We start from the raw sequence: 54,720 nt of genomic DNA on the forward strand, positions 1-54,720 counted from the left end.
CCGGGCGTCACCTCGGCGATCATCGGACCGCGCACCATGGAGCAGTTGGAGGCGTTTCTGCCGGCCGCCGATATCGCGCTGTCAGCCGACGTTCTCGACCGCATCGACCAGATCGTGGCACCCGGCGTCACGGTCAACCCCGCTGACAACAGCTACGGCGACTTCGAACTGCGAGCCGACCAGCGCCGCCGCTGACACTGCCTTTCTCCTCCGGCAACCCCCGTACTGCCGCGGCCGTCAGCGTGGTGTCCGTCGGATCGAGGCGTCCGCCGTGAGGCACAGTTCGTACGCCTTGTCTCGCTGAAGTAGGTGACGCCTTCGCGTTACATCCCCAAGTGGTTCTTGCCAGCAATATCTCAGACAGCCACGACAAGCGTTGTGTACTTGACTCTCGTGGAGCTGCCCCTCTCTGCCAGCCTTTGTTGAGACGCCCCGCGGCGAGGTCCTACCGCGAAGTGCCGGGCCATCTGCGCGACAGCGCGGTCAGCGATCGCCAACCGCGCCGATCCGACCAGTGTCAGCGACAACGACACGGCGAAAGCTGCGAGTTGTATGAGTAAAACACCAACTCACCCAGTTCTCGCCGACTGTGATTTCCCAGCCTCCCGAGACCTGCAAGAACGGCACTCGTGGTCAGCCCTTGCGAGCCTTGGTCTCCTCGGTCAGCTGCGGCAGGACGGCAAACAGGTCACCGACTATGCCGTAGTCGACCAGGTCGAAGATCGGTGCCTCGGGGTCCTTGTTGACCGCCACGATCGTCTTGGAGGTCTGCATACCAGCCCGATGCTGGATCGCCCCGGAGATGCCTGCCGCGAGGTACAGCTGGGGCGAGACCGACTTGCCGGTTTGGCCGACCTGGTGAGAGTGCGGATACCAGCCGGCATCCACCGCCGCCCTGGAAGCACCGACCGCCGCCCCCAACTCATCGGCCAAGGTCTCGACGAGGGCGAAGTTCTCAGCTCCATCCACGCCACGTCCGCCAGAGACCACGATTGCGGCCTCGGTCAGCTCCGGCCGCCCACTTGACTCTCGCGGTGCGCTGGCGATGATCCTGGTGCCCTTCGTCAGCTCGGAGAAGGACACTTCCAACGTCTCGACCGCGCCGGCGGCCGGGGCCGGCCCGACCGGTGCCGAATTGGGCTTGACGGTGATCACCGGGGTGCCCTTGGTGACCCGGGAGCGGGTGGTGAAGGAGGTTGCAAATGCGGACTGCGTGGCGATGGGGCCAGCCTCGCCTGCCTGGAGGTCCACGGCGTCAGTGATGATGCCGGAGCCGAGGCGGAGAGCAAGACGGGCAGCGACCTCCTTGCCCTCCATCGAGGAGGACACCAAAACGGCCACGGGAGAGACAGCGTCGCAGGCGGCCTGCAGGGCATCCACCTTCGGCACCACCAGGTACTCGCCGAACTCGCTGGCATCGGCGACCAGAACCCTGACCGCGCCGTGCTCGGCCAGGGTCGGAGCGACGACCTCCGCACCCGGACCAACGACGACGGCGACCGGCTCGCCGAGTCGGCGGGCCAGGGTCAGCAGTTCAAGGGTCGGCTTGCGGACGGCGCCGCCCACGTGCTCGACGTAGACGATAACTTCAGCCATGGGGATGTATCTCCTGTCAATGCGAGGCCGGGAAGCAGCGGTTGAGGCAGTAAGTCCTCAGATGAACCTGTGGCTTGCAAGGAACGCCGCCAGATGCCGGCCCCCCTCGCCCTCGTCCTTGACGATCGTGCCGGCGGTGCGGGCCGGGCGTTCGGCCACGGATTCCACGGCCGTCCACGCACCTGCCAGGCCGACGTCGGCCGGGTCAAGGCCCAGGTCGGACAGGTCGAGCGAATCCAGCGGCTTCTTCTTGGCCGCCATGATGCCCTTGAACGACGGGTAGCGGGGCTCCCCGGACTGGTCGGTGACCGATACCACTGCAGGCAGGGTCGCCTCCAACTGCTCGGTGGCCACGTCCCCGTCCCTTTGGCCGGTCACCACGCCATCCGCGACGGACACCTCGGACAGCAGGGTGACCTGCGGTACGCGCAACTGCTCGGCCAGGAGCGCCGGAAGGACGCCCATGGTGCCGTCGGTAGACGCCATGCCGCAGACGACCACGTCGTACCCGAGGTGCTCAATCACTTTGGCCAGTACCAGCGAGGTGCCCATCACGTCGGTGCCATGCATTGCGTCGTCCCGGACGTGGACGGCCTTGTCCGCGCCCATGGACAGCGCCTTGCGCAGGGCATCCCCTGCCTCCTCAGGACCGAGGGTCAGCACGGTGACCTCCGCGTCGTCGCCCGCCTCGGCGATGCGGAGAGCTTGCTCGACGGCGTATTCGTCCAGCTCCGAGAGCAGGCTGTCGACACCTTCCCGGTCGACGGTCAGGTCAGCGGCAAAGTGACGGTCGCCAGTGGCGTCAGGCACATACTTCACACAGACAACGATCTTCACCACGAAGGTGCCTCCTGTCTACTACGGCAACCCTCTTTCAGGCCGCCCCGAATCGGTCACGTGTCGTACAAGCGGCTGCAGCAAAGGCCTTCCGCACAGCAGGGACATCGCCGGCCACCGACTGGCCCTCCGGACTCCCGCTAGGGCAGAAAAGTGGAGACACGTCCAACGGTTGAGCCACGTTGATCACGGCGGACTTCGAGCCGCGGACCCGTGATGCGGTGGTGCAGGCATCCACCCCCGTCACCTTCGTTGCCGCAAGGCTGGGGGTCGCCGTGGTGCCGCGGCCGATGTCAGGGCGGGGCAGTCTCCGGTATGCCCTGCCTGCCGAAGGCCGCGCGAGAAGTACGCGTCGTCCCGCTCGCGCCGGTGCGGGGAAGTGAGCCGCGGATGGGCGCCACGCCGACCTCGACTCGTCCTCAGCGCAGACGGCCTATCCTTCCTTGAGATGGGCACCGGGTTCGGCGGCACGATGGTTGGCACGCCGGTCAACGGTGCATAATGCTGACCGCGCGGGTGGCAAGGTAGCACTCCATGGCCTCGGGGCCTCCCTCGGACCCGTAACCCGAGTCTTTGACACCGCCGAAGGGGAGTTCGCCGGACGGCGAGGACGGCATGTTGATCCAGAGCATGCCCACCTCGACCTTCCGGGTCAGCCGGTCTGCGGTAGACAGCGACCGTGTGAAGGCGTATCCCGCAAGTCCATAGGACAGACGGTTCGCTTCGGTGATGGCCTCGTCCAGACACGTGAAACCGCGAATGGCTGCCATGGGGCCAAAGGGCTCCTCATTGAACACCCTGGCGTCAGCGGATACGTCGCCGAGTACGGTGGGGGCCCAGAAGTTGCCCGCCTTGTCCAGGCCTCGGCCGCCTGACAGGACCTCGGCGCCTCGCTGAACCGCGTCTTCCTGCAACGCTTCCATCGCGGTGACCCGCCTCGTGTTTGCGAGCGGTCCCATCTCAGTGTCATGTGCCAGCCCATCGCCGACTTTGAGTCCGTCGGCGAATTCCGCCAGCGCACGCGAGAAGTCGTGCCGCACGCTCTCATGCACGAGGAACCGCGTCGGTGAGATGCAGACCTGGCCTGCGTTGCGGAACTTCGCCGGGCCCATCGTCTTGACGGCCAGTTCGAGATCCGCGTCTTCGCAGACGATGACCGGCGCATGGCCGCCGAGCTCCATCGAGACGCGCTTCATGTGTTTGCCTGCCAGAGCGGCCAACTGCTTCCCGACGTGTGTAGAACCGGTGAACGTGATCTTCCGGATCACCGGGTGCGGGATCAGATAGCTTGAGATCTCGGCAGGATCCCCGTACACGAGAGCCAGCACGCCGGCTGGCAACCCCGCGTCCTGAAACGCGCGCACGAGCGCCGCAGGGCTGGCAGGGGTCTCCTCCGGCGCCTTCACGATCATCGAACAACCCGAGGCCAACCCGGCCGCCACCTTGCGCACGACTTGGTTGATCGGAAAGTTCCACGGCGCGAAGGCCGCCACCGGTCCCACCGGGTCCTTGATGACCATCTGCTTGACAGCAAGGTTGGACCGGTGGGGCACGAGGCGGCCGTAAACGCGGAAACCTTCCTCCGCGAACCAGTCGATGATGTCCGCCGCTGCCAAAGTCTCGCCCCTGGCTTCCGCGAGCGGTTTGCCCTGCTCCAGTGTCAGCAGTCTCGCGATCTCATCGGCTCGAGTTCGGACCAGATCGGCTGCCTTCCGCATGATCTTACTGCGTTCGGCAGGCGTGTGATTCCGCCACACGTCGAAGCCACGTTGCAGCGAGTCGAGTGCGGAGTCGAGATCCTCCCGGGTCGCGTGGGCGACAGTGCCGATCACCTGTCCCGTGGCCGGATTGCGAACGGGGATCGATCGCTCGTCGGCAGCATCGAGCCACTGGTCGTTGACGAAGAGCTGAGTGTCCGGATATGTCATCGGGAAGTCTCACAGTGAATGATGTTGAAGGCGACCAGGAAACGCGAAACCATGTTGTAGGCGGCCACAGTGGCTGCTACTTCGACGGCGCCACGCGCGTCGAAGCGGGTACGCAGAGACTCCATCAGAATGTCCGGAACCTCGATGTCGCGCGTCATACGGTCGGTCACGTCCAGGACCAGACGCTCGTCGTCCGAGAACAGCGCAAGGCTGTCCTGCCAGTTCTCGACAACCCGGATCTTCTCCTCGCTCACGCCGGCTTCGCGGGCGTGCGGCGCGTGGGCCGCGAACTCGAACGAAGCCCGGTTCAGCACGGCGACGCGCAGAATGATCAGCTCACGCAGCTCAGCGGGGATGCCGGTGCGATTGCGGACCGCTGTGAGCATCTGCTCCCAGCCCGAGGCGATCGGAGGGCTGTTGAGCAGGATCTGGTAAAGAACGGCGATCTCGCCTCCCCGCTCGGAGCGGATGGCGGCCTCGAGATCGGCAAGTTCGGGCTTCGTGCCGGGCACAACGGGCGGGATGCGGAAGTCATGGCTCATGAAGGCACCTCAAAGTTCTTCGCGTGAGAGGACCAGGCGCCCGTGGACTTTGCCCGATCGCAGTCGTTCCAGGGCGTCGTTCGCCTCCGCGAACGGGACCTGTTCCACGGGCAGCGGTTGGATGCGGCCGACCTTCGCGAGCTCGATGAGGTCCTTCAACTCGCCCAGGTTCCCCACATAAGATCCGCGCACTGTGATCGAGCGTTGCACGAGGGGCGGCAGGGAGAGCGTGATGTCACCTCCGAAGAGACCGACCACGACGCACGTCCCGCCCTTGCGTAGTGCGGCGATGGCGAACTCGGCGGTGGATCTCGTTCCGACGAAGTCCACTGCGGCCGCAACTCCTCCAGCCTCGGCCAGTCGGGAAGCGGATTCTTTCTCGCTCGGGTCCAGTACAAGGAGACCCTCGTGCTGTAGCGCACGCCGCCGTTTCGTTTCGTCGATATCGGCGACCGCAATGTTCTTGAAGCCCAGGGCCTCAGCGATCTGCAGACCGCTGTAGCCCACGCCGCCCAAGCCCATGATCAGCAGCAGGTCCCTCTCCCGATCGATGTCGACCTTGCGAAGCGCGCTGTAGGCGGTCAGGCCGGAACAGGCATAGGTGGCAGCCAGTGTCGGCTCGATGCCGGTGACGTCGATCAGATACTTCGGGTGGGGAACGAGACATTGTTCGGCGTAGCCGCCGGGACGGAAGACGCCGATCGATGATGGCACAGCGCACAGGTTTTCCTCGCCGCGTTGGCACTCGTCGCATTTTCCGCAGCCTAGCCACGGGTAGACCAGGAATGTCTTGCCCAGTTGGTCGTCAGAGATCGGCGCGTCCGGGCCCTTGTCCAGCAACTGGCCGAGTACCTCGTGCCCCAGGGTGACGGGTGGGGTGATCCCCCGGTCAACCAGGTTCAGACGTTTACCTCCGCCCAGGTCGTAGTAGCCGTCCTGCAGATGCAGATCGGTGTGGCACACCCCGCATCGCGTCACTTCCACGACGATCTCCGTGCCGGTTGGGCGGAGATCAGGGCTGTCGAGTGGTACGAGAGGTTCGGTGAACTCCTGGACGCAGTAGGTACGCATCAGAGTCTGGCCTTTCAGATCACGGCTGCTAGCAGCTGCTGACGAGACGGAATCCATCGGCCCACCGTCGTACTCGGCCAACGCTTGGTGAGGGGAAATGGCCGGTGCAGCACAACGTCTCTGTGTCGCAGTAGCGTTCGAGGAAGTTGCGCCGGGTGGTGGCTGCCAGGTCGGGATCTCTGTCTCGGACGAAGGACTGTTCCGGATATCGCATCTGCAACGGAACGTGCAGAAGATCGCCCGACATGACCACTGCGTCGTGGTCCTTCCCGAAGGAGAACGCCGTGTGGCCCGCGGTGTGCCCGGGGGTGGGGAGCAGACGCGTATGGTCCCCGATGTGGAAGTCATCCCCGACGAGGTCGGCCCTTCCGGCTTCGAAGAGGGGACGAACGCTGTCGAGGTAGGCGGGGAAACCACCGTCTTGGTGGATCGCTTCCGCTGCCGTGACTTCAGCGTTCGAGAAGATGTAACGCGCGTTGGGGAACGTTGGGATCCACCGTCCGTCGACGAGGCGGGTGTTCCATCCGACATGGTCACCATGGAGGTGGGTGCAGAGGACGAAATCGATGTCCTCCACGCCTAGATCGACGTCTGCAAGTCCGCGCAAGAACTGGCCCCCTGAGCGCATATGCCATTCAGGGCGTGGGCGCTCCTTGTCGTTGCCGAGGCCGCTGTCGACCACGATGTTGTGGTGTGGCGTGCGTACAACGTAGGACTGGTAGCTGAGGATGAAAGTGTCGGATTCGTTGATGCTGTGCGGTTCCAGCCATGCGCGATTCTCGTCGAGCAAGGAAGGTGTGAGGGACGGAAGCATCTCTAGCGCCGGGAGGAAGGGGGCGACGAGTTCAACGATGCGGTGAACCGTGAGATCCTCGACCGAGAAGGTGGAGACCATCGCTCTTTACTCCCCTTCCGACAGCGGAACCGTGGTGGTCTCGATGGCGACGGCTCGGGCATGCGTGGCGTTGATGTGCTGGCGCATCCGGCGCTCGGCGAGTTCGCCGTCCTGCGCTTCGATCGCGGCCATGATCTGCGAATGGATGCGGATCACCTGCTGGCGCGTTTCAGGGGTGTTGTACTCCTCGACCGTCGTTGAGACGGAAATTCCGTACGAGATGGCCTCAAGGGCCGCGGTGAGCAGTTCGTTACTGCTGGCCTGCGCGACGGCGTTGTGCCACTTGATATTGGCTCGTGAGAAGCTTGGGAAACTCTCCACGGCCCCCACGAGCTCTTCGTGCCGTCGGTGCATATTCTCCAGGTCTGAATCCGTGCGATGTGCGGCTGCCAGGCGTGCCAGTGCCGGCTCCAGCACGTCACGGGTTTCGTGGAGCGTCCTGAGGGGAAGGCCTTTGCCGCGGACGAACTGGCTGAGGCTGTTCGCGATGTTCTCTTTGCGGGGCAACGTGACGATGTTCCCCCCGAAGCGGCCCGGACGCGTTTGGACCAGCCCCTCTGCGGACAGTAGTTTCAGCGCCTCCCTCACGGAACCTCGTGTCAGTCCCGTCTGTTCGACCAGGTCGCGCTCCGACGGCAACGTGTCGCCCTCGGAGATCTCTCCACCGAGGATGGCCTCGCGGAGCTGGTCTGCCAGCAGACTGTACGGTTTTGGAGCCGACACCCTGTTGACGACAATCGGCTTGCCCTTACGGTTTTGCAATGAAATTCCTCTGCTCCAGGGGATGTATGCCGTCACGTTCGGTCAGCCCGTGGCCGCGTCGGGCACATTAGTGGCCGACCGGTGAGCTCGTCACAGTGCGACGAGCTGCTTGCCGCGGTTCTCTCCACGCATCATGCGCAGGAAGGCGTCAGGAACGTTCTCGATCCCCTTGAGGACATCCTCCCGGAACTGCAGGCGACCCGCTGACCGCCAATTCCTCAGGCGCTGCAGTGCCTCCTCCCGGCGATGCCACCAGTCGTAAACCACGAAGCCCTGGACGACAGCGCGCGTCTGGATGAGCCTCGAGCTGGCACGCAGGCCGATGTCGTCGCCTGGAATGTTGTCGGCCACCGCGACGCGACCAACGATCGCCACGCGGGCGGCCACTGCGAGGTTCTTCATGACGGCGTCATGGATGGCGCCACCGGTTCCGTCGAAGAAGACGTTCACGCCTTCCGGGCACAGGCGTGCGAGGGCCTCGGCCAAGCTCGGAGAGGTCTTGTAGTTGAGCGTCTCGTCGAAGCCGATGCGCCTGCACCACTCAAGTTTCTCGTCCGAACCGGAGATCCCGATGACTCGGGAACCCGCCAGCTTCGCGATCTGACCTGCCAGCTGGCCGACTCCTCCGCCGGCGGCTGATACCACCACGGTGTCGCCGGGCCGCGGGCGGCCCACCTCCAGCATGGCGAAGTATGCGGTCAACCCGGGCATCCCGAGCCAGGAGAGCGCGGCCTGGGGTTCGCCGGCGTCACGGTCGACCTTGTTCACCCTTGACGCTCCCGGGAGGTCCGGCGTGAGGACTGCGTACTCCTGCCAGCCAATGTTGGGACTCTCGGCCAGATCGCCAACCTTCCAGTCGGCATGGTGGGACCCCACCACCTCGCCTAGCCCGCCCCCGTTCATGACGTCTCCCACCGCCAGGCCGGCTCCCTCGTTAAGGCGACCGCGCATGTAGGGATCCACCGAGAGCCACCGGGTCCGTACGAGGATCTGGCCTGCAGCAGGGCGTGGTGCCTTGCTCACGCGCAGCGTCCACTGTTCTGCGGTCACTCCGCCGCATGCATACCTGGCCAAGGTCCACTGCCGGTTTTCCATCTCTGCCCTCCGCCCACCTCGCCTAGTGCAGCGCGTCGACTCTAGGGACGCATCAAGTTAAATGTCAACCGAGGGCGAAGACGGAAGAAACAGCTGATCACAAAGGTGAACCATGGAACGAACGAAGCTTTGGCCTGTATGGTCAACCATTGACATCGCATCGGGGGGCCTACTAGATTCATTCACCGCCGGTGTAGACCACCCGGCGTTGTCACATTCCCGACGGCAGTGACAGGGTGACCATGTTCGATCTCACTTACGATCAGCGCGCGATCGTGGACGGAGTCTCCGCGGCCTGCAGGCGGTTCGACGACACATACTGGGCCAGTTGTGAGGAGGACGTGCGATTCCCCGCAGAGTTCCACAAGGTGATGGCGGATGACGGCTGGCTCGGTGTCACCATGCCTGAGGAGTACGGGGGTGCGGGGCTGGGCATCAAAGAGGCCGCCCTGATCATGCATACAGTTGCCTCGAACGGGGGCGGGATGGCCGCCACGTCCTCCATCCACATGAACATGTTCGGGCCGCACCCGATGGTGGTGCATGGCACCGCTGAACAGAAGGACCGCTGGATTCCGCGCCTGATCTCCGGGGAGGACCAGGTCTGCTTCGGGGTTACCGAACCCGATGCGGGACTCGACACCACCAGCATCAAGACTTTCGCGCGGAAGGTCGACGGTGGCTACCGCGTCACCGGACGCAAAATGTGGATCTCCACCGCTCAGGTGGCGAGCAAGATCCTCCTGCTGGCGCGAACCTCCCCCAAGCCGGAGAAGGGAAGCGGCAAGTCCACGGCCGGCATGTCGCTGTTCTATACCGACCTGGACCGCTCCAAGGTCGAAGTTCGACGGATCCCCAAGCACGGCCGCGCCGCCGTCGACTCCAACGCAGTGTTTATCGATGATCTCTTCGTGCCGGACCAGGATCTGATCGGTGAGGAAGGCCGGGGATTCTATTACCTCCTCGACGGTTTGAACCCCGAGCGCGTACTGATCGCCGTCGAGGCGATTGGGATCGGTCAGGATGCCCTCCGGAGGGCCACAAGCTACGCGAAGGACCGTGTGGTCTTCGGCCGCTCCATCGGGATGAACCAGGGGATACAGCACCCCTTGGCTGAATGCTGGATCAGCCTTGAGGCCGCGCTGCTGATGGCCGAGAAGAGTGCGAGCCTCTATGACGCCGGCCTGCCATGTGCTGCCGAGGCCAACAGTGCGAAGCTTCTGGGTTCACGCGCCGGCTACCAGGCTTGCCAGCAGGCGGTGCTGACGATGGGTGGCATGGGTTACGCCAAGGAGTATCAGGTCGAGCGACTGCTACGCGAGGTCCTCGTCACACGCATCGGACCGATCACCGACCAGATGATCCTCAACTTCATCGGTGAAAAGGTCCTCGCGTTGCCCAAATCCTACTGAACAGGAACGACGTATGCCTGGTTTGTACTACGACGACTTCTTCATCGGGCAGACATTCGATCATGCGGTTCGTCGGACGGTAACGGAGATGGACAATGTGATGTTCTCCGCCATGACGCACAATCCCGCGCCCTTGCACATCGACGAGGAATACTGCCGTCAGCACACCGAGTTCGGTCAACGGATCGTGAACAGTGCGTTCACCTTGGGCCTGATGGTGGGGGTGAGTGTGGACGACACGACCCTGGGGACAACTGTCGGCAATCTCGGCTGGAACGAGGTGCGGTTCCCGCGCCCGGTCTTCCACGGTGACACTCTTCATGTCCGCACGACAGTAGAAGAGTTGCGCGACAGCAAGTCACGCCCCCAAGCCGGGATCACCGTCTTCCGGCACGAGGGGTTCAACCAGGAAGACGAGCTGGTGGCAACGTGCCAGCGGGTCGCCTTGATGATGAAGCGGCCGAAGGGCTGATTGATGCGGCCACTCGAAGGAATCAAGGTCCTCGACTTCTCCAAGGTCTTGGCAGGACCGTTGTGCACGCAGTCAATGGGTGACCTGGGCGCCGATGTCATCAAGGTCGAGCCGCTGCAACTGGGCGACGAGACGCGAGGCTGGCCACCGTTTCGGGCCCAGGGCCTGGGCGCGGTGTTCCTGAGCGTCAACCGGAACAAGCGAAGTGTCGCGCTGGACTTGAAGACCGAAGAGGGACAGGCGGTGGCCCACGAGCTGGCCAGGACCGCGGACGTCGCGGTGACGAGCTTCGGTGCGGGCGTAGCAGAGCGACTCGATATCGACGCGACGACTCTTCAGTCGGTGAATGATCGGCTCATCCACTGCAGTATCTCCGGTTACGGCACCAGCGGGCCGCTGAAGGATCGTCCTGGGTACGACGTGATCCTCCAAGCCTTCAGCGGCATGATGTCCCTGACCGGCGAAGTCGGCGGTGGGCACATACGCAGTCCTATCTCACCCATAGACCAGGTGACGGGCATGCACGCCCTGACTGCGATTCTGGCAGCGCTCCTTGAGCGTGAGCGCACTGGCGTGGGAACCACCGTCAAGGTCAATCTGTTCGAGACCTCCTTGGGCCTGCTGCGCTACAACCTGCAGAGCTTCTGGGAGCGTGGTGTGCAGCCGGAGAGATGCGGTTCGACCCACGAGTCGATGTGCCCCTACCGAGCCTTCGACACGGCTGACGGCCCCTTGCTGCTCGGAGTCGCCAACGACCACTTGTGGCGGAAGTTCTGCGCCATCGCCGACCTGGAAGACGTGATGGACGATCCACGCTTCCGCACCAATGCCGACCGTGTCGCGAATCGCGCCGAGACCGACGCACTCGTCGAGCGTGCCCTCTCAGCACGTACTGTGTCGTACTGGGACGCGGAACTGGCCAAGGCCGGCATCCCGTGCGCTCCGATCAACACGCTCAAGGAAGTGCAGGATCACCCGCACACCGAGGCCAGTGGGATCATGGTGGAGTACGACGACGCGTACGGGAGACCGACAAAGTCCGTGGGACTGCCCCTGACGATCGGCGACGCACCGCGCGAGGCGGGATCGCCCCCTCCCCTCCACGGACAGCACACACACATGATCTTGGAAGAGCTGGGCTATTCCAAGGCACGCATCGAGGAACTACGGGCGGCAGGAGCCGTCGCCTGACGGCGACCATCTCGGGAAAGCAAATCAGAATCATGTATCTACGTTCGATGCTTTATGTGCCGGGCGATGACGATCGCAAGCTCGCCAAGGCTGACAGCAGTGGCGCCGATGCCGTCGTGCTCGACCTCGAGGATTCGGTCGCTGAGAGCAATCGTGGCGTCGCGCGAGGGAAGGTCCGGAAGTTCTTGGATGACCGGCCACCTGAGCGACGTGACTACCAACTGTGGGTGCGCATAAACGCCTTGGACGACTCCGCGCTTGTGGACCTCGCCGCCGTAGCGGGAGGAGCCCCTGACGGCGTGGTCCTGCCCAAGATCGATGGGCCGGACGATGTCCTGCGGTTGGCCCATCATCTGGATGCGCTTGAAGTGCGCGAAGGGGTTGCGCCCGGACACACGAAAATCTGTGCCGTGGCCACCGAGACCCCGGCTGCGGTCCTGCGATTGCATGAGTTCGCACTCGTCCGCCTGCCGCGACTGGTGGCGCTCAACTGGGGTGCAGAGGACCTGAGCGCTGCGATCGGCGCGTCCACCAACGTCGACGCGACAGGGCGCTGGACGCTCACCTACCGCTGGATCCGCTCGGCGGTCCTGCTAGCGGCCAAGGCCGCGGGAGTCCAGGCGATCGAGACGGTCCACGTGAACTACCGGGATACCGAAGGCCTCAGAGTTTCGTGCCGCGAAGCCGCGCAAGAAGGCTTCACGGGACGAGCGGCGATCCATCCCGACCAGGTGGCACCGATCAACGAGGAGTTCGCGCCTTCAGCCGAAGACGTCTCACTCGCGAGAACGATCGTGGCCGCCTTCGAGGCGAGCGGCGGTGAGGTCGGAACTGTGGGTATCGACGGACATATGCTCGATATTCCGCATTTGAAGCGGGCCCGCAACGTGTTGCAGCTGCACAAGCACAGCCAGCGGCGCACGACTGCATAGCTACGCCGTTTCTCGTTCGGATCATCTGATGTGTCATTCACTGATGCCCAGTGGGCGCGGATCGAGCCGTTGCTCCCGGACCGCTCGCCGAAGCGAGGTGGACGATGGCGTGACCACCGGCAGATGATCGACGCGATTGCCTTCAAGTTCCAGACCGGAACGCAGTGGGTGCACCTGCCGGAAAGGGACGACAACTGGCGGGGCGTCTTACAACCGGCTGCGGATGTGGGCCGTGAACGGCACCTGGGAGCAGATGCTCTCTTCCCTCATGACAGAGGCCGACGCCGACGAGGACCTGAACTGGGTCGTCTCGGTGGACTCGACCATCGTGCGGGCTCAACAGCACGCGGCCGGGGCCCGCAAAAGAGGGCCCCGGCCGGCGAACCGCCCGATCATGCCATCGGCCGGTCCTGTGGAGAATTGACCACGGAGATCCATCTCGCGTCCGACGCACACTGCCGGCCTCCGGCCTTCGTTCTCGCCGCCGAGCAGACCGGTGACGCGCCTGCTTTCCGGACGTGATGGCGCAACTTCGCGTCCCTCGCCCACGCGGACGGCCCCGGACCAGGCCGGACATCGTTCTCGCCGACAAGGCGTACCCCTCACCAGCCATTCGCGAGGACTTGCGCAGGCGCGGCGTCCGAGCAGTGATCCCCGTCCCCGGTAGCGCAGCGAGGCCACCGGCTGCGGCGCGGCAGCCAAGGAGGCAGGCCCCCAGCCTTCGACCGTGAGGCGTACAAGCAACGCAACACCGTCGAGCGATGCATGTGCGCCACGAGGCGCCTGTGCGCCGTGAGGCGCGGTGAATCGAAGGAAGTGCAAGACCTCCTCGCTGGGCTGTCGCAGCAGCCTGGTGGGAGCTGAGCGCAGTCCGACGACGCCGCGCACACCGTGTCGCCGCTGGGTGCGTTCGGCCTCAACACCGGTGTCGCCGACGCGCACAACCTCGCGTGGAAGCTGGCCGCCGTGCACAAGGGTGAGGCCGGTGCCGGGCTGCTCGACAGCTACGCGCGAGAGCGCGAGCCGGTCGCCGCAGCGACGCTGGACCAGGCGATGCGCAGGTACGCCGACTCACAGCTGCACTGGGGGCGGGGACCTGAGGCCGACGCCGCCAGGGCGGCGGCGGGGGTGTGGGCGGCGCCGGTGGTGCACCTTGGCCAGCGGTACGACTCGGCTGCCGTCGTCGACCCGCGGCCGGAACTCCCGTCCACGGTGGACCTGGCGGCAGCGCTGGACGGGTCGCCGGGTTCCCGGGTGCCCCACGCGTGGGTCGACGGGGTCTCCACGCTCGATCTGGTCGCGTCCCGGTGGACCCTGCTGGTGGGCGCCGCGGGCGACCGGTGGCTCGCCGCGGCGGCGAGCCTCGGCCTGCCGGCGCACCGGGTCTGCGCACCGTGGGTGTTCGACGACAGTGCCCTGCTCGTGCGACCGGACGCAATCGTCGCGATGCGGGTCACGGCACCGGCCCCGGACCCGGCGCGGTTCCTCGCCGACGCCCTGGACCAGGTACTGGCGAGGCCGGTCATGGTGCCCAGTCGTCTTCGACTGCTGTCGAAGACGAGCGGGACAAACGGGGTCTGATCGAGTTTTCCGGTTCTTTCTTGCACTGAATCCCGGAAGACCCCAACGTGCCTGACACCACCCTCCGTGCGGGCTTCACCTGCCCTGACCTGACCACATTCTGCCGGGTCGATGAGCTCGGCCTCTTCGTCACCGGCCAACGGCTCGGACCAGATCGGGCGGGTGCTGGCCTGCCGGGTCGTCGACCCGGACCAGTGGTGCCGGCGCTGCGGCTGCGAAGGCGGCCCGCTTGACGCTGTGGTCCGGCAGTTGGCGCACGAGCCGCCGGGCTGGCGTCCGACCATCCTTGCCGTGACGATCCGCCGCTACTGGTGCACCGGCTGTGGTCACGTGTGGCGCCAGGGCATGAGCAAGGCCGCAGAGCCGTGGGCGAAGCTGTCGCGTCGCGGGCTGCGGTGGGCGTTGGAAGCGATTATGGTCCAGCACCTCACTGTCGCCCGGGCAGCCGAGGGGCTCGGGGCCGCGTGGAACACCGCCAACGACGCCGTGCTGGCCGAGGGCAAACGGGTGCTAATCGGCGACAAGCACCTGTTCGATGGTGTGAAGGCGATTGGCGTGGATGAACACGTTTGGCGTCACGCTATGGCGACAAGTAGGTGACCGTGATCATCGACCTGACCGGTATCCGCGACGCCACCGGTCCAGCACGCTTGCTAGACATGGTTGAAGGCCGCTCCGAGCAGGCGTTCAAGACTTGGCTTGCCGACCGCGACGACGCGTGGCGCAACCAGGTGGAGGTCGTTGCGACGGACAGGTTCACCGGGTTCAAGGCCGCCACCTCCGAAGAACTCCCCGACGCCGTGGCGGTGATGGATCCCTTCCACGTCGTCCGGCTGGCCGGCGACGCACTCGACAAGTGCCGCCGCCGGGTGCGGCAGGCCATCCACGGCCACCGAGGGATGAAGAGCGACTCGCTCCACTCCGCCCGGCGGACGCTGCACACCGGCGTCGAGCTACTCACCGACAAGCAGAAGGACCGACTCACCTCGCTTTTCGCCAACGAAGCCCACATCGAGGTCGAGGCGACCAACGAGATCATCAGATGGCGGGAGCGCAAGCACAAGCGCGCCTTGAAAGGTACTGCGCCGACGCTACGGTATCTGGCCCGCCGAGGGCGGGATGGAACTGTTTGATCCGGCAAGGGTGAGCGCCAAGCGCTGCTACTACCGGGGAACACGCATCCCGACACCATGGCCGAGTACGGCATTGAAGTGAACACCGACTCAGGGGATTTGTGGCGAGCCCGGTGCGCTTAGCGGCGCACGCCGGGTTCGGGAGGCGACCCGGAAAAACGGGCTGGTCGAGAGGCCAGTACCGCGCTCCGGGTCGACCTCACTGTTGTATCCCCGGCACCGGGGCCGCCCGATCTCTCCGGGTGCGGGACAGGGCGGCCAGTCATGGGCGCCCTTCGGGTGTCGCTGCGCGATGGGGCGGCGCCACTTCCCGGCACCGGCCCACGCCCGTTACCTCCACGAACGCCTTGGCTGGCAGGAAACAGTGCTCGCAGCGTCGGCACTCCGCCAGTGGACGGCAGCCACTGGCGGATCTCATGCAGGCGTCAGGCGCGCTGGTCGCGCGGGTGGGCACCATTGACTGCCGCCCGCAGCGCCCGCTCGCTCTGTCCGTTGCGCGCGGGCACCGCCCTCTCCCTCCCGTTGGGCCCACGGCGTTGTGAGCTGCGAGAACCTCCTTCGGGCGGGACCGATCCACAAGATCACGCCAAGCAGTGGCAAGTTAAGAGTGGGTTACGGAGGCAGAACCTCTTGCCAAGAGATATTTGATCAAAGATTATCGCTCGCATGGCCGACAGTATCTCCCCTCTTCGCCAGCCGGTACGCTCGATCGAGAGTCAGGTCTACGAACTGATTCGCGAGCGGATCGTCCGCGCTGAGTACGCCCCCGGTTCGAAGCTTCTCCTCGTTCCCCTCTCCGAGGAGCTTCAGGTCAGTACCATGCCGGTGCGTTCGGCGCTGAAACGCCTCAGCAGTGAGGGACTGGTGGTCTACCGCCCGCACAAGGGCGCAACGATCGAACCCCTCGAACTCGGCGCGTTCCTGGAACTCCAGGAGATCCGTATAGCAATCGAGGGACTCGCGGCCCGGGCCTGCGCGCAGCAGGCGCCTCGATCCGTGATCGCCGAGATGCGCGCCATCCTCAAGGAGCTCCGGAACGGCGTCTTAGATCTGGAGGAACTGATCGCCCTTGAGTGGCAGGGATATCTCACTTGCTACCGGGCATCGGGCATGCCGCGGCTCGTTGACCTGATCCTCGAGCACGGCCGACTCGTCGAACGGTATTCACGCGCAGCCATCGGCGAGGTATTTGACCGCGTGACCAGTGCCGCCGAGTACAGCGCTCTGATCGACGCCTGCGACGCCCGTGACGAAGATGCCGCGCAGCGGGCCGTCGAATCCGGTCTCAGGCGTCACATCAAGGCTCTGTCCGCCCAACTCCACGACAGGGAGCGCGAATGAGTGTCGCAGTCATCACGGGAGCCGCGAGCGGCCTCGGCCGCGTCCTGGCATCCGAGTTCGTGAAGGCCGGCTATCAGGTCGCCGGTCTTGACATCCAGGACCAGGCCCCACTCCACGGCGTCACGGCTTGGAAGGTCGATCTGACGGATTCAGACGCGGTACGCACGACATTCGCCGAAGTGCGGGCAATGCTGGGTGCCCCGACGGTATGTGTGACGGCTGCCGGGATCTATCCCCGGTCGACACTCGTCGATGCCACCGTCGAGACGTACCGTGCGATCTTCGACGTGAACGTCCTCGGCACACTCCTTTCCGCCCAGGCGTTCGCCGACGTGGTCGATGAGTTGGCCCAGAACACGCTCGTCACCGTCTCTTCAGTAGACGGGATCAGCCCCTTCTCCAAGTCCGTTCTCTACAGCGCTTCAAAGGCAGCCGTCATCAACCTGACCTCCGGCATCGCCGAGGAACTCGCCGGGCGCGCCATCCGCGTCGTCGGCATCGCACCGGGTTACATCGCGACCGACCGAGTCATAGAACTCAACGGCGGCCGACACAACCTGCCGGTAGACGCCTCCGACCCCACCGAAATCGCGCAGGCGTGCATCGGCCTGACGCGAGGCGGCGGCATCTCCCTCCTCACCGGGCAGACGGTGACGCTGCGCCGCAGCGCCCTGGAAACCCCTTCCCTCTCCAACGACTGAATCAGGATCCGCCCCGGCTGTACCTGCTTGCCCAGCGCCGATGAACCAAAACCGAAGGAAACGCCATGGGACTCCTCAAAAGTAGAAGGATTCGCTGGATTCCTGCACTCGCCCTGGGTGCATGCATGACACTCGCCGCACCGCTGCTGGCTGCGTGCGGCAACGCCTCAGACAACGGCTCCGCTGGCGGACAGGTGATCTTCGCCGACTACGGCGGGGTGACCGACGAAGGCTACAAGGCGGCTTACTTCAAGGACTTCACCAAGGAGACGGGCATCAAGGTCGTGACGGCGAACGCCGACATGGCCCGGTACATCGCGATGGCCAAGGCAGGCAGGTCGCAGTGGGACACGATCGACGCCGACGGCTTCGCTGTGGTCGACCTGGCCGACCACGGCCTGGTTCAGAAGCTGCCGGCCAGTGTGCCGCGCGGTGACACCGTCACCGGCAAGTATCGGGACTACGCGGCCGGCGGCTATACCCAGAGCTTCGTACTGGCTTACCGGAAGTCGGCGTTCAAGACCGCGCCCACCTCCTGGGCCGACGTCTGGGACACCAAGAAATTCCCCGGCAAGCGCGGCTGGCCGAACTTCTACGTCGGCACCGCCGAAGCGGCCCTCCTGGCCGACGGTGCCCAGGGATCCAATCTCTACCCGCTCGACTTCGACCGTGCGTTCGCGAAGCTCGACAAGCTCAAGCCGTCACTGACGGTCTACGACTCCTACGCCGCGGTCACCCAGGGGCTTCAGGCCGGAAGCGTCGACATGGCACTGCTGCCCAACGGCCGGGCAGCAGTGCTCGCCAAGGAGGACCCAGACGTCGCCATCATGTGGGAGCAGAACATCTTCTACCCGTGGAGCGGCCTCACCATTCCCAAGGGGGCACCCGATGCGGAGGGTACAGCAAGGCTCCTGACCTACATGCAGGACCCGAAGCGCCAGGCCGCGTTCGCGGAGAAGACGTACTACGGTCCCACCGTGAGGGCGGCATACGATCTGATCGACCCGAAGATCGCCGCCGAGTTGCCCGGAACGCCGGAGCACGAGGCGCTCGCCGTGACCGTCGACACCGCGGCACTCGCGGCGCAGACCGACGAGTACATCAAGCGTTATTCGGCCTGGGTGGCGCAATGAGCCGCAACGGCTTCGGCACAGCCTCAGAGCCGGCCGTGCCCTCCACACTCACGCGCACCAGGCGCTGGGGCCTCGGCCGGGGTGCGTCGCCGTTGCTCACCGTCCCCTTCCTGTTCCTGACCGGCTGCCTGGTCATCCCGCTGTTCTTCGTGCTCAAGACGGCATTCTCAAATGGGAGTAGCGCGTCGTTCGTAGGTACTCTCCAGGACCCGCTCTTCCGTGCGGCTCTCCTGCGGACGATCATCATGGCCGCGACAGTGACCGTGATCTGCGTCGCCCTCGGCCTTGTCTTCGCACTGGCGCTGTCGATGACCCGCGGAGCACTGAAGGTTGTGCTCGGCGCCGGGCTCGCCGCGACCTTCGTCATCTCGCTGATGGTGCGCACCTACGGATGGGTCATCCTGATGCAGCCGAAGGGTCTCCTCGCTGACATCCTCAATACGCTCCACTTCCTCAACGGGCCTTTGGATCTCCTCCAGACCGCCCCTGCGATGTACATCGGCATGGTCCACGTCATGTTGCCGTACTCGGTTCTTCTCACGTACTCGGTGATCCAGGGGCTCGACCCGAACCATCTCAAGGCGGCCCGCGGCATGGGTGCGTCCGGACTGCAGACTTTTCGCCGCGTCGTCCTTCCCCAGATCCTGCCTGGCATCGTGGCAGGCGCGATCTTGGTCTTCATGATCTCGTTGAGTTTCTACGTGACGCCGGCGTTCCTGGGCGGGCCGAGGCAGCTGACGATGGGAACGCTCATCGGCCGGGAGATGAGCGAGGTCTTCGACTTCAAGTCCGCGGCAATCATGGGCACCATCCTGCTCGGTGTCGTCGGCGCCCTCTACCTCCTTGCGGAACGCCTATTCCGCATCAGCGAGATGTGGGAGAACGCATGACCGTCAGTGAACTCGATGACAATCTCAAGCGTGGCATGCGACGCCATCGGCCATGGCTGGTCGCTATGGGCGTGATCATCACGGTCTACCTGGTCGTCCCGATGCTTATCGTCATTCCGGCGTCCTTCACCTCTGGTTCCTTCCTCCAGGTTCCGCCAAACGGATTCTCATGGCGCTGGTACCAGGCGGTCTTCGAGGGTGACAACTGGACGGACGCTTTTGCGTCATCGGTGCGGGTTTCGGCGACTGCGGCGACCGCGGCGACCATCGTCGGGGCACTGGCCGTACTCGGCCTGTCCCGGGTCCGGCGCTTCGGACGTGTGCTGCGCCCCTTGTTCTTTCTCCCCATGGTTCTCCCCTACATCGTGTTCGCCCTCGGCCTCGGTCAGATGGCGATTCCACTTGGCCTGGACGGCTCCCTCTGGCCGCTGATGGCCGGCCAGGCAGTCCTGTGCCTCCCCATCGCCTTCCTCACCGTGGCAGGCGGCATGTCGAAGATCGACCCTGCATACGCGCGCGCCGCGTCCAGTATGGGGGCGAACTGGTGGCGCACCGTGTGGAAGGTCGAACTCCCTCTGCTGCGCCGAAACATCGTCACCGGATGGCTGCTCGCTTTCGCGTTCGGCTTCGACGAGGTGGTCCTCGCGCTCTTTCTGTCGCCGCCCGGTCAGGAGACCCTGCCTGCCAAGTTGTACACGGAGGCTTCCCAGAACGTGTCGCCGCTGCTCGCGTCGGTGAGCGGCCTGGTCGTCGCGCTGACCGTCCTCGTCGCCCTCGTGGTGCTGGTCGCGCGCAACGCGAGTGCAGGAAGAACCCGTACCTCACACAGCACACGGTTCGTGGCGGCCGGCGTACAGACAGAACCAGCTGCCGACTGCTCGCCGGAGCCGGCAGGGCCAAAGGAGAACGCATGAGCCTCGACGTGGAAATCAGGGACATGTTCCTGTCCATCGGCGGCACCCGGATACTCTCAGATGTGAACCTGCGCGTTCCCCAGGGCAGCTTCGTGACGTTGCTCGGCCCGAGTGGATCGGGCAAGAGCACCACCCTCAACGTCCTGGCCGGGTTCCTGACTCCTGACAAAGGGCAAGTCCTCTTCGGCGGACAGGACGTCAAGGATCTGCCTCCTGGCGCCCGCCAGCTCGGGATCGTGTTCCAGAACTATGCGATCTTCCCGCACATGACAGTGGGTGAGAATGTGCGCTTCCCGCTCGTCGCGCAGCACATCAGCACCGACCACAACAAGCGTGTGGCGGACATGCTGGAACTTGTCAAGCTCGGTGGATTCGAGAAGCGCAAGGCATCAACGCTCAGCGGCGGGCAATTGCAGCGGGTGGCGCTCGCCCGGGCGCTGGCGGCACAGCCGCAGGTCCTCCTCCTAGACGAACCCCTCTCCGCTCTTGACAAACAGCTACGCGAAGCGATGCAAAGCGAGCTGAAGGCCATCCAACGCGAGGTCGGTGTCACAACCATCAGCGTCACGCACGACCAGGCCGAAGCCCTTTCGATGTCGGACCTCGTTGTCGTCATGAACGGCGGCCGGATCGAGCAGGCCGGAACCGCGGAGGAGATGTACTGCCGGCCCGGAACCGAGTTCCTCGCCCGCTTCCTCGGCGAGGTGAACCTGCTCCCGGTCGCGGCAGACGGCCGCTGCCGCCCCCTTGACGTCCACGCGACGGACGCGACCGGCCGCCTCCTGGTGATCCGCCCCGAGGACTTCAGAGTTGAGGAGATCGACGGGCCGGGCTTCAAGGCAACCGTCACCGACGTTCAATTCCAGGGCGGAACGCTGCGGTTGGAGGTCTCGGTCCCGGAGTCTCCCGTGCCTCTAGTCGTCCGGTCCCCGTATGCCGGATACGGATCGATCCCACAGGTCGGCGAGAACGTCCGCCTGTCGCATGACTTCTCGTTCCTCCACTTCGTCAACCAGGCGACCTAGGCAAAGGACCTAGCACGCCCGGCGAACCACCCAGCCGACCCACCCATCGACTTCCGGCCGCACGCCGAAGAGAGGTCCGCCATGCCCGCAGCACTCATACCGGCCTCGGCCCGTTCCCTGCCTCTGGCTGTACGAGCACAGGGAGCACGCATCTTCACCGCCGACGGCCGCGACTACCTCGACGGCTCGTCCGGACCACTTGCCGCGAACCTGGGCCACGGCCATCCAGCCATGATCGAAGCGCTGAACCGCCAGTCGCACGACGTTGTGTTCGCGCACCGCGCCCAGTTCCGGAATGCTCCGGCCGAGCGCCTCGCGGTCGAGGTTGCCGCCCGGCTCGGCGATGGATTCGGACTGTCGTCGTTCGTCTGCGGTGGCTCCGAGGCCGTCGAACTCGCCATGAAACTGGCCCACATGACCTGGGCAGCCCAAGGACGCCCGGAGAAGCACCGCTACGTCTCTGGCCAGGTCAGCTATCACGGCAACACGCTCGGAGCAATGAACCTCAGCGGACAGCCGCGATACTCGTCAGCGTTCAGGCCCTTGGTGCACAGCGAGCAGACCATCACCGTGCCCCAGACCTACCGGCTCGACGTCCCCGACGGGCGAACCCCTGCAGAGCAGGCCGTCGCCCGGCTGCGCGCCGAATTCGCCACCTTGGACGTCGAGCACACGGCTGCCGTGGTCTTCGAGGGTGTCGGCGGCTCGTCGTCCGGTGTGACGGTTCCGCCTCCCGGTTTCTTCGAGGAGCTACGGGCCCTGTGCGACGAGCACGACGTGCTCTGGATCTGCGACGAGGTCATGTCCGGCTTCGGTCGCACGGGTAAGTGGTTTGCCTTCCAGCACTCGTCCGCTGCACCCGACATCGTGTGCTATGCAAAGGGCATCGCGGGCGGCTACGCGCCGTTGGGCGGCGTCACCGTCTCCGACAGGGTCTGGGACCTTATCAGCGACGCCCACCCCGCAGTCACCGCCGGCCACACCTTCACGAACTTCCCGCTCAACTGCGCGATCGGCCTTGCCGCGCTCGACGTCATCGAGGAAGAAAGACTGCTCGACCGCGTGATCGACCGCGGAGAACGACTCGGACAACAGCTGTCGGCCATCGCGGAGCAGGCCGGGATCGTCGGCGACGTCCGTGGCACGGGCTACATGTGGGGACTGGAACTCACCCTCCCCGGCACCACGGAGCCGTTCGACCCCGCTCTGGACGTGACGACCCGTGCCGTCGCGATCGCAGCCGAGCACCGCCTCATTGTCTACCCCGCACGGCTGTGCGCGGGCGACGGGCGAGGCGACGCACTCATCGTCGCCCCGCCCCTCAACGCGACCGACGACGAACTCGACGACCTCCTGAGCCGCCTCGAGGGCAGCCTCCACTCCATCCGCGTATCTCTCGACATCTGACTGGGACTCACTGATGAACACCACTCCCCTAACTGTCGCGGTCATCGGAGCAGGGGCGGCTGGCCTGGCCGCCACGCGCGAACTGATCGAACGCGGGCACACTGTGACCTGTTTCGACCGAGACGATCGCGTGGGCGGCCATTGGAACCACGACTACGAGGCGCTGCACCTCATTACGCCGAAGTCGACCTCGAAGTTCCGTGGCTTCCCGCAGTCGGCCGATTATCCTGCCTACCCCAGCCGTGACCAAGTCATCGCCTATATGCAGTCGTTCGCTGACCGGTTCGACTTGCTGCGGCACATCGAGTTCCAGACGACCGTCGTGAATGTCCGCCCCTCCGGTTCAGGCAACGGCCTGAACGGATGGGAGGTTGAACTCGGCACGGGCGAGACGCGCGAGTTCAGCGCCGTGGTCGTGGCAAACGGCCACCTCCATCACCCGTACGTGCCGGATCTTCCCGGCGACTTCTCGGGTAAGGTCCTGCACTCGGTGGACTACCGCAACACCGCTGACCTCGACGGCGATCGAGTGCTGGTCATCGGCGCCGGAAACTCCGGCTGCGACCTGGCGGTCGACGCCGCGCAGGCCCGCCGCAGGGTCAGCATTTCCATCCGGCACGGATTCATCTTCATGCCGAAGTCGATCCTCGGCCGACCACGCGCCGAGCTACCCACCCAGAAACTCCCACCGAAGCTCGCGGCGCTTATCCTGCGCTACCTGGTCCGCGTCAGCGTCGGACGCCCCGAGCAATACGCCGGACTACCGAAGCCCTCGACGCGCGACCTCACGAAGCAACGCTCCATTGTCAACGACCTCCTCCCCTACTGGATCCAGCACGGCCGGGTCAGGGTCCGCCCGGCAGTGGCAAAGGTACAGGGCAGCAGTGTGACGTTCTCCGACGGGACGAGCGACGACTTCGACACGATCCTGCTCGCGACCGGGTTCCGCTACGAAGCGTCCTTCCTCGCCGAGAGCGTGATGAAGCGCGAGACGGACATGCCTCGGCGTTGGGCCTCCGGCACCCTCGTAGACGGTCTCTCGAACCTCTTCTTCGTGGGGCTCATCGCACCCATGGGTGCACAATGGCCGGTCTACGAACAGCAGGCGGACCTTATCGGAGACCTCATCGAGCTGCAGCATGCCCACTCCGCTCCGATCGTCCGCGAGTTCCAGAAGAACGACGCCGGCTTCGGCGACCTCGAGCTGCAGCGCCCCGCTTGGGACGCCATGCACCGCACGACGCTCAGCACCGCCGCACGCCTCCGCCGCGGCCTTTTCGGCCACGCGGCCTGACCCCTTCAGGCTGAACAACCGCTCACCCTCGACAGAGAGAAAACCAGGCCATGACAACTGACTTCACGGGTAAGGTCGTCGTCGTCACCGGCGGCGCACGCGGCCAGGGCGCCGCGCACACGACCCTGTTCGCCGAGCTCGGCGCGACGGTCTACTCCCTCGACCTGCTCGATGATCTCGGCACGGAACTTCAGAAGAGTCTCACCAGTCGGGGACTGAACGTCACGTACCACCACCACGACGTCACATCCGAAGCCGACTGGGACGCGCTCGTCGCAGACCTCGACACACGGCACGAAGCGCTCGACGTCCTGGTCAACAACGCCGGAATCGTCCACACTGCGGAGATCCCGGAGGAGAACCTCGTTCAGTTCCAGCGAGTTCTCTCCGTGAACACCACGGGGGTCTTCCTCGGAATGAACAAGTGCTGGACGCTGCTGGCCAACGCCCGCGGGTCCATCGTGAACATCGCCTCCGTCTACGGCCTGCACAGCAACCCGGGTTACGTCGCGTACACGGCGAGCAAGGCGGCGGTGGTCGGGATGACCCGCACCGCCGCGGTCGAAGGCGCCGAGATCGGCATTCGCGCGAACTGCATTTCACCAGGAACCGTGCAGACCCAACAACTCGCGGACGAAGGACGCTCCTACGTCCGCGAAGCAACCCCCATGGACCGTGGCGCCGACCCCCGCGAGATCTCCAACGTGGTCGCGTTCCTCGCCTCACCGGCTGCGTCATTCATCACCGGCGTCGAAGTCCCGGTCGACGGGGGCTTCTCCGCACACTGACCGTAGCGGAGTGACCCGTCCCGAAAGTCCGTATCAGTGGCGGGCCGCTTCCAACTGTCCACAAGGTACGTCCGGCGTCGCACGGGGCAGGGTGAGCCCCGGCGGTCAAGCGCGCCACGCATGCCTCATCCAACGCCTCGCCGACTTCCTCGACCGGCACGCACCTCGCTCGGTTCAAGGCGTTCGAGGATCACCTGAAGCGGTTCCGATGTGGACACACGCCACGTCCGCGGCGATCGTCGGGACGTGGCCAACCCCGGCTTCAAGAGCACGGAAGCCGGGGCGCGACGGCGAATACAGGCCGGGAAGCGCGGTCAACGGGCGTCGACGAGCGGAATATCGACGAGCGATCGGAGATCGGTGAACCCCGTACCGTGCACCGACAGAACCCGCACGCCGTCCGGAGAGACCTCGAAGGTCGCAAGGTCCGTGTAGATCCGGTCGACGCAGGCGAGCCCGGTTAGGGGGTAAGTGCAGGCTGGTACGAGCTTGGGGGTGCCCTGCTTCGTGAGAAGCGTCATTGTCACGAACAGCTTCTTGGCTCCGATTGCCAGGTCCATGGCACCGCCGACCGCAGGAATGGCATCAGGTGCGCCGGTGTGCCAGTTGGCCAGGTCGCCGTTGGCCGCGACCTGGAACGCGCCGAGGACACAGATGTCGAGATGACCGCCGCGCATCATGGCAAAGGAGTCGGCGTGGTGGAAGTAAGCAGCTCCTGCGGGTTCGGTCACGGGAACCTTGCCCGCGTTGATGAGGTCGCGGTCGATCTCATCTTCGGTGGCGGCCCTGCCCATGTTCAACATGCCGTTCTCGGTGTGGAGGATGACAGCAGCGTCGGGGCGGATATGGTCGGCCACGAGCGTCGGTTGTCCGATGCCGAGGTTCACATATGAGCCGGCGGGGATGTCGGCGGCGACGGCTGCGGCGATCTGCGTCTTGGTGCGCGGGCGATCGGTGCTAGGTGTGGGCGTCATCACTGGTCTCCGACGGCAACGACCCGGTCGACGAAGATCGACGGGGTGACGATGGTCTCGGGGTCGAGCGCGCCGGTCTCTACGATGCGCTCCACCTGAACAATGGTCGTTGTCGCTGCCGTCGCCATGACAGGCCCGAAGTTGCGTGCCGTCTTGCGGTAGATGAGGTTGCCCATGCGGTCGGCAATGTGCGCGCCTATCAGGGCGATGTCGCCGCTGAGCGGGAACTCCAGGACATGGGTCCTGCCACCGAGTTGGCGAGTCTCCTTCCCTTCTCCGAGCAGCGTGCCGGCACCGGTGGGACAGTAGAACGCGCCAATGCCGGCGCCTGCGGCGCGTATCCGTTCGGCGAGGGTTCCCTGGGGGACGACTTCGAGTTCCACCAAGCCGCGGCGGTAGAGGTCGTCGAAAACCCACGAGTCGCTCTGCCGAGGGAAGGAACAAACGACCTTGCGGACCCGCCCCTTCGCGAGTAGCGCTGCCAGCCCAGTGTTTCCGTTTCCGGCGTTGTTCGACACGATCGTCAGGTCCCTCGAGCCGACGTCGATGAGGGCGTCGATGAGGTGGGTGGGCATTCCAGCCATCCCGAATCCGCCCACGAGCACGGTCGCACCGTCGGTGATGCCGGACAGGGCCTCGCGGGTGCTTGTGCAGATGGTCGTCATGACACGTTCTCCAGGACCACGGCGAGTCCCTGGCCCACGCCGATACAGATCGCCGCCACGCCCCACCGCTGGTTCGCCGTCCGCAGCCGCTCGGCAAGGGTGGCAAGGACGCGGCCACCAGAAGCACCCAGGGGGTGCCCGAGGGCGATCGCGCCGCCGCGTGCATTCACCAGGTCCGGGTCGACGCCCCAGGCGTCGACGCAGGCTATGGCCTGCACCGCGAAAGCCTCGTTGAGTTCGATGGCATCGACCTCGCCCCAGCCGATTCCCGCGCGTTTGAGGGCCTTCTCGGCCGCTTCGACGGGAGCGATCCCGAAGTCCTGGGGGTCAAGGGCGTGCACGCCGCGGCCGGCGATCCGGGCGATGGGTGTCGTGCCGATGACGTCGGCAGCCCTCTCAGTCCCCAGGACGACAGCGGAGGCACCGTCGTTGAGCGGCGACGCGTTCCCTGCGGTGATAGTTCCGCCCGTGCGGAAGACGGAGCGGAGCTCAGCGAGGCTGTCAGGGGTGGAGTCCACGCGGATGCACTCGTCTCGGTGAAGCGTCGTTCCGGGTACTGCGGTGACCAGTTCGGCGTAGAAGCCGTCCGTCCATGCCTGGTGCGCGAGGCGGTGGGACCTGGCGGCGAAGGCGTCCTGTCGTTCACGGCTGATCCCGAGCCTGGCGCCGAGCGCCTCGTTTGCCTCGCCGAGCGACACCGTCCAGGCTGCAGGCATCCTGTCGTTGACGAGTCTCCATCCGAGGGTCGTGGAGTACGCAGTCGTGTTGCCGGCCGGGAAGGCCCGTTCGGGCTTGGGCAGCACCCACGGCGCTCGGCTCATCGACTCCACACCGCCAGCGACGACGACCTCCGCGTCGCCGGTCTCGAGGGTCCGTGACGCGGCGATCACCGCGTCGAGCGACGAGCCGCACAAGCGGTTTACGGTCACTGCGGCCACTGATGTCGGGAGCCCTGCGAGAAGCCCGGCCATGCGGCCCACATTACGGTTGTCCTCTCCTGCCTGGTTGGCACAGCCCCACACCACGTCGCCGACGGCTGCCGGATCGAGAGCGGGGACCTTCGCGAAGACAGAGGTAAGCACCGCTGCGGCCAGGTCGTCCGGCCTCAAGCCTGAGAGTGCGCCTCCGAAACGACCGAACGGGGTCCGGTCAGCGGCAAAGACATAGCTGAAAGTCACGTCACTGACGCTAAACGTGGCTACCCATTGAGTCCAATATTCAATTCGCTCTAATTTATAATCTGGATGCATGGAACTTCGTGAGCTTCGATCATTCGTCGCCGTTGCGGCCTCAGGAGGGTTTGGCCGGGCCGCCGAGCAGCTCCATATCGCGCAGCCAGCGGTGTCTCAGCAGGTAAAACGGCTAGAACGTGAGCTGGGCGCTCCGCTCTTTCTTCGCACCACCCGAAGTGTCGAGCTCACTCCCGCCGGTGTGCGGCTGCTGGAACGCGCCAAGGTCATCCTCGCGGAGGTCGACCGGGCTGCGGAGGATGTCCGGCGCGTTCAGGCGGGCGGTATCGGGAAGGTGTCTGTCGGATTTGTGGGGACGGCGACTTACGATCTCTTGCCGACCCTGTCGCGCTGCGTTCGCGCCCGTCTGCCGGGCATCACGCTCGAGCTGCGCGGTGAGCGGCTGAGCCCTGCTCTCTCCGCCTCGCTGCTCGCGTCGGAGCTGGACCTGGCCGTCATGCGGGATCCGGGGCCGGAGGGCGGGCTCGCGGTATCGAGACTCCGCACGGAGCGGCTAGTCGCTGTGCTGCCGGCAGACCACCGACTCGCGACCGCCCGAAGTGTGACCATTGGCGACCTGCGCGACGACATCTTCGTCTTGCACCCGTCCGACCGGCGTTCGACCCTCCACGCCGCAGTCATCGGGGCTTGCAGGGCCGCGGGGTTCGCTCCTATCGACACCGTCGAAGTGGCGGAGACGGCCACCCTTGTCAACTTCGTGGCGGCCGGGATTGGTGTCTCCGTGGTGCCGCATCCGGTGATGGCCCTGAACCTTGCCGGCGTCCGGTACACGGAGCTGGTCGATCCTCCACGACTGGACCTGGTGCTCAGTCAGCGACGCGGCGGCATGCAACCTGCGTCCCAAGCTGTGGCCCGCATTATCGCCTCCATCGTCTGAGCGGTCGTTTTCTCCCGTTGTTTTATAGCGGAATGCGAACTTCATCATGTGATGTCGGGTCGCGCCAGGAGATGGTGGTCTCGCCGGTGAGGCGGCGGGCCATCAGGTCGGTCATGGCGAGGTGGACCATGGCTTCGGAGCGGGCGGGAAGGGTTTCGTAGTCGCGGGCGAGGCGCCGGTGGAGCATCAGCCGGCCGTACGTCCGCTCCACTGTCCACCGCTTCGGTATCGGGGTGAACCCCCTGGAACGACGCGAACCTGATCGGCGTTCTGCTCAAGTGGATACTCACGATCGCTGACGGCGCCCCCGTTACCTGGGCCATCGAGGACGGCCGTGGCTTCGCCCGCTGCTTGGCCGACGGCCTGCTGCTGACTGGCCATCAGGACCTAGCCAGGGGACGCCCCGCTTTGGCGGGGTGGGGAATGGCTTTTCTGGGCTGCTCTGGCCTCAACTCGGTGCACGGATCTGCGCTGTTCACCTTAGCCACCTTTCCGCCGCATTAGATCTGTCGCGTATGTATGGTGATGGTGATGGTGTGGCTGTGGCCAGGAAGGTTCGCCGGTTCTCCGGCGGTGTCGGTCTCGGGCTCCATGTGGTGTGGTGCCCGAAGTGCCACCGTCCGGTCCTTGGTGGCCGGGTCGCGGAACGCCTGGACGGGCTGATCCGGAAGAAGGCCGACGAACGCGGGTGGGAGATCATCGCGCTTGATCTGGGTCCCCCACCCGGCTGATAGCCGCCCACCGCAAACTGCACGCCGCCACCGGCTCGAAGTGTTCCCCCGGCTCCGGCAGCAGACCGCCGCTACCCATGATGTCGACCATACCGGAACTCGCCGTATGCAGTTGGCATCCGGCAGGGGCTCACACATGTGACGATGTTTTACGGCAGTCCTCGTTCCACTGGAGGGTTCGGTCTGATGTCAATCAGACGAGTGAGCCCAGGTCGATGCTGTCGGGCGACCGAACGATGCGGCGCGCCGCCGGAACCCACGTAGGCGAGCTCCCGATCAATCGCTGTTAATGCAGATGCTCTTCTGATAGAGGAAAGCGTCCACGTGCTGGGGGCCGCCCTTCCACCCGTAGCCGCTCTGCTTGTACCCGCCGAATCCAACTGAGGGATCGATAAGCCCATAACAGTTCACCCAGACAGTTCCCGCCTTGATCCCGTGCATCATCGTGTTCATGGTGCTGATGTCTCGTGTCCACACGGCGCCGCCCAGCCCGTAGACGGTGTCGTTGGCAAGCGCGAGGGCTTCGCCGGCTGTGTCGAACGGGATGATCGAGATCACCGGCCCGAAGATCTCCTCGCGGGCGATGGTCATGGTGTTGGACACATTGTTGAAGATCGTCGGCTCGACGAAGTACCCGTTGGCTACGTCGCCCGTCATCCGATTGCCGCCGAGCACCAGGTCTGCCCCTTCGTCGTCTCCGACGGAGACGTAGTCCAACACTCGCTCCATCTGCTTCTGCGAGATCAGTGGACCGAGGTCGGTGTTCGGATCGAGCGGGTCACCCACCTTGAGTGATCTCCCGAAGTCGACCATGCGCTCGACGAACTCATGCTGAATCGTTCGTTCAACGAAAAGACGTGTTCCGGCAAAGCAGACCTGCCCGCTGTTGGAGAAGACTCCCATCGCCGCCCCAGGAACGGCACGATCAAGGTCCGCATCAGCGAAGACGATGTCCGGGGACTTACCCCCGAGCTCCAACTGGAGCCGCTTTATGTTGGTGGCAGACGCACGGATGATCTCCCGACCGGTGTCGGTCGATCCGGTGAAAGCAATGCGGTCGACATCGGGGTGCGCCGCCAGGGCGGCACCGGCCTCGGTCCCCAGACCAGTGACGACATTGACAACGCCCTCGGGCAGTCCGGCTTCGCACAGGAACTCGGCCGTTCGCAGGACGGTCAGGGACGCGTCTTCCGCTGGCTTCATCACGACGGTACAACCAGTGGCGAGAGCGGCGCCCAGCACCCACCACTGGCTGATGAGCGGACCATTCCAGGGGATGATGCCACCGACCACCCCGACTGGAGCCTTGAGCGTGAGCGTCGTGTACTTGCCGCCCAGCGAGTTGGGGATCGTCTGTCCCGCGCAGTTCATCGTCTGGCTCGCGAAGAACAGGATGCATTTGAGGATGTTCTGCTTGAATCCCTGTGCGCGAGACAGGGGAACTCCCATGTCCAACGACTCAAGGAGTGCGAGCTCGTCGTAGTTCTGGTCGATGAAATCGTGGACCTTGTGCAGCAGTGCTTGTCGCTCATGCGGGGTAAATCGGCTCCACGGCCCGTCGAACGCACGCCGGGCGCTGAGGACAGCCCGGTCGACGTCGGCCGCGTCACCTCGCGCGAGCGTTGTCAGGATCCCACCCGTAGAGGGATTGCGCGTGTCCATGCGCCTGCCGGCCACTGCTTCCTGCCAACCGCCGTCGATGAAGTGGCCGGTGCTCCCACGCGTGACGAAGGTTGGGTATTGCGTTTTGGTTGGGTTGTTCATTCCGACAGCCACCGGATCCTCACACGTCCGTCCTGAATGGGTCACGTGCTTCACTAAAGGCAATACGGGGGTGGTTCATACTTCTTCAGTCTGTTATGCCTTTTGCAAGACGATGCGCCCGTTGACGTCACCTGTCTGCAGCAGACTCAGGGCCTCGTTGGCCTTGTCTCGATGCATGCGGTGGACGGGGATGGGCTGCAGTTGCCCTGTCTTAGCCATCTGCACCACATCTATCAGGTCCTGCAACGTGCCCGTCGAAGAACCGATGACACTGCGCGGCAGGAACACCATGCCCGCCACAGGAATGTCCAGTTCTCCCCCGCTGAGGCCGATGAGAACCAGCTTGCCGCCGCGCCCGAGGGTGTCGAAGGCGGCGTTGGCGGTCTTGGTGTTGTTGACGAAATCCATGGCGTAGAGCAACGGACCTCCGGCAACGCGCTTGATTTCCTCGGCGAGGTTGTCGTGCCCACTGTTCACGAACGTGGTGGCACCCGACTGAAGCACACTTGCGCGCTTTCGTTCGTCCACATCGACCACGATGATGTGACGGTGCCCGAGTGCCCGCAGCATGGCGATCGCCGAGTGTCCCAAACCACCAGCGCCGATGAGCAGCACTGCGGCGTCCGGATCGATCCGCCCCAGCTTGCGGATGGCGGAGAGGACAGTGATGCCGGAGCACGCGTAGGTGGCGGCGATCGCTGGATCGATGCCATCGGGATCGACAAGATAACGCCAGTGCGGGACGAGTACGTGCGAGCTGAAACCTCCGTGACGTACGACCCCGATGCTGGACAGCTGGGAGCAGAGGTTGTCCTGGCCGTCCTCGCACCACGTACAACGTCCGCAACCGATCCATGGGAAGACGATGCGCTGGTCTCCCCGTCGGATGCCTTCCACCTGCTCTCCGAAAGCAACGACCGTTCCCACGACCTCGTGCCCCGGCGCACGCGGCAGTTGCACACCCCGGTCCGCCAGGTTCACGCGCTTGCCGTACCCGAGGTTGTAGTCCCCTTCCCAAAAGTGCAGGTCGGAGTGGCAGACGCCGCAGTGAGTGACTTCCACCAGGACCTCTGAGCCGGTCGGCGTGGGTGTCTCTACCTCGAGCCTCTGGAGAGGCTGACCGTTCTTGACTACCGCCCACATCTGCATGCGCGAAACCTCGACTCTGGGTGACGGTTCATCGACCGAGGGTGGCCCCGAAGGTCCACACGTGCGTTGGCCGTCGCAATGACGGCGGACGTCACGTTACCTGCGATCGACTCAAGGGGCAATGATTGACCTATGCCTCACCTGGGCGCCTTCGGGCTGCGCGGAGGCCCGACTCGGTAGATACCAAAACTACTTGGAGCATGTCGAAGGCATTGCGTACGCCACACAGACAGGCGTAGCTTGCGGCAGCGGTCAACCATTGGCCATCGCGACAAAACTTGCACTTCGCTGCCTTGAGGAGAAGACGTGCAGGCGACCGCCACGACCCCGAGGAGCCCGGTATCCCATGACTGATACAGCTGCGATGATGCAGCCCGCTGCCCGACGCCGCTTGGTCAGCTCCGCGTTGCTGGGGACAACGATCGAGTTCTTCGACGTCTACATCTACGGCTTGGCAGCAGGCCTCTACTTCGCCCGCCTCTTCTTCCCCAGCGCCAGTCCGACAGTTAGCGTGATCGCTTCGTTCGGAACGCTGGCCAGCGGGTTCCTCATCCGACCGCTGGGCGGCATCATCGGCGGACACTTCGGCGACAGGTACGGCCGCAAGAAGGTCCTGGTCGCCAGCATGATCGTCATGGGAAGCGGCACCTTCGTCGTCGGTGTTCTCCCCACATACCAGACCATCGGAATCTGGGCACCCATCCTTCTGATCGCGGCACGACTCGCACAGGGACTGGGCGCCGGAGCAGAATGGGGGGGCGGCGTTCTCATGCTCGTGGAGCACATGAGCAAAGACCGTCGCGGCTTCTGGGGAAGCATCTCCAACTTCGGCGTCTGGCTCGGTATCGCGTTCGGCACGCTGGTCTTCGCAGGTATCACACGTCTGCCCGAGCACGTCCAGATGTGGGCCTGGCGAGCCCCCTTCATCGCCTCCGCCGCACTGGTCTTCTTCGGCCTCTGGGTCAGGCTCGGCGTTACCGAGACGCCGGTCTTCGTGGAGGCCGAGAAGGAGGCGAAGCAGAATAAGCGGGAGCCCCTGCCGCTTGCCGAGCTGTTCCGGAACCACAAGAAGGCGACGGTCATCGCCATCTGCGTGGCCACCGGCGCCGCTTCTTACCAGATCTACGGCACGTTCGCGACGTCCTACGCAGACTCCCTGGAACTACCGGTGAGCACAATCCTTCTGTTCCAGTTCGCAAACGGTCTGTTCGCCCTCTTTGCGACCCTGTTCTTCGGGTGGCTTTCCGACCACACCGGACGCCGCGTCCTGGCCATCGTAGGCAGCATTATGGTCGTGCCGTCGATGTACCTGCTGTTCTGGTCGCTGAACGGAAGCCGACTTCCGCTCATCATGCTGTCACTGATCCTCCTGGAGATCGGACACTCGATGGTATACGGGCCCATGGGCGCGTTCCTTGCCGAGATGTTCGAAACAAGGGCCCGCTATACGGGCATCTCCATCGCGTACCAGGTCGGTGCGGGCGCCCTTTCCGGGCTTGGGCCTCTCATCGCCTCCGCCATCCTCGCGTCGTCCGGTGGCCCGCCTCACGTCTACGCTGTCCCCCTCATCGTGGCGGTAACGGGATCGCTGACGGTGATCGGCGCCTTCTTGGCCCCCAACCGCGCGCGACAGCCTCTGCCCGACAGCGCAGAAGGGCGCGATGCGCGCCTGGTGGACCGCGGGGCCGTTTCCGGCCAGCGCACTTGAGGCCTGGACGCGGGCCAAGCAGTCACGGCCTGCCGAGGAGTGGGCCAAGACCCTGACCGGCCCGTCCCTATAGAGGGCGCCGGCACGAAACCCACAAGGACGATCTCGCGCTAGGTCTGTCTTCAAAGATCATCAGAAGGTGGATCACGGTGGGGTGGTACCCCGCCATGAACTCACCGGTCAGGATTGGGAGTTACTCGCTCCACTCATACCGCGGGCCGAGACAGGTCGGCCGCGCGTGGAGGATCGGGCAGGTCATCAACGGAATGGTCTACAAGATCCGGACCAGGATCTCCTGGCGTGACCTTCCAGAATGCTACGCACCATGGAAGACGGTCGGCACCCGCTTCCGCCACTACGCGCTGGGCGGCGTGTTCACCCAAGCTCTCCGGCAGGTCCAGGCTCCTGCGGACAAGGCCGGCGATATCGACTGGCTCGTCCAGATCGACTCTACGGTCGTCCGCGCCCACCAGTACGCCGCCACCGGCCGAAAGGGGAATCAGCCGCGGGTCGGCCCCGTCCGCTGCGTACAGGCTGCGGGCGGGGCCGACCGGATGCTGATCGCGGACTCTGCTCAGTTCTCACCATCCTGCAGTCTGAGCGGAGAGCGTGGTGCCGCACGTAACTCAGGCGGGATTCGTCCAGATTCCGCCAGTAGCACCGCATCAGTTCCTGTGAAGGCCGGGCGGCTGTGGCTGCGGCAAGAAGTGTGGCGGGAAGCGGATCAGCTCGCGCACTGGGACTGATAGCTGCGGACGCTGTCCTGCACGAGGCGGCTTGCTTCGGAGGCATTGCCGTACCCGTTGAGGACGACGTCCTTGCCGCCCTTGGGCAGTTGCTTGTAGACGCGGAAGAACGCCTCGATCCGCTGCTGTTCGGCGCTCGGCAGGTCGGTGATGTTCTTGACGTCGGCGTAGGTGGGGTCCACGTCCTCGGCGGGGACGGAGACGATCTTCTCGTCGGACTCGCCGCCGTCGACCATGTGCAGCACGCCGATGGGCCGGACGTTTATTACCGAGCCCGGGGTCATGGGCTCGCGGGTCAGGACCAGCCCATCGAGCGGGTCTCCGTCACCACCCACCGACTGCGGCACCGAACCGTAGTTGGCGGGGTAGGACACGGGCATCGACATGAAGCGGTCCGCGACGAGACGGCCGCTGGCCGGATCGATTTCGTACTTGGTGATGCTGTTCTGGGGTATCTCCACGACGACGTTGAAGCCGTCCTTGCGTATGTCCTTGGCCTCCGGCTGCGGGAAAGCCAGCGGGTGCACGTAGCCGCCCTCGGCCGAGGGCCAGCACTTGACGTCTGTGGCCGCTGACGCGACTCCAGATGAGGCCGTCACACCGGACACGGCGGCCACGCCCAGGGCGACGGCAGCGGCTACCGGCATTCCGATCAGGGCTACGGGACGCGAGATTGCTCTGCGCACAACTAATCCTTAACTCGACTGACTGACATTTCAGGAATATCGCAGGTTATGGTGAATAACTACCCTCTATTTGGTGACAGTCGGAGTGAGATCTGACAGCGGGCGCGGAGGCGCTTCCCGCCGGGGCAGTCCGGTTTCGGGCCGTGTCCAGGGCCAGTTGGGCGAGTGCTGCCGGAGCTCCGGCCTGGCCCCGGATTCCGGGAGACCCTTGATGTCAACGATGAGCGGTTCGCCATCGCCAGTACGAGTGATGTCCGCCCCGTACACATCGAGCGCGAAGTCGGAACCCACACGGCGGCCAGGCCCCGCCAGCCGTCGGGAAGCCCGTGAGCGGCGAGTGCGGGCGGCCCCGTGGCTGCGTCCGCCGGCTCCGAGCGGCGCAGGGCTGCAAAGACCTGGTCACCGACGACCCACAGTTTGTGGTCCCAGCCGTCGTTGGCGATATACGGCTGGACGACCACCGGTTCGCCCCGCCACATCTCACACAGTCCACGCAGGCGCGCGCCGTCGTCGACACGAGCGACCAGATCGTCCCGTCGGCTGTGCCGGCTCTTGACCACCAGCGGGTACGGAAGATCGTCAGGTGCCGCCATGAGCCGGCCGAGGGCGGGCTCGGCCCAGGTAGTTGCGAACGGCAGCCCGAAGCTCTTCGCGAGCTGGGCCATCTGCGTACGGTCCTGGCAGAGCCGCGTTGTCCGCGACGAGTTCAGCACCACCGCGCCGCGTTCCCGGAGCGAGCTGGCCAGAGCGAGGGCGTGCGGTGTGCGGGCCTTCAGGAGATAGACGTCCGCGAGTGTTCGCAGGTGCGCGCGTGTGGCGCCGGGGTTGATCCACTCGGCCTCGTGACAGGGTTCCAGCAGGGTCGCTGTGGCAGCCAGCGGCAGATGGTCGGGGCGTGGCGTGATCAGGCCGATCCTCACCCGCTACCGCCGGGTCCCGCCGTGGTGCTGTGCACCGGCGCGGCGATGCATGCCGCGCCGGCCTGGTGCGTGTCCGGCGGAAGGCCCATCAGGTGGTCTGGCCGCGGTCCGTGCTCTGGCGCGGGACAAGGCTCGGACAATGGGGGCTGGGCTGCGGCCGCGCCGGGGTCTGCGAGGCGGAGTACGGCCTGGGCGACTCGGGCTGCCGCGTTGGGCACCGATCGGAAGCTCGGGAAGTCGTTGATGTCGACGATCACTGGACCGTCGGGGCCGAGCAGTACGTCGACGCCGTACAGATCGAGCCCGTATACGGCGCCGACTTCGGTGACCAGCCCGGCCACCTCGGCAGGAACCGGCACGGGCCGCTCCGGGGCCGGCCGCCCGCGATACAGAGGTGAGCGGCGCTCGGTGGCGTACAGTTCGCCGGCGATCGCGTACACCTTGAGGTCAACTCCAGAGTTGGGCACGTACCGCTGAGCGATCAGCATCTTCTCCCTGGCCAGTTCAGTTTGCAGTTCTGCCAGCCGCTCCGGTGAGCGGACCAGTCGCACGGCGCGCCCCGAACTGCCGTCAGCTGGCTTGACCACCAGCGGATACTCCGTATCCGGCAATTCCGTCAGCTTCTCTGGGCGTGCCGTCGCATAGGTGTGGGGCATCGGCAGTCCGTGGCTCTGTCCGATCACCGCGGCCGACGTTTTGTCGCGCACGCTGCGGATGGACCGCGCGTCGTTGATCGTTGTCAGTCCCACTGAGGCGGCGGCCTCCAGCAGGGGCAGCCCTGGTCCCCCGGACGCTGTTTTCAGTACCCAGGCGTCATGAGTGCCCTTCCGCACCACGTGGGACAGCGCAAGCAGGGATCCGCCTGGCCGCAGGACGTCCACGCAGTGCCCCCAGTCGGTGAGCTGGCGCGCCACTTCGAGCGGCATGCTGTCGCCCCGGTATTGCTCTTCCACCAGGAAGCAGAGTTTCATCGTCTTTCCTTGGACGGCCGGATGGGCCGAGCAGTGAATCCGGCGAGCCGGTGGGCGCGGCTCGCCGGTTCGTGGGGCGTGGTGACCTGTTTCGCCGGCTGGCCGGGGCCTGGGCTGCTTGCCGACCGGCGTCGATCCGGAAGTCTCGCCAAGCCCCGGGCCCATGGCAGTCCGGCTGGGCGTATCCCATCCGTCCAGCCGGCACACCGCCGCGGCAACCCGGCAAACCTGTCTGTCAGAGAACTAGAGTCTTTCGTTTGGATCGGGCCGGATCAGGGAGCGGGGTCTGGTGCCGTGGATCGCAAGGCGGAGGAGGGAGCCCTGGCGACCGAGGACAACGCGGCGAGGCGCGGCACCAGGGCACGCGATCCCGGCAGGATCCAAACGAGAGTCCCTAGCGTGCCGCGTCAGTGTGTTCGGTCGCTTCCCGGAGTTGCTGATCGCCCGCCGTTTCCGGTGTGGCGCGGAAGGGTGCGGCCAGGGTGGGCAGGATGTGCCGGCGGTTGCGGATGAACGCCGCCAGGGCGATCGCGGCATAGACGCCGCACAGCACATAGCGGGCCTCCTGGCCGGGCAGTACGAACTGGACGGCAAACAGCCCCAACAGGGTCCAGGCGGCCCAGCGGGGGAAACGCAGCGCGAGCAGTGCCGCGACCCCCAGGAGGGTCTGTGTCGCGGTAAGGAGGAATTCCTCGACCTGGCGTCCGTCGAGCTGAAGTGCTGTGCCGCCTCCGCCGAGGAGGTAGGCGACGGGAAGGCTTCCGACGAGCATGGTCCACTGGTTGACCTTGCTGGAGATCAGGGTGCCGATCGCGGCGGCGCCGTTGCCGCGCACGGCGAACAGGATCGCCACAATGAACTCCGGTGATTCCGAGGCCAGCGGGGCGAGCCACTGCACGAGGAGGAACTCGTCAATCCCGAGCTGGGTGCCGGCGGCGATGAGGTTGTGAGCGAAGGGCTCAGCGCAGGCCAGAATGACCGCGGCGGCGAAGAGGAAGAGTCCCGCCACCAGGATCCGGCGGGTGCGCCGGGGAAGCTCGCCGATCACGGCCGCAGGGCCCACCAGGTCGGGTTCCTCGACCTCGCTGCGGGAGACCTTCCACAGGTAGAAGCCGAAGAAGCCGAGTAGCGCGAATCCCAGCAGCAGCGAGATCTGCCCGGTAAGTGGAATGACGAAGGCGACCAGCGCGGCGATGGCCAGGAAGCCCAGCTCCACCCGGTAGCCGGAGTCCAGCGTCAGCTCCCGTACCGTCTTTCCAGTCCGGCGCTTGGCGATCGCCAGGGCGACCAGCACCACCAGCGACCAGCCCAGACCGAGCAGCAGACGGTTGGAACCCGTCATGTTCGCGGCAGCGTACGCCACATACTCAGGATCGCCGCCCGCGGTGTAAGCGAAGTACAGGTCGATGGCGTACTCCGGCAGCACGGCGATCACCGCGAGGATCGCGATCGCCAGACCACCGGAGATGTCGACCTGTGCAGCCTCCGCAGCCCAGGCCAGCACGAACGACGCGGCGACGACGGCCATACCGAACAGCAGCAGCCCTACCACGGGATTCGGCGAAACGCCGGAGAACCGCATGATCAGCGCGGGCAGGGTCAGAGTGCCGCACAGCGCCAACGGGCGCAGCAGTTTGGCGTGCATCGGGTTTCCTTCCGGACGGCGGCCTGCCTCGTCCGGGACGTCCAGGGGGTCTCGGCCAGGCAAACAGCAGCTGGCCGAAGGTCTCGCCCACCCACGCCACGCGCGGGCCCCACCGACGGAGAACGCTGGGGTTCTCAGTATGTCGACCGGTGGGCTTGCGGACTACTCCCCTTCGGAACGCCACCACACTCACATAGTTACGAGACTTTCGCAATCAACGAAATGAACCGGCGGAGAGCTTCTGGAGCGAGGGAGGGCGGCCCACCAGGCCGCCGACGCGAAACTCGCTGCCCGGATATGCATGGTTCACCGGGCCTCGGACGGCACCTACGGCGTCCCCAGGATCACCGCCGAGCTCCGGGAGGACGTGGTGAATCACAGGCGCGCCGCCCGGGCCATGAAGGCGATCGGGCTGGCCGGGCTCCGCCTGCGCCGCAGGCACCGCACCACCGTCCCCGCCCCGGCCGCGGCGAAGGTCCCGGACCTGATCGGCCGCGACTTCGCCGCGGACCAGGCGAATACCAAGTACGTCGGCGACATCACCTACCTTCCCCTGGCCGACGGGAAGTTCCGCCATCTTGCGACCGTGATCGACCTCGCCTCGCGGCGCCTGGCGGGGTGGGCGGTCGCCGACCACATGCGGGCCGACCTCATGGCGCTGATGAGCCTGGACCTGACGGGAAGGGCCGCAAGATGGTGGACCATACGCTAGAAGCGCTACCTGAACAGGCCGCGATCAGATTGCGGAATAGTAGGAGCAGCAAGGCACTTACCGTCGGGTATGACAGAAGCCGCCTGATGCTGTCCAGGTCGTGTTTCAGAGCTCCAGCGCGTGTTACGGCAGGCCGTCGGGGTGGTGGTTGATCCAGGAGAGGCCGCCGATGTCGAGGCGGTGTCGGGCGCGGGTGACGGCGACGTAAGCGAGGCGTGCCTCGGCGTCGTCGATGGGGCCGGGGATCGGTTGGCCGGTTTCGTCGTGTTGGTCTGTGTCTTTGGGTGGGGTGAAGTCGTCTGCGATTCTTACGTTTGGCCATTCTCGGCCTTTGGCTCTGTGAGCGGTTGAGATGGTGACGTCGGCTTGGTCTTCTTGGGCGAGTTGGTCGACTGCTGTGAGGACGGCGTCTGTTCCGTGCTGGTCGATGAGGTCGACGAACGGTCGTAGATCGCGGCCGGCGGGGTCGTTTTCGGCGTAGTCCTGTAGTTCGCCCCAGGTGGGAAAGAGGATGAGTTCCGGGTGCCAGATGGGGCGTCCTTGTTGCAGGTCGCGGGCGGCTGTGGCGAGTGCGCGCAAACTGTCTCCGCCTCCGGTCAGGGCTACGCGGTGCCCGGTCGTGAGGTGGTTCATGACTTCGGTCATGGCGCCGATGTTGGTGCGGCAGAGTACGGCGTCGGGCTGTGGTACGGCGCCGAGTTCGGTCGGGATGGTGTTGGTGCCGATGAGGCGGATGGGTGCGTCGGTGATGGCCAGCCACCGGTTGGCCTCGTGGGCGAGGCAGGGGCCGAAGCGGAAGGACTGGGAGAGGGTGAGTGCGGTGCCGTCGAAGGTGCTCATGATGTCGCGTGCGCCGCGCCATCCGTAGATGGCCTGGGCCGAGTCGCCGACCATGACCAGTTGGGCGTGGGTGCGTTGTGCGGTGAAGACCTGTTCCATGACGGGGTTGGTGTCCTGAGCCTCGTCGAGCAGAAGGAAGTCGGCTTCGATTTTCGGTTCGGACAGAGCCCAGATTTTCAGGTAGTGGTCGTGTTCGAAGCGGACGACTCCGTCATAGGGGTGCTGGAGGTCGGCCCAGGCCTTGCGCGCGAACGGTAGTACGACGTGGGCTAGTTGGGTGTGTGCGGTTTCGTTTTCGAGGCCTCGTAGGCGCGGGACGTGGTGGTCGGCGATGGCGCGGTCGGCGGAGTGGCAGTAGTGGGTCACGGTGCGTAGCACGGCGTGGGAGAGCGCTCGGTGGGAGACGTCGCGCTTGTCGATGCGGATGGGTTTGGTGATTCCGAGGGCTTGTCCGGTTTTCCAGCCTGCCTGGCGGGGGCCGCCCAGGCGGCGGGCGTAGCGATGGCCGGTTGCGGCGAAGGCGAGTGCGTGGGCAGTTTTGCAGGTCACGTTGTGGGGGAAGCGGGTGGCTGCGTTGCGGGCGATGGACCGGTCGAAGGCGATGTAGCGGCCGTGGCGTGGGGTGGTGGAGGCGAGGAGGTGGAGGGTGCTGGTTTTGCCCGTGCCTGCGCCGGCCTGGAGGGCGAGGTGGTCTCCGGCTTTGAAGGCGTTGGCGGCTGTGGTTTGTTCATCGGTGGGCTTCAGCATCTGTGCGCTCCGGCGGTGGGCGGGGTCGGTTGTGTTCGTGGGCGGTTGGGGCTGGCAGTAGGTGTTCAGGCGTGGCGGTCTGATGTGTCGGTGGGTGTTCGGTCTTGCGGGCGTGTGCTGCTGGTGGGGGTGTGGATCATGCGGCGTTCGTGCTCGTTGTTACCGGTGCCGGAGGGTGGGGGGCAGTCGGTTGATGATGTGCTGGTGGTGCAGGAGCGGGTCGTATGCCTCCCAGTCTGTGCGGGCCAGGTCGGCGGCGGCAGGGGAGTCGGCGTGGCTGGGGCAGCGCTGGATGCGCCAGCGCAGTTGTTCCATGTACGGGAGGGGGCTGAGGTCGTAGACGGCCATGAGCGGTTTGGGCAGGGGGCGTTGGCTGGTGGTGGGGCCGGTTGGCAGGAGGATCCATGTTCCTTGCTGGGTGGGGTCGAGGATGGGGTGGGTGCAGCGGTGGCGTTTGCGGGTCTGGGTCACGCACTGGATGTCCTGGATCGGTTGGGTGGCGAGGTAGCGGCCGTAGAGGAACTGGACGACGGGTCGGCCCGGTTTGCAGGCCGCGGGTGTTGCTGTGGTGGGGTGCTGGTCGGCCGGCGTGGGGGTGAAGGCACCGGTGTCGATCAGGCGGCGGGTGCGCAGGGCGAGGCGGCGGCGGAGTTCGGTCAGGTGCGGCGTGAGTGGCACGGGGGTGTTTTGGGTGGGGCACAGGATGTGGTGGGGAATGCGGCACCACGGGGTGCCGTCGCTTTGGGGGTGGGCGATGCCGGAGTTGACGTGCCAGCGACAGGGGGTGGGGACTGTGGCTACGGAGAGTTCGCGGGGGTGCAGGCTGACGGGGTGGTGTCCGGTGCGGTAGTACCACTCGACGGGGTTGCCGCAGGCGGTGCAGTTGCCGCTCTGACCGGTGCGCAGGAGGCGGCTGGGGCTGGTCGGGGCGATGCCCAGGGATCGGGGTCGGCGCGTGCGGGCGTGGGTGCCGTCCCAGTGGCGGGCGGCTGGGGTCTGGGTGATGCGCATGAGGGGGAACGTGCCAGGCGGCGCGCCGTCATGGGGGCGTCGCGGCCACGGGTGTCCCCCGGATGGCCCTTTTTGCCGCTACGTGCGTGCGGGGTTGGGTGTTGTGTTCGAATTCTGTGACCGGTAGGGGTGATCCGCGGTGGGGTGTCGCGGCAGGCGGTGGCGTTTTCAGTCAGCGTGTTCGCCTGGCAGGGTGTGGCCGCTGCACAGGGTGCCGAAAAGTGAGTCGAGCGGGGCGTCGAGGGCGTGGGCGAGGGCGTGCCAGGTGGGCAAGGAGCCGATGGTGCGGCCTTGTTCGACTTCGATGAGAGTGCGTCTGGACAGGCCGCTGCGGCGGGCGAGTTCGTCGTAGGTCCATCCTCGCTCGCCCCGCAGGCGCGCCAGTTCCAGGCGTAGCGCGTTGAGGTTCGGGTCGGGCGGGAAGATCGTCACTCCACCATCCGAAGGTGCAGCACCCTGCCCTGTCAGTGCAGACCTCTGCCCTATTTGGCGAGCGTTCGGCCGAACGAAGGGGCAGAGGTCTGCACTACCGTGTGCCGCCGATGCCCCGCTCCCCCGGCCTTTTACGGGGCCCGGAGCCAGGGGCCCGGTATCGGCGCGGCTCAGGCAGGAGGAACACGCGCCCCATGAGGCTGTGCACCACATCACCGACAACGGTGCGACGCACCTGGACCGTCGAGCTGCGCCCCCAGCACGACGGGCCGACCCTCGTCTGTGCCCAGTGCACCGCAGACGCCCAGCGGCCGGCCGGGACCTCTGCCCGGTCCGCCGCTCTGGCCCACTTGGCCCGGCACGCGCGCGAGAACGCAGTGCCGCCGTATTTGCGGACCTGCCAATGCCATGAGCGCGGATGCCGCTGGCACGGGCGTCACCGCGGCTGCGCCGGCTCCGTTCTGCTGGTCCTCACCCGCGGACATGGCGGTCGTGTCTGGCGGCTGGCTGACATGTGTGCGGCGTGCGCGGCGGCGACCGCACATGCCGCAGTGGTGCCCGACACGGCTTTCACCGCCTCGCCGGCCCAGCCGCCTTCCGGGATTGACCGCCGGGGCAGGACGAAACGCAGGAGGCGGCCGGACAGATCGTCCGACCGAACGCGTGTACGGGAGATGCTCAGTTATCTGGCCTCCTCGCTGCCGCCCGGCACCAGCGCGCAGGCACGTCTCACGGCCCTGCAATGCTGCCTGCGGGCCGGCCCTTCAGGCCATGTCCGTCTCCCCGCAGGCCTGTTGCACGGGATGCGACTGCCCCGCGGCCACGCCCTGTGGCAAGAACTCGAGGACGCCCGCTGGCTCCGGATGGAGTCGACGGGTACCTTCCGCCATCGCAGTGTCAGGGCTCAGATCCTGGACGACCTGAGCACGGGCGTGACGCGCCGCGAACGCGCACGCGCCGCCGACTGGGCTCTGCGTGTGACCTGCCTACGGCACCTTCGTCACAGCAGCGCGGCCGGACGCCTCACCGTTCTCACACTCACCGCCCACACATCGGCTGGAAGCCCGCACGGCCTCGCGGACAGCGGTCAGTTGCGCCGCCTGTGCGATCTGTCCGCCGTACAACTGGCCCAAGCTCTTGACCTCTTCACCAACAGCGGACTCCTCACGTCCTGGGCCCTGGACGCCGTCTCGGAAGATCTGACATGGACACTGGCCCAGCCCGTTATCGGCGATCCTCCGTGATGGCATCCAGGGCAGTCCGAGCCGAGTGGCATCGGGCGTGAGCCCGGCGCTCGCCGGACGGCGAGACCAGACCGCTCCTTCGGCTCGGCAGGTGAATGTCCCCGTTTCCTTCCTCTTGGACGGGGCGAGGACAGGGACGTTGCCGGGCTGCCTCTATCGGGCGAGTGTCACCTTGACCGGCACGTTCAGGCATCCGGACAGCACGTCGGTCAGCGCGGCTTTCTCGGCAGGGTCGATGGACAGACCCCACCGGGTTTTGATCGCGGTCCAGTGCGTGGCGTACTCGCAGCGGTAGCCGGTGGCGGGAGGCTGCCAGGTCGCCGGATCCTGATCGACTTTGCTCCGGTTCGACTTCGCGGAGACCGCGATCAGGGCCTGGGGGTCGCCCAGATCGTTCGCGTACGCTTCGCGTTCTTTGGCCGTCCATGCCGAGGCACCCGAGTCCCAGGCTTCAGCAAGCGGCACCAAATGGTCGATATCGAGGGCTTTTGCCTCGGTGAAGTAGACGTCGTCATACGGCGAATACCACTCGCCGCCGCTCAGCGCGCATTTCGGCCCCTGCTGCGGAGGCCGGAAGGCTTCTTCCTTGAGGACTTCTGCCCTCGTGTTGCAGCCGTCTCGGTCGGCGTCGATCCAGTGGCGGAACTTCGAGCGTTCATAGCCGTCGCGGTCCTCCTCCTGCACCGGCAGGGCTGCAAGCACGTCGCGGACGGGCATGGTGACGACGTCACCGGGAGCGGCCGCGACTGCTTGGGAAGGGATGAGCAGCGCGCCGAACGCGGCGACTGCGACGGCGGCTTGAATCGTACGGGCGAAGCGCACAGGAGCCCCTCTCAGAAATCACAATCGGTCGTGATCTTCGTAGCGTCCCGGCGCCCTCCCTGGCCGCTGCCTGGCCGTACCCCACCCATACGAGTGGCACATCACACTGCCACTCGCTACCCGGTAGGCAGCATGGCCCGGTAACGCGGCGCCATGGTGACGGACGGTTCGGGGCTGCGACTGCCGCCATGGGGCGGGGACTACCGCGAGCACCGAGGCAGCGAGCGCGCCGTGAGGAGCCAGGTCTGCCATCAGGCGCCGGGGCAGTTGGTGGCGGTGGGAACGGCGGTAGTGGCCCTCATGACGTGGACGGGGCTGACAAGGGCTTTCGGGTCGTCCCGGCAGATCCGCGGGCGATTGCGGTGGAGGAGGCTCACCGGAGCTCATCTCCTATCGCGACCAACGGCGCCCATAAGTAGCGGACGCGTACGCCGCGCTCCCGGAACCAGTGGGCCTCGCGATGCCGGAGCTCGTGCGACGACTCCGGAGCGATTGCGGCGGGCCAGCGGACGAGCACCGCGGTGACCTACGACGCTGCCTGGCGCTGCTGGCTCCCCTACGGCCGTGGACCGGGGGGCCGGGAAAATTCTGTACATCGTCCACATTCTTCGGCCGGCCCCGATCGCGCGGGGGCCTCAGTTCGTAGAGGATGGCCGGCAAGTCCGGGCGGGGACCGATCAGCCGCTCGATCACGCAGTTGTCAGCACCCAGTCCCCGCAAGGGCAGGGTCTGCACGAACTCGGCGAACTCGCCGGAGTCATAGATGATGTGGTCGCCGAGACGGGTGACGAAGTCCATCCAGCCGCCTGTGACGAGGAGTTCCTCCAGCAGTTTGGCGACGGTGCCCAGTGAGGTGCTCCCGAGCGGAGGGAGGCGACGAGCTGGCCGGGTTCTTCGAGTTCACCTGGCACGGGCAGTTCCGCGTCGTGCGCCCTCACGAGCCGCTTCCTTCTTGATCTCGATGGCCAGGTGGTCGAGGATGCGTTTGAGGATAGAGGTGGTGCAGTCGTCCCTGGCCCCGAACGCGCCGGCGACCATCCCGGCCACGATGGACAGGGTCTTTGCGTCCTCGGCCGTGCCCGCGCCATTCCTCGCGCCGGTCAGCTTGACCTTCTCGGCGACCAGCCGAGGCAGGTCGCATCGTTCGGCCAACAGGACGGCCGGGATCAGCCCGGCAAGCGCGATCAGGTCCGGGTCGTCGAAAGCGGCGAACAACGTCGCCGGTCTATCAATGCCACGAAGTTACGGGCCCATTGACGATGTCAAGGCATCAGGGAGAGTGATCTATAGGCGTTGGGTGCCGTGCGGATGAGCCGGCCACCGCACCCGGGGGCACCGGTTTCGTGTCCGCGTCCTGCGAATTCGGGGTGATCTCCGTGTCCGCGGGGCTGCCGCCGTCCCGAGCCAGCACCATATCAACCCGCCTGCGGGCGATCACCCACTCCTGCCATTCCTGCTCGGCTGCGGCCAGCTCGGCCTGGATAGGCCGGCCTCCTCACGCGTTCGCCCAAACAACGGCGAGCATCCAGCTCACGCTGTTCCAACAGCCCAACCACCGACGGAATCCACACCCCCTCCCGGAGACCGACAACGCGACAGGCCACTGCTCCCACATGACTTCCGCCTCTACGCCTGACCAGCAGAAACGCAGTTTTTCTCAAGCCCGGAAGACAACAGCTTCTCAGCATGCGGAATTGCACAGGAAGGCGGCTTGGTTTCGCGCGGTGATCAACTGACGATGAACGTCGCAACAGTTTCTGGCCATGAACTCTGCGGTCAATAAGTTGTTGCAGATCGGACGGGGCGGCGCGTCGAGATACAAGTCTCCCGCTGACGATCGACGCAGGAGGTAATCCCAGGTGGAAGCGATGTACGAGAGGTGAGGGGGCTGATGAACCTGGGGAGCGCGGCCAGTTTTCGATGCTCCTCTATCTTGCATCGACGTGTCACCTGACCGTACCTTCGAGAGCGCTTGTATGGTCGGTGAGAATATCGTGCACCGACTTTCAAGCCACATGTCCGTCCACATGATGGGAGATGGCTATGGGGAGCACCGAGTCGGTTCTGAAGTCGCGCTTCAAGAGCATAGGCGCCGCCGTTCACTGTCGGCCCACAGGTAAGTGATCCATGGGCCGTCTGCCTGATAGCAGGCAGTTTCTTGTCGTGGAAGGCCTTCGGGCCTTCCACGACAAGGCGACAGGAATTGTGCTCAGGGAGCGGATGATTTGAGTGCCAAGGACACCAGGGCCGCGATCTTGGTTTTTGAGAGGATCGTGTCAGATTCAGCTGGCTCTGGCGATGATTTCCGGGACGGGACTCACAGGATCCGAACGCCTGATGAGACCCTCGTTGAATATATCGATGTGGCGTCAAGGGTTGGTGTTACCCGAATCGCGGATCTTACGGGGCTCGATGCCTTGGGAGTTCCGGTCTTTTCTGCTGTACGCCCCTTATCACGCTCTCTCGTGGTCAGTATGGGCAAGGGAATCACCGGCGCGGCTGCGAAGACTTCTGCGATGATGGAGAGCCTTGAGACCTGGCACGCAGAGTGGGTCAGGCCCAGTGGTCAGCCTGCTGCGTACAAGGACTTGCTGGCGGCTGGCGAACCCGTGGTCGACGCCCCCGCTTTGCCTTGCTACCCGGAGATGCCCTTCCGGGAAGACGAAGTCTGTTCCTGGGTTCAGGGAGTTGACCTGTTCACGGGTGATTCCGTCTGGGTGCCCTGGGAGGCGGTTTCTCTGGACTTGTCGCAGGGTGATCCGGTACGTACCGGTCTGCTACGCGGGTCCAACGGCTTGGCCTCCGGGAACACGTTGACTGAGGCCGTCCTCCACGCTGCGTGCGAGGTGATCGAGCGGGACGCGGAGACGTTATGGAGGGCAGACTCAGAGTATCGGAGGGTGAGGCGTTCCACGGTGCGCGATGCGAACTGCCGACGGTTGCTGGAGCAGTTCTCGGATGCTGGTTTGGATGTCGCAGTGTGGGACATCACCTCGGATACATGTATTCCTGCGTATGGGTGCACATTGATTCCGCGCGAGGTTGAGCGGTTCTGGCGACCTGTGGGGGTGCACGATGGTTATGGGTGTCATCCATCACCGGGGATCGCGCTCGCGCGGGCACTTACAGAGGCGGCGCAAACGCGCATGGCCTACATATCCGGGAGTCGTGATGATCTCCTTCCCGAGACGTTGTCTGCGTCCTGCGATCCGGAGTTCGTAGCGCAGGCCGCGACCGAATTGGCCGGCATTGATGAGACCGAGGGCTTCGCGGACGAGCCGGCGCCATGCAGCCTCCTTCAGGAGGTAGGGATGGTCCTCGCGGCGTTGTCGAGGGCCGGTGCCAGACAGGTGGTGATGGTAGACCTCACCATTCCTGATCTCGGTGTGCCGGTTGTCAAGATCCTTGTGCCCGGTTTCGAGGGTCCGGCTGGAGAGGCTGCGCTGGGCACCCGGGCGGCACTGGGAGGCAGAGCGTGAGCACAAGAGTGTTCCTCGGCCCTTCGTTGGGGCATTCTCAAGCTCAAGCGATATTGCCCCACGCGGAGATTTGCCCCCCAGCGGCCCTTGGAGATGTCTATCGCGCGGTACGAGACGGGTGCAGTCAACTCCTCATCGTGGACGGGTATTTCGAGCATGTACCTGCCGTGTGGCACAAGGAGATCCTGTTCGCCATGTCTGAGGGTGTGAAGGTCCTTGGGGCTGCGAGCATGGGGGCGCTCAGGGCAGCAGAGCTTCACACTTATGGGATGGTCGGAATCGGAGGGGTCTTCGCACGTTACCGGGACGGAGTGCTTGATGGGGACGACGAGGTCGCGGTGGCTCACGAGGACGAGGCCAGCGGGTTCCGGGCTGTCTCCGATCCCATGGTAAATATCCGCGCGGCCCTGGAGTGTGCTGCAGCCAGTGGACAGATCAGCCAGGCGACCGCGGCCCGGATCGCCGTGATCGGTAAATCCATGTTCTACCCGGAACGCACGTGGGGGTGTCTGCTGCGCTCGGCAGCTTTTGAGGTGCCTGACGTTGAGCTGGACCGGCTCAGGACGTTTCTCGACGACCGGAAGCCGGACCTCAAACGCGATGACGCCATGCAGGCTCTACAAGCATGCCGGACTTCTGCACTTTCTGAGCCTGCACGGCCACCGGCCTTCGTTCGCACCAATGCGTGGGCGTGCTTCGAAGCTGCGCAAGCCGAGCAGTGAGGGCAATAGCGTGGCCGAGATCCTGAAGGAGAACATCGACTTCCGGCGTTTCTGGCTGGGTGACGGCGCCAGCCAGTTCGCGGCGCAGGCGACCACTTTCGGAATGCCGTTGGTAGCCCTGGAGCTGCTGGATGCGTCGACCTTCGAGATCGGAATCGTCAACAGCTTCGCCACGTCCGCTTTTTTGCTGGTGGGCCTGCCGGCAGGAGTTCTCGTAGACCGGGCGCGTCAACAGCGGACCGTGATGGTGTGGGCGGACGTATGCCGTTTCGCACTGCTGGCCGTCTTGGGTATAGGTGCCCTGCTCGAAGCACTGACACTCGCTCAAGTCTACGTGACGGCTCTTCTCGTGGGCACCGCGACAGTCCTGTTCGATGTCGCTCACCAGAGCTACGTGCCGCGCATCGTCCCGCAAGAATCTCTGGTACAGGGCAACGCACGCATCGCCGCCACCCAGTCGGTCGCCCAGGTCGCCGCGCCTACCGCAGGTGGTCTGATGCTTTCCCTCACAGGAGCCAAGGCTCTGCCAGTGGTGCTCGCCGCATGCTTCGTCCTGTCGACAGTCTTCCTCCTGCGTATCCGTGTGCGCGAGAAGTCAAGCGGGTCGGTTCCTCCACGGGCTCGGATGTGGCAGGAAATGTCGGATGGGCTGAAGTACGTACTCAAAACCCCCGTGCTACGAGCGATAGCCCTCAGCACAGGGTGGTTCAACCTCTTCGCTCTCGTGATCCAGTCGGTTATCGCAGTCCGGCTCGTCAGAGATCTCGGACTGACCGCAGGCTACGTCGGTGTCTATTTCGCTCTCGGTGCCTGCGGAAGCGTCGCTGGGGCACTCAGCGCTCAACTCTGGGCGGCACGCCTCGGCGAGGAGCGTGTCATCTGGATGGCCTCCGCTTTCACTGCACCCTTCGCTTTCCTGATCGCGGTGCCCAACAGTCCCTCCACCTTTGTCCTGGCAGGCTTGGGATACTTCACAATGGCCGCTGGCGCGACTGTCTTCAACGTGGCACAGCTCAGCCTCCGACAGCGGATTTGCCCGCCTGACCTGCGTGGACGAATGAACGCCAGCATCCGCTTTCTGGTGTGGGGCACGATGCCGTTCGGTGGGCTCTTGGGAGGAGCGATCGGCTCAGCCTGGTCAGCTAGGACAGCATTGGTGCTCGGCGCGGTCGGCCTATCCACCGCCTGTCTCCCCTTGCTGCTCTCCTTGGCACGCCAACCCGTCGCCCACGGGAAGCATCGTGCGATCCACACCGCGGCCGGAGACGAGAGAGCGGAAAGTGACTGCGCTTGAGACAGAACGCCCAAATCATCCAGTCTGGACCGCTCCGAGCACCGGACTACGGCGGAGCGAGGGCGCACTGTTGAAGCCGACAATCCGCTCGAACATCGATGAGCGCTGCCTCACCCACCCTCTCTGCCGCGGAAGAGGAGAACGAGCGAATGCCGCCAGTCCCGCAGCCGGATTCCGGCGACACACCGCGTCCCTTGCCCGCAGACGAGGGCGCGGCAAGCAACGCCGGGATCCGGCTGGCCAAGAGGCTATTCGAGGCCGGTGTGCACTTCGAAGGGCGGGCATATCCGGCCTCACCGGAGCCGCTCATCCTGGATGAGGAGGACGCTGCCCGAATCTCCTCAACCGCCGAAGCCCTCCACCAGATAATTGACAGAGTTGTCGACGCTTACCTGAACAACGCAAAGGTGCGCAGCCACTTCCCCCACTACCTTCCGTACGCCCACCTGATGACGCTCTCGCCTCAACTGCGGCCAGCCGCACGCATCTGCCGGTTCGACGGCGCCACCGATCACGACGGCACCTACCGGATCATGGAGACGAACACGGCGTGTCCCGGTGGAGTGATCCAGAACGGCATCACGGCACGCCTGTGGCGGGAGGAGTGCGGGCCTTCCTGGTGTGATGCAACGGACCAGTGGATTCCGCAGGTCTTGGAAACGGACCGGTACGCCTTCACCCAGGAGCTGATCCAGTGCCACGTTGCACAATCCGGGCGGGAACCGGGATTCGCAGTGGTGGTGAACCTCAACGGTCGTTTCACCAACGAGGTCGACTGGATGCTTACCCAGTTCCGTGAGCACGGACTGCGGGCGGAACGCGTCGAGGCCGCGGACCTGCGCTATCGCAAGGGCCGCCTCATCTGGCGTGGGTCCACCGTGGACCTGGCCTACAACAAGCTCGACCAACTGGACCTGGTCCGCGATGAGGCGGCGCACGGATATCTGCAGGCAGCTGCCGACGGAGCAGTCTGCTGTCTCAACCCTCTGATCTCGCAGTGCATCCTCGAAGACAAAGCCGTTCTTGCTCTGCTCACTGACGAGCGCTTCGCGGACAGTCTGCCCCTGAACCCGGGCGAACGAGCCATCGTTGAACGGCACGTGCCCTGGACCCGCGCCCTCGAAGAATGCGAAACCACTGGCCCGGACGGCGCAGTGCTCCCCTTGATGGACTTCGCCGTCAAGGCTCGCAGCCGACTGGTACTCAAGCCGCGCCATCTCACCCGAGGGGAGGGGGTGGCCGTAGGCCGGTGGACCGATTCCCGAACCTGGCAGTCCCTGCTCAGCCAAGCCGCTCGCACACAGGACTACGTCGTCCAGGACTACGTACCCCTTCCCACCTGCAGGATCGCCGCCTCTGGAACGACTGACGGCGGAGACATGATGCACGGACTGGACGTCTACCTGTTCGGAGGTAAGGCTGTCGGCTTCCAATGCCGTGCCTCATACGACCCCGTCACCAACATCGGCCGGCGAGGAATGCTGTTGCCGGTTGCAATCCGCAGGTTTACCGGTTCCGAGTGATGTACACCTCAGCGTAGGGCCATCGACGAAGGAGGAACAATGCCCGGACCGACGGTCTGGATCGTCGACCGCTGGGAGGACGCATCCAAGCCGACCTGGGAGGTCGCCGCCGTCCACGAGGTACTTAACGGGCGCGGTGTCCGCGCCGAGATCGTGGACTGGGAAGACCTCCGTCTCGGCCTTTCCCGGGACACGCTAGTCAGAGCCGGAACCGAGTCCCCATTCCCCGACGCCATGGTGATTCGCTCGCAAGTCCTCACCCGTCACACTGCAGGAGACACCGCCATCCTCTTCGGCTGGTTCGATCACCTTGAAGATTGCGGCGTCCGTCTAATCAACCGGGCGACGGCACTGCGGACCGTCGAGAACAAGATGCGCCAGGCGCAGGTGCTTCGCGCTGCCGCAATACCCGTACCCGACACCAGGATTATCTACTCAGTGCAGCAGGTTGACCAATGCATGCGAGATTGGGGTGAAATCGTTTTGAAACCGGTCTACGGCCATGCCTCAATCGATGTCGTCCGCATGCGACCCAAGGGAGCCGGGCACACCGAGGGTGAACTTCTGGGTACCCGCGAGGAGATCACCACATGGCACCTCCTGAACCATTACCGGGTTCTGTGTGCTCAACCTTACATTCCCAATCCGGGACGCGACATACGCCTGACCGTTATGGGGGATAGCATCGCCGCAGCAGTCGCGCACATCAGCACGTCCTCTGACGGCAGCGTGCGTCACCTCCTGCATCCCTACACCACTGCACGCGTCGAAAACGATCCGGAACTCGAGTACACAGCGCTCACCGCGACTCGGGCTCTGGAGCTCGATATAGCAACAATCGACCTGGTCGAAGGCCCGGATGGGCCCGTGGTAATTGAGGTCAACCCCACTGCCACTCTCTGGCGGACCTTAGAAGGTACCGACTTCGACCTGACCGAAAAGGGCATAACGGAAGCGCATGCTGATGTCGTCACTGCAGCCGTAGCACGTGCGCAACGGCAGTGAAGGTTTCAACCGTCGGCCCCGTTCCTGCGAGACGGAAATTACCGATGCACCCGGATACCTACCTCCCTGTTTCGCTTCAGGCTGCTGAGCCAGCCGTCTGACGGCGGTGCGGGTTCACTATCACTGCCGGTTCGTGCAACGACGGAGCCTGGACTCAGCGATACCAACAAAGCGTCCCTGTCAGTGGCCTGACGCCGGTCGCCCACGATGGCACGACTGGGGCCATCATCCAGTTCCTCCCCGGCCCGACCCTATCCGCCACGAGCATCCCGACCGCCGTTGATCTGACGCCACTCACCACAGCGTGGCCTCACCCTCGATGTCCGCGACAGACGCGCCGGGTGACCTTCACCGGGGGCACCGCAATTTTCAGGGTAAGGCGGCCGCTGAACGCCACACTGATCCGGTCTCATAAAGAACAGCGAACGGAAATCCGGATCCTTTCCTCAGCGGGGGCGCCAGGTGCGGATTTCGAGGTGGGTGATGTGGGCGTGGCTGTGGATGCGTCCCGTTTCGAGGAGCCATTGGTGGACGGCGGCGGTGACGTCGCCTCCGGCGGTGTCGACGCGGCGTGCGAAGTCGCGGGCGTCGAAGCCGCCGGTGGTGGCGGATCCGTAGGAGCGTTCCTCGGTGTGGTCGGTGCGCTGGATGACGTCGCGGCGGATGCCGGGTGAGTCGGTGCGGCTGCCGGAGGCGAGGGTGTAGCCGGTTTTGGGCATGCGGACGGTGAAGGCGAGGCGCAGTCCTTGGCGGGCGGCTTCGGCGATGAGGGGGCGCAGGCGGGTGGAGCCGGTGGCGATGGCCTGGGCGCCGGCGCGGCCGGTGCCGGTGCCGGTGGGGGTGATGAGGACGGCTTTGGTGCGGACGCGGGCGCGGGTGCCGGTGGCGGTGGTGCGGCGGGTGATGTGGGGGGCTGCGAGGGTGGCGAGTTCGGTGGTGTCGGTGATGCCTGCGGTCTGGAGGGCGTTGAGAGCGTGGGTGAGGGCGGGGATGAAGGCGGCGCCTTTTCCTTGTGTGTAGAACTGGGAGACGAGGGAGGGGTCGCGGTTGATGATGCGGGCGATGTCTCGTTTTGTGTAGCCGGCGGCCTGGAACTGGTCGGCGAGGCGGGCGGCTTCGTTCAACTGCCGTGCCGGGCGCCGGTTGCGTGGGGGCATCAGGGTGTGGCCCCTTCGGTGTGGGTGTGCTGGAGGGCGTCACGTCCGGCGTCGCGCAGTGCCAGGAGGTCGTCTTCGCTGGTGGGTGCCAGGACGGGGCCGGGCAGGTGGCCCTTGTACAAGTAGTCGCCGGGCTGGCCGTGGTAGGGCCAGTGGTGGGGCTGGGTGAGGTAGAGGGCGTCGGTGCGGAAGGCGACGACGGTGCCGGGGGGTACGTGGAGGGCACCGGCGTGGGTGTTGTCGGCGCGGTGACGCTGGGTAAGGAGGGCGGCGCGGGCGGAGGACCAGATTCCGGCGGCCCATTCGGGGTGGGCGTAGGGGTCGCGGGCGGATTCCCCGGCGGCGATGCCGCGGGACATCTCTTCACGCTCGCTGCCGGTCAGATGACGTTCTGATCGCTGCTGCGGGGTGAAGCGGATACCGCCGCTCTGGTACAGGAACTGGCGGACGTTGTGCATCGGCGCCCCAAGCGCCCGCCCGATCAAGCTGAACGACTGACCTTCACGCCACCGTCTCCAAACCTCGTCCTGCTGAGACGTCGAGAACCCGTAGTCACGCACCTGTGCCTCCACGACCACATGATCATCGGTGGGTGGTGCGTTGATCACTTAAGACGTCATCTCATTTGGTGAATCTGCGGTAGCAGATGAGGGTGCAGGCGATGCTGGTGAAGGCGAGGAAGTGTTCGGCTTTGCGCTCGTAGCGG

Annotated in this window: 50 protein-coding genes and 8 pseudogenes; 33 read left to right on the plus strand and 25 right to left on the minus strand. The window is 65.3% G+C overall.

All coding sequences use genetic code 11. The features are described 5' to 3' along the window. Positions 1-195 (plus strand): annotated as a pseudogene (locus ABTZ59_RS32150) (aldo/keto reductase); the annotation flags it as partial. A gap of 438 nt (positions 196-633) precedes the next feature. On the opposite strand, the gene ABTZ59_RS32155 reads toward ABTZ59_RS32150, so the two are convergent. From ABTZ59_RS32155 to ABTZ59_RS32195, 9 genes and pseudogenes are all read right to left on the minus strand, one after another. Beyond that, the gene (locus ABTZ59_RS32155; protein ID WP_351421751.1) at positions 634-1,596 is read right to left on the minus strand and encodes an electron transfer flavoprotein subunit alpha/FixB family protein; all 963 of its coding nucleotides are present in this window, start codon (positions 1,594-1,596) and stop codon (positions 634-636) included. A gap of 57 nt (positions 1,597-1,653) precedes the next feature. Further along, positions 1,654-2,415: an electron transfer flavoprotein subunit beta/FixA family protein gene (locus tag ABTZ59_RS32160; RefSeq protein WP_351421951.1), complete on the minus strand. Its 762-nt coding sequence runs from the start codon at positions 2,413-2,415 to the stop codon at positions 1,654-1,656. 506 nt (positions 2,416-2,921) lie between these two features. Further along, positions 2,922-4,361: an NAD-dependent succinate-semialdehyde dehydrogenase gene (locus tag ABTZ59_RS32165; RefSeq protein WP_351421755.1), complete on the minus strand. Its 1,440-nt coding sequence runs from the start codon at positions 4,359-4,361 to the stop codon at positions 2,922-2,924. Continuing rightward, positions 4,358-4,903, minus strand: coding sequence for a carboxymuconolactone decarboxylase family protein (locus ABTZ59_RS32170; RefSeq protein ID WP_351421757.1), 546 nt, complete (start codon positions 4,901-4,903; stop codon positions 4,358-4,360). The genes ABTZ59_RS32165 and ABTZ59_RS32170 overlap by 4 nt, the downstream gene beginning before the upstream one ends. A 9-nt stretch (positions 4,904-4,912) precedes the next feature. Then, the gene (locus tag ABTZ59_RS32175) at positions 4,913-6,031 is read right to left on the minus strand and encodes an alcohol dehydrogenase (RefSeq protein ID WP_351421759.1); all 1,119 of its coding nucleotides are present in this window, start codon (positions 6,029-6,031) and stop codon (positions 4,913-4,915) included. Beyond that, on the minus strand, positions 6,003-6,869 hold the full coding sequence (locus tag ABTZ59_RS32180) for an MBL fold metallo-hydrolase (RefSeq protein ID WP_351421763.1): 867 nt from the start codon (positions 6,867-6,869) through the stop codon (positions 6,003-6,005). Before ABTZ59_RS32180 ends, ABTZ59_RS32175 begins: the two co-directional genes overlap by 29 nt. A 6-nt stretch (positions 6,870-6,875) precedes the next feature. Further along, positions 6,876-7,631 carry a FadR/GntR family transcriptional regulator gene (locus ABTZ59_RS32185; protein ID WP_351421766.1) on the minus strand — a complete coding sequence of 252 codons (756 nt, stop codon included), beginning with the start codon at positions 7,629-7,631 and terminating at the stop codon, positions 6,876-6,878. Between the two features lie 90 nt (positions 7,632-7,721). Further along, positions 7,722-8,399: a zinc-binding dehydrogenase gene (locus tag ABTZ59_RS32190; protein WP_351421955.1), complete on the minus strand. Its 678-nt coding sequence runs from the start codon at positions 8,397-8,399 to the stop codon at positions 7,722-7,724. A gap of 36 nt (positions 8,400-8,435) precedes the next feature. Further along, positions 8,436-8,726 (minus strand): annotated as a pseudogene (locus tag ABTZ59_RS32195) (NADP-dependent oxidoreductase); the annotation flags it as partial. A 242-nt stretch (positions 8,727-8,968) separates the two neighbouring features. Between ABTZ59_RS32195 and ABTZ59_RS32200 the strand changes: the two are divergent. From ABTZ59_RS32200 to ABTZ59_RS32290, 19 genes and pseudogenes are all read left to right on the plus strand, one after another. After that, on the plus strand, positions 8,969-10,138 hold the full coding sequence (locus tag ABTZ59_RS32200; protein WP_351421960.1) for an acyl-CoA dehydrogenase family protein: 1,170 nt from the start codon (positions 8,969-8,971) through the stop codon (positions 10,136-10,138). Positions 10,139-10,151: 13 nt separating this feature from the next. Further along, positions 10,152-10,610, plus strand: a complete 459-nt coding sequence (locus tag ABTZ59_RS32205) for a MaoC family dehydratase (protein ID WP_351421772.1) — start codon at positions 10,152-10,154, stop codon at positions 10,608-10,610. A gap of 3 nt (positions 10,611-10,613) precedes the next feature. Then, complete coding sequence (locus ABTZ59_RS32210) at positions 10,614-11,801, plus strand: CaiB/BaiF CoA transferase family protein (RefSeq protein ID WP_351421776.1); 1,188 nt, start codon at positions 10,614-10,616, stop codon at positions 11,799-11,801. A gap of 47 nt (positions 11,802-11,848) precedes the next feature. Next, entirely contained in the window at positions 11,849-12,733 is an 885-nt protein-coding gene (locus ABTZ59_RS32215) for an HpcH/HpaI aldolase/citrate lyase family protein (protein ID WP_351421778.1), read from the plus strand. Positions 12,734-12,763: 30 nt separating this feature from the next. Beyond that, positions 12,764-12,931, plus strand: a pseudogene (locus ABTZ59_RS32220) (transposase); the annotation flags it as partial. Between the two features lie 34 nt (positions 12,932-12,965). Further along, positions 12,966-13,157 (plus strand): hypothetical protein, encoded by a 192-nt coding sequence (locus ABTZ59_RS32225; protein ID WP_351421988.1) that lies wholly within the window; start codon positions 12,966-12,968, stop codon positions 13,155-13,157. A 97-nt stretch (positions 13,158-13,254) separates the two neighbouring features. After that, positions 13,255-13,464, plus strand: a complete 210-nt coding sequence (locus tag ABTZ59_RS32230; protein WP_351421972.1) for a transposase — start codon at positions 13,255-13,257, stop codon at positions 13,462-13,464. Between the two features lie 157 nt (positions 13,465-13,621). Continuing rightward, positions 13,622-13,774: pseudogene (locus ABTZ59_RS32235) on the plus strand (FAD-dependent monooxygenase); the annotation flags it as partial. Positions 13,775-13,786: 12 nt separating this feature from the next. Further along, the gene (locus ABTZ59_RS32240) at positions 13,787-14,314 is read left to right on the plus strand and encodes an aromatic-ring hydroxylase C-terminal domain-containing protein (protein WP_351421985.1); all 528 of its coding nucleotides are present in this window, start codon (positions 13,787-13,789) and stop codon (positions 14,312-14,314) included. Positions 14,315-14,361: 47 nt separating this feature from the next. Continuing rightward, positions 14,362-15,342, plus strand: a pseudogene (locus tag ABTZ59_RS32245) (ISL3 family transposase); the annotation flags it as partial. Positions 15,343-16,113: 771 nt separating this feature from the next. Next, positions 16,114-16,788 carry a GntR family transcriptional regulator gene (locus tag ABTZ59_RS32250; protein WP_351421782.1) on the plus strand — a complete coding sequence of 225 codons (675 nt, stop codon included), beginning with the start codon at positions 16,114-16,116 and terminating at the stop codon, positions 16,786-16,788. Next, complete coding sequence (locus tag ABTZ59_RS32255) at positions 16,785-17,489, plus strand: SDR family NAD(P)-dependent oxidoreductase (protein WP_351421786.1); 705 nt, start codon at positions 16,785-16,787, stop codon at positions 17,487-17,489. The genes ABTZ59_RS32250 and ABTZ59_RS32255 overlap by 4 nt, the downstream gene beginning before the upstream one ends. A 65-nt stretch (positions 17,490-17,554) precedes the next feature. Beyond that, positions 17,555-18,622, plus strand: a complete 1,068-nt coding sequence (locus ABTZ59_RS32260) for an ABC transporter substrate-binding protein (protein WP_351421791.1) — start codon at positions 17,555-17,557, stop codon at positions 18,620-18,622. Then, positions 18,619-19,512, plus strand: a complete 894-nt coding sequence (locus tag ABTZ59_RS32265) for an ABC transporter permease (protein ID WP_351421796.1) — start codon at positions 18,619-18,621, stop codon at positions 19,510-19,512. Before ABTZ59_RS32260 ends, ABTZ59_RS32265 begins: the two co-directional genes overlap by 4 nt. A gap of 71 nt (positions 19,513-19,583) precedes the next feature. Then, entirely contained in the window at positions 19,584-20,426 is an 843-nt protein-coding gene (locus ABTZ59_RS32270) for an ABC transporter permease (RefSeq protein WP_351421804.1), read from the plus strand. Further along, on the plus strand, positions 20,423-21,451 hold the full coding sequence (locus tag ABTZ59_RS32275; protein ID WP_351421810.1) for an ABC transporter ATP-binding protein: 1,029 nt from the start codon (positions 20,423-20,425) through the stop codon (positions 21,449-21,451). The genes ABTZ59_RS32270 and ABTZ59_RS32275 overlap by 4 nt, the downstream gene beginning before the upstream one ends. Positions 21,452-21,532: 81 nt before the next feature. Next, entirely contained in the window at positions 21,533-22,858 is a 1,326-nt protein-coding gene (locus ABTZ59_RS32280; RefSeq protein WP_351421813.1) for an aminotransferase family protein, read from the plus strand. Between the two features lie 13 nt (positions 22,859-22,871). Then, on the plus strand, positions 22,872-24,152 hold the full coding sequence (locus tag ABTZ59_RS32285; protein WP_351421817.1) for a flavin-containing monooxygenase: 1,281 nt from the start codon (positions 22,872-22,874) through the stop codon (positions 24,150-24,152). Positions 24,153-24,202: 50 nt separating this feature from the next. Then, positions 24,203-24,940 carry an SDR family NAD(P)-dependent oxidoreductase gene (locus ABTZ59_RS32290; RefSeq protein WP_351421820.1) on the plus strand — a complete coding sequence of 246 codons (738 nt, stop codon included), beginning with the start codon at positions 24,203-24,205 and terminating at the stop codon, positions 24,938-24,940. A 314-nt stretch (positions 24,941-25,254) separates the two neighbouring features. Here ABTZ59_RS32290 and ABTZ59_RS32295 read toward each other — a convergent pair whose 3' ends face one another. Genes ABTZ59_RS32295 through ABTZ59_RS32305 form a run of 3 tightly spaced genes read right to left on the minus strand, consistent with a single transcriptional unit; the run spans position 25,255 to position 27,757 of the window. Next, positions 25,255-25,914, minus strand: a complete 660-nt coding sequence (locus tag ABTZ59_RS32295) for a 3-oxoacid CoA-transferase subunit B (protein WP_351421825.1) — start codon at positions 25,912-25,914, stop codon at positions 25,255-25,257. Then, on the minus strand, positions 25,914-26,579 hold the full coding sequence (locus tag ABTZ59_RS32300) for a 3-oxoacid CoA-transferase subunit A (RefSeq protein ID WP_351421828.1): 666 nt from the start codon (positions 26,577-26,579) through the stop codon (positions 25,914-25,916). The genes ABTZ59_RS32295 and ABTZ59_RS32300 overlap by 1 nt, the downstream gene beginning before the upstream one ends. Next, the gene (locus ABTZ59_RS32305) at positions 26,576-27,757 is read right to left on the minus strand and encodes a thiolase family protein (RefSeq protein WP_351421832.1); all 1,182 of its coding nucleotides are present in this window, start codon (positions 27,755-27,757) and stop codon (positions 26,576-26,578) included. Before ABTZ59_RS32305 ends, ABTZ59_RS32300 begins: the two co-directional genes overlap by 4 nt. A 70-nt stretch (positions 27,758-27,827) precedes the next feature. On the opposite strand from ABTZ59_RS32305, the gene ABTZ59_RS32310 reads away from it, so the two are divergent. Next, positions 27,828-28,706 carry a LysR family transcriptional regulator gene (locus ABTZ59_RS32310; protein WP_351421837.1) on the plus strand — a complete coding sequence of 293 codons (879 nt, stop codon included), beginning with the start codon at positions 27,828-27,830 and terminating at the stop codon, positions 28,704-28,706. A 22-nt stretch (positions 28,707-28,728) separates the two neighbouring features. Here ABTZ59_RS32310 and ABTZ59_RS32315 read toward each other — a convergent pair. Further along, positions 28,729-28,950, minus strand: a pseudogene (locus ABTZ59_RS32315) (IS5 family transposase); the annotation flags it as partial. A 292-nt stretch (positions 28,951-29,242) separates the two neighbouring features. Here ABTZ59_RS32315 and ABTZ59_RS32320 point away from each other — a divergent pair. Then, a pseudogene (locus tag ABTZ59_RS32320) lies at positions 29,243-29,425 on the plus strand (transposase); the annotation flags it as partial. 288 nt (positions 29,426-29,713) lie between these two features. On the opposite strand, the gene ABTZ59_RS32325 reads toward ABTZ59_RS32320, so the two are convergent. After that, positions 29,714-31,201, minus strand: a complete 1,488-nt coding sequence (locus tag ABTZ59_RS32325) for an aldehyde dehydrogenase family protein (protein ID WP_351421846.1) — start codon at positions 31,199-31,201, stop codon at positions 29,714-29,716. Positions 31,202-31,294: 93 nt separating this feature from the next. Next, on the minus strand, positions 31,295-32,350 hold the full coding sequence (locus ABTZ59_RS32330; RefSeq protein WP_351421849.1) for an alcohol dehydrogenase: 1,056 nt from the start codon (positions 32,348-32,350) through the stop codon (positions 31,295-31,297). Positions 32,351-32,696: 346 nt separating this feature from the next. On the opposite strand from ABTZ59_RS32330, the gene ABTZ59_RS32335 reads away from it, so the two are divergent. Together ABTZ59_RS32335 and ABTZ59_RS32340 are read left to right on the plus strand one after the other, a co-directional pair. Beyond that, complete coding sequence (locus tag ABTZ59_RS32335; RefSeq protein ID WP_351421855.1) at positions 32,697-34,058, plus strand: MFS transporter; 1,362 nt, start codon at positions 32,697-32,699, stop codon at positions 34,056-34,058. Positions 34,059-34,225: 167 nt separating this feature from the next. Next, positions 34,226-34,804: a transposase gene (locus ABTZ59_RS32340; RefSeq protein ID WP_351421860.1), complete on the plus strand. Its 579-nt coding sequence runs from the start codon at positions 34,226-34,228 to the stop codon at positions 34,802-34,804. Here the strand turns inward: ABTZ59_RS32340 and ABTZ59_RS32345 are convergent. Further along, positions 34,783-35,490 (minus strand): inorganic diphosphatase, encoded by a 708-nt coding sequence (locus ABTZ59_RS32345; RefSeq protein ID WP_351421865.1) that lies wholly within the window; start codon positions 35,488-35,490, stop codon positions 34,783-34,785. The genes ABTZ59_RS32340 and ABTZ59_RS32345 overlap by 22 nt on opposite strands. A gap of 591 nt (positions 35,491-36,081) precedes the next feature. On the opposite strand from ABTZ59_RS32345, the gene ABTZ59_RS32350 reads away from it, so the two are divergent. Beyond that, the gene (locus tag ABTZ59_RS32350; protein ID WP_351421869.1) at positions 36,082-36,273 is read left to right on the plus strand and encodes a hypothetical protein; all 192 of its coding nucleotides are present in this window, start codon (positions 36,082-36,084) and stop codon (positions 36,271-36,273) included. 133 nt (positions 36,274-36,406) lie between these two features. Here the strand turns inward: ABTZ59_RS32350 and ABTZ59_RS32355 are convergent, their stop codons facing one another. Both ABTZ59_RS32355 and ABTZ59_RS32360 read right to left on the minus strand, forming a co-directional pair. Continuing rightward, positions 36,407-37,381: an ATP-grasp domain-containing protein gene (locus tag ABTZ59_RS32355; RefSeq protein ID WP_351421872.1), complete on the minus strand. Its 975-nt coding sequence runs from the start codon at positions 37,379-37,381 to the stop codon at positions 36,407-36,409. Between the two features lie 394 nt (positions 37,382-37,775). Beyond that, a complete protein-coding gene (locus tag ABTZ59_RS32360) occupies positions 37,776-39,026 on the minus strand; it encodes a calcium:cation antiporter family protein (protein ID WP_351421876.1) in 1,251 nt (416 codons plus the stop codon). A 253-nt stretch (positions 39,027-39,279) separates the two neighbouring features. Between ABTZ59_RS32360 and ABTZ59_RS32365 the strand changes: the two are divergent. Continuing rightward, positions 39,280-39,681 (plus strand): annotated as a pseudogene (locus ABTZ59_RS32365) (IS3 family transposase); the annotation flags it as partial. 180 nt (positions 39,682-39,861) lie between these two features. Here ABTZ59_RS32365 and ABTZ59_RS32370 read toward each other — a convergent pair. The 3 genes from ABTZ59_RS32370 to ABTZ59_RS32380 form a co-directional block, all read right to left on the minus strand. After that, positions 39,862-41,325, minus strand: coding sequence for a UvrD-helicase domain-containing protein (locus tag ABTZ59_RS32370; RefSeq protein ID WP_351421881.1), 1,464 nt, complete (start codon positions 41,323-41,325; stop codon positions 39,862-39,864). A gap of 159 nt (positions 41,326-41,484) precedes the next feature. Then, positions 41,485-42,336 carry a DUF6083 domain-containing protein gene (locus ABTZ59_RS32375; RefSeq protein WP_351421886.1) on the minus strand — a complete coding sequence of 284 codons (852 nt, stop codon included), beginning with the start codon at positions 42,334-42,336 and terminating at the stop codon, positions 41,485-41,487. 168 nt (positions 42,337-42,504) lie between these two features. Further along, complete coding sequence (locus tag ABTZ59_RS32380) at positions 42,505-42,768, minus strand: helix-turn-helix transcriptional regulator (protein ID WP_351421891.1); 264 nt, start codon at positions 42,766-42,768, stop codon at positions 42,505-42,507. 674 nt (positions 42,769-43,442) lie between these two features. Here ABTZ59_RS32380 and ABTZ59_RS32385 point away from each other — a divergent pair. Next, positions 43,443-44,012 carry a hypothetical protein gene (locus ABTZ59_RS32385; RefSeq protein WP_351421895.1) on the plus strand — a complete coding sequence of 190 codons (570 nt, stop codon included), beginning with the start codon at positions 43,443-43,445 and terminating at the stop codon, positions 44,010-44,012. 153 nt (positions 44,013-44,165) lie between these two features. On the opposite strand, the gene ABTZ59_RS32390 is transcribed toward ABTZ59_RS32385, so the two are convergent. After that, positions 44,166-44,834 (minus strand): HNH endonuclease family protein, encoded by a 669-nt coding sequence (locus ABTZ59_RS32390; protein ID WP_351421898.1) that lies wholly within the window; start codon positions 44,832-44,834, stop codon positions 44,166-44,168. 564 nt (positions 44,835-45,398) lie between these two features. Here ABTZ59_RS32390 and ABTZ59_RS32395 point away from each other — a divergent pair. Continuing rightward, positions 45,399-45,686 (plus strand): hypothetical protein, encoded by a 288-nt coding sequence (locus ABTZ59_RS32395; RefSeq protein ID WP_351421902.1) that lies wholly within the window; start codon positions 45,399-45,401, stop codon positions 45,684-45,686. Positions 45,687-45,734: 48 nt separating this feature from the next. Here the strand turns inward: ABTZ59_RS32395 and ABTZ59_RS32400 are convergent, their stop codons facing one another. Beyond that, positions 45,735-46,049 carry a hypothetical protein gene (locus ABTZ59_RS32400; protein ID WP_351421906.1) on the minus strand — a complete coding sequence of 105 codons (315 nt, stop codon included), beginning with the start codon at positions 46,047-46,049 and terminating at the stop codon, positions 45,735-45,737. A gap of 1,010 nt (positions 46,050-47,059) precedes the next feature. On the opposite strand from ABTZ59_RS32400, the gene ABTZ59_RS32405 reads away from it, so the two are divergent. From ABTZ59_RS32405 to ABTZ59_RS32425, 5 genes are all read left to right on the plus strand, one after another. After that, entirely contained in the window at positions 47,060-48,313 is a 1,254-nt protein-coding gene (locus tag ABTZ59_RS32405; RefSeq protein WP_351421909.1) for a YcaO-like family protein, read from the plus strand. A 137-nt stretch (positions 48,314-48,450) separates the two neighbouring features. Further along, positions 48,451-49,035 (plus strand): TfuA-like protein, encoded by a 585-nt coding sequence (locus tag ABTZ59_RS32410; RefSeq protein ID WP_351421915.1) that lies wholly within the window; start codon positions 48,451-48,453, stop codon positions 49,033-49,035. Positions 49,036-49,045: 10 nt separating this feature from the next. Beyond that, entirely contained in the window at positions 49,046-50,329 is a 1,284-nt protein-coding gene (locus ABTZ59_RS32415; protein WP_351421922.1) for an MFS transporter, read from the plus strand. Positions 50,330-50,523: 194 nt separating this feature from the next. Then, positions 50,524-51,852: a glutathionylspermidine synthase family protein gene (locus ABTZ59_RS32420; RefSeq protein ID WP_351421932.1), complete on the plus strand. Its 1,329-nt coding sequence runs from the start codon at positions 50,524-50,526 to the stop codon at positions 51,850-51,852. Between the two features lie 39 nt (positions 51,853-51,891). Beyond that, positions 51,892-52,857, plus strand: coding sequence for an ATP-grasp domain-containing protein (locus ABTZ59_RS32425; protein ID WP_351421940.1), 966 nt, complete (start codon positions 51,892-51,894; stop codon positions 52,855-52,857). 446 nt (positions 52,858-53,303) lie between these two features. Here the strand turns inward: ABTZ59_RS32425 and ABTZ59_RS32430 are convergent, their stop codons facing one another. Beyond that, a complete protein-coding gene (locus ABTZ59_RS32430; protein ID WP_351421945.1) occupies positions 53,304-54,014 on the minus strand; it encodes a helix-turn-helix domain containing protein in 711 nt (236 codons plus the stop codon). Next, positions 54,014-54,472, minus strand: coding sequence for a hypothetical protein (locus ABTZ59_RS32435; RefSeq protein ID WP_351421948.1), 459 nt, complete (start codon positions 54,470-54,472; stop codon positions 54,014-54,016). The genes ABTZ59_RS32430 and ABTZ59_RS32435 overlap by 1 nt, the downstream gene beginning before the upstream one ends. Between the last annotated feature and the right edge of the window lie 248 nt (positions 54,473-54,720).

It is taken from the genome of Streptomyces sp. NPDC094034 (assembly GCF_040303865.1).
Lineage (GTDB): Bacteria > Actinomycetota > Actinomycetes > Streptomycetales > Streptomycetaceae > Streptomyces.

Excerpts from the sequence above, each read along its gene's own strand:
- ABTZ59_RS32340 (WP_351421860.1), top strand. The coding sequence starts at position 34,226 with ATGAACTCACCGGTCAGGATTGGGAGTTACTCGCTCCACTCATACCGC.
- ABTZ59_RS32240 (WP_351421985.1), top strand. The coding sequence starts at position 13,787 with ATGCGCAGGTACGCCGACTCACAGCTGCACTGGGGGCGGGGACCTGAG.
- ABTZ59_RS32425 (WP_351421940.1), top strand. The coding sequence starts at position 51,892 with ATGCCCGGACCGACGGTCTGGATCGTCGACCGCTGGGAGGACGCATCC.
- ABTZ59_RS32265 (WP_351421796.1), top strand. The coding sequence starts at position 18,619 with ATGAGCCGCAACGGCTTCGGCACAGCCTCAGAGCCGGCCGTGCCCTCC.
- ABTZ59_RS32200 (WP_351421960.1), top strand. The coding sequence starts at position 8,969 with ATGTTCGATCTCACTTACGATCAGCGCGCGATCGTGGACGGAGTCTCC.
- ABTZ59_RS32350 (WP_351421869.1), top strand. The coding sequence starts at position 36,082 with ATGAGCCGGCCGAGGGCGGGCTCGGCCCAGGTAGTTGCGAACGGCAGC.
- ABTZ59_RS32360 (WP_351421876.1), bottom strand. The coding sequence starts at position 39,026 with ATGCACGCCAAACTGCTGCGCCCGTTGGCGCTGTGCGGCACTCTGACC.
- ABTZ59_RS32155 (WP_351421751.1), bottom strand. The coding sequence starts at position 1,596 with ATGGCTGAAGTTATCGTCTACGTCGAGCACGTGGGCGGCGCCGTCCGC.
- ABTZ59_RS32375 (WP_351421886.1), bottom strand. The coding sequence starts at position 42,336 with ATGCGCATCACCCAGACCCCAGCCGCCCGCCACTGGGACGGCACCCAC.
- ABTZ59_RS32170 (WP_351421757.1), bottom strand. The coding sequence starts at position 4,903 with ATGAGCCATGACTTCCGCATCCCGCCCGTTGTGCCCGGCACGAAGCCC.
- ABTZ59_RS32310 (WP_351421837.1), top strand. The coding sequence starts at position 27,828 with ATGGAACTTCGTGAGCTTCGATCATTCGTCGCCGTTGCGGCCTCAGGA.
- ABTZ59_RS32325 (WP_351421846.1), bottom strand. The coding sequence starts at position 31,201 with ATGAACAACCCAACCAAAACGCAATACCCAACCTTCGTCACGCGTGGG.
- ABTZ59_RS32370 (WP_351421881.1), bottom strand. The coding sequence starts at position 41,325 with ATGCTGAAGCCCACCGATGAACAAACCACAGCCGCCAACGCCTTCAAA.
- ABTZ59_RS32285 (WP_351421817.1), top strand. The coding sequence starts at position 22,872 with ATGAACACCACTCCCCTAACTGTCGCGGTCATCGGAGCAGGGGCGGCT.
- ABTZ59_RS32180 (WP_351421763.1), bottom strand. The coding sequence starts at position 6,869 with ATGGTCTCCACCTTCTCGGTCGAGGATCTCACGGTTCACCGCATCGTT.
- ABTZ59_RS32165 (WP_351421755.1), bottom strand. The coding sequence starts at position 4,361 with ATGACATATCCGGACACTCAGCTCTTCGTCAACGACCAGTGGCTCGAT.
- ABTZ59_RS32205 (WP_351421772.1), top strand. The coding sequence starts at position 10,152 with ATGCCTGGTTTGTACTACGACGACTTCTTCATCGGGCAGACATTCGAT.
- ABTZ59_RS32255 (WP_351421786.1), top strand. The coding sequence starts at position 16,785 with ATGAGTGTCGCAGTCATCACGGGAGCCGCGAGCGGCCTCGGCCGCGTC.
- ABTZ59_RS32260 (WP_351421791.1), top strand. The coding sequence starts at position 17,555 with ATGGGACTCCTCAAAAGTAGAAGGATTCGCTGGATTCCTGCACTCGCC.
- ABTZ59_RS32355 (WP_351421872.1), bottom strand. The coding sequence starts at position 37,381 with ATGAAACTCTGCTTCCTGGTGGAAGAGCAATACCGGGGCGACAGCATG.
- ABTZ59_RS32250 (WP_351421782.1), top strand. The coding sequence starts at position 16,114 with ATGGCCGACAGTATCTCCCCTCTTCGCCAGCCGGTACGCTCGATCGAG.
- ABTZ59_RS32275 (WP_351421810.1), top strand. The coding sequence starts at position 20,423 with ATGAGCCTCGACGTGGAAATCAGGGACATGTTCCTGTCCATCGGCGGC.
- ABTZ59_RS32330 (WP_351421849.1), bottom strand. The coding sequence starts at position 32,350 with ATGCAGATGTGGGCGGTAGTCAAGAACGGTCAGCCTCTCCAGAGGCTC.
- ABTZ59_RS32175 (WP_351421759.1), bottom strand. The coding sequence starts at position 6,031 with ATGGATTCCGTCTCGTCAGCAGCTGCTAGCAGCCGTGATCTGAAAGGC.
- ABTZ59_RS32430 (WP_351421945.1), bottom strand. The coding sequence starts at position 54,014 with ATGCCCCCACGCAACCGGCGCCCGGCACGGCAGTTGAACGAAGCCGCC.
- ABTZ59_RS32295 (WP_351421825.1), bottom strand. The coding sequence starts at position 25,914 with ATGACGCCCACACCTAGCACCGATCGCCCGCGCACCAAGACGCAGATC.
- ABTZ59_RS32215 (WP_351421778.1), top strand. The coding sequence starts at position 11,849 with ATGCTTTATGTGCCGGGCGATGACGATCGCAAGCTCGCCAAGGCTGAC.
- ABTZ59_RS32335 (WP_351421855.1), top strand. The coding sequence starts at position 32,697 with ATGACTGATACAGCTGCGATGATGCAGCCCGCTGCCCGACGCCGCTTG.
- ABTZ59_RS32210 (WP_351421776.1), top strand. The coding sequence starts at position 10,614 with ATGCGGCCACTCGAAGGAATCAAGGTCCTCGACTTCTCCAAGGTCTTG.
- ABTZ59_RS32300 (WP_351421828.1), bottom strand. The coding sequence starts at position 26,579 with ATGACGACCATCTGCACAAGCACCCGCGAGGCCCTGTCCGGCATCACC.
- ABTZ59_RS32230 (WP_351421972.1), top strand. The coding sequence starts at position 13,255 with ATGGCGCAACTTCGCGTCCCTCGCCCACGCGGACGGCCCCGGACCAGG.
- ABTZ59_RS32385 (WP_351421895.1), top strand. The coding sequence starts at position 43,443 with ATGCTCAGTTATCTGGCCTCCTCGCTGCCGCCCGGCACCAGCGCGCAG.
- ABTZ59_RS32435 (WP_351421948.1), bottom strand. The coding sequence starts at position 54,472 with ATGCACAACGTCCGCCAGTTCCTGTACCAGAGCGGCGGTATCCGCTTC.
- ABTZ59_RS32290 (WP_351421820.1), top strand. The coding sequence starts at position 24,203 with ATGACAACTGACTTCACGGGTAAGGTCGTCGTCGTCACCGGCGGCGCA.
- ABTZ59_RS32280 (WP_351421813.1), top strand. The coding sequence starts at position 21,533 with ATGCCCGCAGCACTCATACCGGCCTCGGCCCGTTCCCTGCCTCTGGCT.